This is a genomic window from Vibrio sp. YT-19(2023), from assembly GCF_033337395.1.
The window spans coordinates 1-57671 of sequence record NZ_JAWOQN010000018.1 but is presented as its reverse complement, the minus strand read 5'-3'; the positions used below and the strand labels follow the sequence as shown (position 1 = coordinate 57671).

Sequence of the window (57671 nt, the reverse complement as noted above, 5' to 3'; positions counted from 1 at the left end):
AGCTGCAAAGGTTTCGATAGCGACAGGATCGATGTCATCAAACGCGCCCACCGTTAGGGCATCCATCGTTAGTGCGCCAACAAGTTGGCCTTCGACATACAAGCTAAAGCCCATGCAATCATGAACATCAATGCACTGGTCTTCGGTTAATAGTGTGCCGTCAAAAGGATCCGGCAGTGAACAATCGGCATCGAAACGCACCGGTTCACGGCTATGAATAATGGCATCTAAGCGAGGGTGCGCCTTGGGGAAATAGCGACGACCTAAGACCGAGCTGGATAAGCCTTTTACCGCGACAGGAGTTAGAAAACCATCCTCATCGAAGATAAACAGGCAGCTCGCATCACATGGGAATACTTGCGCGACCCCATCAATGAGATTTTGATATTGCTGCTCGTGAGAGCGATTTGAGCTGAGGTTTAGCGCGATATTAAGGAGTACGTGGTCAACAGTCGGAGTCATAACAAGCCCAAAGTTATCTGGAATGGGCTCATGCTAGCAACTTGATGTCATTTGAACATCGAAAGGTGTGGGAGATTGATGTTCCATTGACGACGATCAAGTTTGATACGAAAAGAAACGCGCAAGTTAACAAGCCAGTGATGTAAGCTTGCGCGGGTTAGGTGTTTGAATTAAAGCAGGCCAAAGGTTTGGTTCGTCCGAATTAACGAGGAACGACTCTGGCGTCATTACCAGAAACATTGATTTGGACCGCTTGGCCTGGTTGGAAAATCATGTTTGGATTTGCTTCTTGAACAATAGAGATAATCTTTCCGTCCTCTAAACGAATGGTCAGATTCACGCCATTTCTTTTCGCGGTTGCTTCAGCCGCTTTGCTGCCTGCATAGCCACCCAATAGACCACCACCAATGGCAGCGATATCCGAGCCAGAACCGCCCCCAACTTTTGAGCCTAAGATCCCGCCCACGGCAGCACCAGCGATGGTGCCAATGGCATTGGATTGGGTAGAGGCATCAATGGTTACGGGTTCTACTTTTTCTACTGTGCCGTAGTAAACCTGCTGAACTTTGCGAGTGTCGGATGAGCCGTATGCATCTCCGTACGGGTTAGGTGAGCTACAGCCGCCAAGCACGAGCGCACAAGTAATGGTGAGCAACATGCCTAAATTGATCTGTTTTTTCATATAGCCTCCGAATGGTTTCTTCATTCAAAGAGTATATACCCCAATTTAACCTGCGTTTTGGTGCTTTATAAAACAGTGGCTTAGCGGCCTGTCCCTTAAGGAAACGCGATTGTCTAAGCAGTATTAATGATCGTTAAGCGTATGAAACCCTGAATAAATACGTGTAAAAGTAGTAAACCAGCATGCCGCGCCAAAGATATACGCGATGACGGCAAAGTGTTGCGGTAGCAAACAAAATAAAACCAAGCAGCCAATGGTTTCTGTACCTTCGGTTAAGCCGCTCATGTAGTAAAGCGACTTGTTTTTATATACCGGATTATCGATGCCTTGTTTTCCTGCCATGATGGCAAAAGCCAAAAAGCTGCTACCAGTGCCGATGAAGGAAAAAATCAAAAATGCGCCTGCAACGGCATTGTGCTCTGGGTTGGCAAGCACAAAGCCAAAAGGAATCAACGAATAGAACAAAAAATCTAAGCTGATATCAAGAAAGCCACCCGCATCGGTAATGCCTTGAATCCTTGCCAGTGCACCGTCTAACCCATCACAGATTCTGTTCAGCAAAATAAACAGCAACGCCAACAAGTACTGTTCGGTGATCAAAGCCGGCAGGGCAAAACAGCCAAGCACAAAACCAAATACTGTCGTCTGATTTGCGGTGATGCCACATTTATCGATATATGTCGCACTGAGTGCCAGCGGTTTGCGGATGAGCTTTATACTCAGGCTATCAAGCATGATTTGTCTCCCACGGCCAGTTTAGGCAGCGGCTGCCATCAGGAATATCATCTTCATCGTGCGTTACCATCAAAGTAGGGATGTTCGCTTGCTGCAATTGTTCGACCACCCAATTGCGAAATTGTACACGCAGGTCTTTATCCAACTTGCTATAGGGCTCATCAAGTAGCGCAACTTTCGGCTTTGCTAGCAGCATACGAGTCAATGAGATACGGGCGCGTTGCCCTCCCGAAATTTGGTCAGGAAAGGACTCTGCTAGTTTGGTCAATGAAATGTTCTTCAGTGCTTGCATGGCGTGAGCTTTACGCTCTTCACCTTTGATTGAGTTTGGTAGCGCGAAGGCAAGGTTCTCCCACACCGTTAAATGAGGGAAGAGCAAATCTTCTTGGAACAGAATACCGACCTGACGCTTATGGGCAGGGAGGGCATCCAACTTTTCGTTATCAAGCGTAATGGATCCAGAGTAGTTGAACTCGGCGGATAGGTGCCCGGCAATGGCATCCAACAAAGTGGATTTACCACAACCGCTAGGCCCCATCAGGGTAACGATTTCACCTTTTTCAACGGTCATATTGAACGCCGAGAAAAGCGCGTCGCCATTGGTTTTACGGATGGCGAGGTTTTCGAGACAAAGACTCATTCAGTAGTAAACCTTTTATAGACAAGCGGCGATACTTCCTGTGCAAGTGGCTAAGCAGTATCGCAAAAGAGAAGAACAAGAATGGCAGCAGAGCTTGCCAAATAGCGTAAATAGCGGTGACACGTCGGTCAAAACCACTGGATAGTGCAACGGCTTCGGTTGTGATGGTGCTAATGCGCCCAGCCCCTAGCACCAATGTCGGTAGGTATTGCGCCAGACTTACGCTAATACCGATAGCCCATGCGAATGCAATCGCAGGCAGGAGGATTGGTAGTTTCACTTTTAACCAAGCTTGCATCGGTGATTTACCCAAGCTGAGAGCGACACGAGTTAACCCATTGTCGAAGCTGCTCCACGGACCGTCTAGCGAGAGGTAAATAAATGGGAACGCAAAGAATACATGCGCCCAGCATACCCAAAAGAAATACGCGTTACTGTTTAAGTACAGTGTTACCACTTGCATACCGAATAGCACGGATAGCTGAGGAATCAGCATCGGGATGGCGATGATGTAACCGGGCACCTGCCAGCGATAACGGAGACGATACTCATGTGCTATTAAAGCAAGAACTAGCGCGACAGTCGCGCTGATCAGGGCGATTGACATACTTTGTTCTAGAGTCCCTAGAATACTGTGCCATTCGTATTCCCAAAAACGCAGGCTGTAACGGCTTGGGAGCAAATCTGGAAAGCGCCAACGTTGGGCAAAGCTCCACAGCACCATGAGTGGAATCATTAGAAGTGCAAGTAGAGCAATCAGTGAAAATAGGGTTTTACCGGGTAAACGAAACCCGTTTCGACCAGAGTACTGCCAGCGTTTGAAGCCTTTGGTAATACACCATTCCATTAAGCGTGCAAATCCAATCAAAACGCTAGCGATCGCAAACAGTATTACTGCGCCAGCGGCAGCTCTTGGTAGGAGCGATAAATCTGGATCGTTAAACCATTGCCATACCAAAACCGCGAACGTCGGTGGGTTGGTAGGGCCAATAATCAGGGCGACATCGACAACGGACAAACTGTAAGCCAATACCGCCAGCATTGGGAAACGAAGTTTTGCTAACCATTGCGGAAATACGCATTTCCACCACGTTTGCGCGGAACTGTAGCCCATCGAGTGACTGACTTTTTCAACCTTATCGACTTTCAATTGCTGAAGGATCGGAATACTCATCAACAATAAAAACGGCACTTCTTTAATCGCAAGCATGATGACCAAACCGAGTGCATGTGGGTCTTTAATCAGCAATGCTAAGTCATTCACCGTTTGTGCATTCGGGTCGTAACCAAACAGTTGGTTGAGAACACGAACGCCCATACCAGTTGGGGCAAACAAGAACGCAAAGCCAATTGCAAACGCGACGTGCGGCATAGCGAGAAGTGGGGAAAGGCTAACTTCAATTTTTCGCCAAAACTTGCTGCCCCAAGACGCCTGTAGAATGGCAAACGTGATGAAGCAAGCCAAGTAGCTACTGAAAATGGCGGAGTAGAAAGTAAGCCCGATGGATGTCCAAACACCTTCCCAATCAAAGACGGCATTGAAGCCATCAAAAGAAAAGTGGTGTAGACCGATAGGAGGTACATAACCGAGCGCAGAGACCACCACTCCAAGTAGTCCCGGAATGGTAGGCAAAATACAAACTGCGATAATGACTAAATACAGCGCTCTTAACATGGATTCTTACTAATTCCCGTAGCGTTTCAACCATTCTTTTTCCAACGCCGCTTGCCAACTTGGATGTGGCTCAGCGATAGATTTGAATTGTTGAGTGTTTTTGGCCGAACCAGTTAGGTATTGGTTGCTTAGTACCGAAGGGTCGCCCCAGATGTTTAGGTTACCTTTGCGAGACTGTGCTTCAGGGCTCAATAAAAAGTTTATCGCAACTTGTGCACCAGCACTGGCATTTGCGTTCCAAGGAATCGCTAAAAAGTGGATATTTGAGAGTGCTCCTGCGTCCATTGCGTACGCTTTGGTGCTCTCTGCAAGATTACCGCTCGACTGCGCAGAGAAAACCGCGTTCGGGTTAAAGGTAATCGCCAGGTCAGTCTGACCATCATCTAGTAGCTGAAGGGTTTCTGCTGTACCGCCTGGAAACTGCTTACCACCGCGCCAAGCGACTTTATGGAACTCATCTAGATAAGACCACAGCGGTTGAGTGACTTGTTCAAACGTGTCATCGGTAACTGGTTGTTGCAGCTCAGGGGCGTTGTTAGACAGTTCAATGAGTAATGCTTTGATAAAGCTTGTGCCATGAAACTCTGGTGGTCGAGGGTAAGTCAGGCGATTCGGGAACGCTTTTGCATAGCTCAGCATTTCTGAGAATGATTTTGGAGGGTTATGGAGGGTTTGCTCGTCATGGATAAACACTAATTGTCCTACTCCCCAAGGTGCTTCTAGACCTTCTGTTGGCTCGGAGAAGTCCACATCAATTGGTAGAGATTTATCCACATATTGCCAGCTTGGCAAACCTTCGACAAAAGGACCAAATAGCAATTGGTTATCCTTCATTGATTTGAAGTTTTCGCCATTGATCCAAACCATATCAACACTACCACCGCTGTTTTTGCCTGCCGCTTTTTCTGCGATAAGTCGAGTAGTGGTCTCAGAAATATCAGTTACTTTAACGTGGTTTAGCGTCACGTTATAACGTGATTTTAGCTCTCTACTCGCCCACTGTATGTAGCGATTAATTTCTTGGCTCCCGCCCCAAGCATGAAAGTAGACGGATTGCCCGTCGGCTTGCTGTTCGATTTTTTGCCATTCGCTATTCACTGATGAATCGGCAAAAGAAGGTGTCGCAAAAGTCGTGGCTAAAATGCCAATGCTGCTGAGTAGCTTTTTCATATCTATTCCGTGTTATGTCTTTTGGTGCTTGCTTTCGTTTCTATTGATGTTTTCGCAAGTCGTTCCGCTCTGTTACAAGGATAGTAATTCATCTCTCTCTATTATCAATGCCAATCCCAAACGGAATCACTCATTGATTCAAAGAATTACTCTCAATGTGAAGCAAAACGAAGAAAGGACAAATTTGGTGTCATTTAGGAGCGGACCGTTTGTTTGAGGATATTCTTTCAAGTAATTGAAAATTATTGTCCCCAGAGATATGAATAGGTTGTTTTACAGAGCAAAATTGATGTCTAAAGCATGGAATTGAGGGCGAAAAGAGAAAGAAAGTTGGCCATTTAAATGACTTTAGCATGCATGACTAACGATTCATCGATATAAAAAAGCAGCCGTCTGGCTGCTTTCAAAATACTATTTGGTTTACTTAGTTGGGATTAGTTTACCCAGTCACGTAGTGTAAACGTCAATTCGTGATCGGCACTTTTCAGAACAAGACCATCTTTAGTTAGCGTGATATCGCTCCAGTTAGATAGTGTTTGTGTCATTGCGTTTTCGATCTTCATTTGATCTTCCATACACATCTTCATGGTCATGCCCATTTTTTCGATGCGTAGTTGGTTGTTTTTCAGCTCGGCTTGACCGAAGAAGTTGTTACAACCTGCGTTGCCGTTTGCGGTTAGATTTTCACCGATTTCTAGGCGAGCAGCTTTTTGGTGTTCGTCTAGAACGATATTTTTGCCATCAACTTGAACAAGTTCCCAGTTGTGGTGCTGCAAATCTTGAGCCGTTATTTCTTTCACATCATCACCGTTGCTAGCACAAGCAGTCATAAGAACAGGGAGAGAGATTGCTGTAACTAACGTTTTTAGGCTAAGCTTCATTTTATAGACTCCGTTTTTATAAACGCGGTAAGTATAAGTAATAAAACACTGTTTTTGTCAGCATAAGGTTATGGTTTCGTATGTTTTTGACATAACGAAGTATATAGCAGATTTTGTTGCTGACTAATCTTCTCATTATTTAAACTAGGCCAATACGCCCTAATATGGAAAGAGCGGTTTTAGTATGGAGCAACTGGAGTTTTTTACTGTCCCAAGCCCTTGTGTTGGAGTATGTACCTCCGATGAAAAAGGGTATTGCAAGGGGTGTATGAGAAAGAGAGAGGAAAGGTTTAATTGGCTTAACTTAACCCCCGCTCAGCAGTTGCACGTTATTAAGTTGTGTCGTCAAAGGTACAGAAGAAAGATGTTGGCGGGGAAGACGAAGCCAGAACAGCTTCAAGATGAGTCATCGCCTCAACAAGACTTATTCTAGAACTCTTGTTCAGTCTGTGGTGTTACGCCTTCGCTTTCGGTTCTGCTTAGGCTTTGACATATTCCCGGTCCTGCAAGGTGTCCTTTAAGAACCGGGAATCTCTTATCCATTTTCCCTATAAAGCGGTAATTGGCGTTATTTCATCGACCAACGGTCGCTAACCCAGCCTCCCGCTTGTTCGTCGAAGTGATTTCCTGAAAATCGATGATTGAATTCAACATCTAATTTACTTGTTGGGCGTTCATCCATGAGTTGATGAATGTATCTCGCCATAGGATCCGTACAAGCTTCACGCTCTCTACGGGTAACTACTTCTTTGATCATTTGGAGTCTGTAGCTATTGCTGGCTCGTTTCATTTTTGACCTCCAGAACTCGATGGCAGCAGTTTGAACACATTGACGTCCAGATCGCTGCTCATTAGTGTGCGCGTGGAGGCACATCACCATCGTTTGAAGTCCAAAGACAAATTGTTTGAGAGCAGTGTTTGTAACGCCATTCACATCTTTCTCAGAATCATTGACTGTGCGATTAAAAATGTTTCGCGAAATTTAGCCGATGAACCTGCATATTTAAAAGACCTTATCAAACATAGAAGCCCAACACAGGGGCGTCAATAACACAAATGAACAATTTTTGAACATATTGTGAAGGTGGCGAGTTTTCAGTAATTTATCGAAAATAAAAAACCGAAGCACAAAGCTTCGGTTTTGAGGAAAGCCCTGACGAAATTGCTTGTAAAAGCTCTTAGTGCCAGGGGTAAGGTGTTGAGTATTAGCTACCAGATGCAGGACAGCCTTTTACTGGTTGGCCATTACTGAAGTACTTGATGTTCTCTAAGTTCTTGTTGTAGTTATCCGCAGAGATTTGTTGGTTGTTTACGAAGAACTCGCGCAAAACATATGCATCGGTTAGCTGTGTAGATTGAACATCGATGATTGGATAGTTATCGCCACCAGCAGCACTGAAGCTGATTACAGAGAATGTGTACGTTGCGTCTAGATCGAAGCCTTTATTGTTAATATCGGTAATGGTTACTGAGCCAGCATCACAATTTACATCTAAAGTGATGTTATCTAGTTGAGCGTAAGCACCAGAGCCTGCAGATTTCGTCGCAACCACATCTAAGTATTCTTTAACTTCTTTACCTGTCATAGTTGCTTTAGTCACGAAGTTACCAAATGGCTGAACCGTTAGTACGTCACGGTAAGTGATATCACCATCTTGGATTGAATCACGCACGCCGCCAGAGTTCATCACACCAAAGTCAGCATTTACCGTTTTGTAAGTACGGTATGCCTCGCCGAGTAGGTGACCTAGGTTAGTTTGTTGAGAGCGAACTACGTTACGATCACCTTCTAACTTACCCGTCGTATTAGAAATCTTCTCATCTAATAACTCTTGACCTTGTTGTTGGTATGGCAGTAGTAACGCTTTTACCGTTGCATCTTGTTGAATTCGTTCACCGATAACTTCATCGTTTTCGTCTAGAAGGTTTACAGGAATCAGTGCGTAATTCGCTAAGTGAAGCTTGCCGTCGTAGTATTCGAAGTCTGCACGACCCACATATTTACCCCACTCATGCGCTTGCATAATCCAAGTGCCTTTTTGTTGGTCTGGGGCACAATCATCCCCAGGTTTGAAATCAGCATACTCATTGGTACCTGGTTCCATACATACAGGGTTTTGTGAGTGACCACCGATGATAGCGTTTAGCTGTCCTTCTTCAAGAGAGCGAGCGAGTTTCACGTCACCTGGTGCTTCACTACCGTTTTTACCATCTTCGTAGTGACCCATGTGCGTCGTTGCAAATACTAGGTCTACCTTTTCGTTCTCTTCGATTTCCTTCAGTACCTTTTTGATTTCTACTTGAGGGTCTTCGAAGTGGATGTTTGATACGTTGTCTGGATTGACTAGCTTCGCAGTGTCTTGCGTTGTTAGACCAATAACAGCGATCTTAAGGCCGTTGATAGTAAATACTTTGTAAGGGTCGAAGTAACGCTCGTTTGTATCTTTTTTATAGATATTCGCAGCCAGCATAGGGAAGTCAGCTAGCTCGGCTTGCATATCGAGAATATCTAGTGAGTTATCAAATTCGTGGTTACCGACAGCCATTGCATCGTAACCAAGTAGGTTCATCCCTACGAAGTCTGGAACCGCATCTTGCATGTCTGATTCTGGTACACCGGTATTAATATCACCGCCAGATAGCAGAATGGTTTCACCGCCTTTTGCTTCGACTTCTGCGCGGATAGATTCGATTAAAGTGTGACGCGCAGCCATGCCGTATTCGCCGTCGCTGTTATGCCAAAAGCGACCATGGTTATCGTTAGTGTGGAGAACGGTGAACTTAGTACAAGAATCTGCAGTCTCGCAGGTTACTGGAGAATTGTCGCTGTCTGAGCCGCATCCTGCTAGCGCAGCGCCCACTGCCACTACCAAAAGAGATTTGGAAAACTTCATAAGGGATCCTTTCTTTGTGATTTTGTTATTGTTACGGCGTGAAATATACGGAATTAATGTGAAACTTTAGTGATCTATCTCTTATTTATACTTCTATCGGAGAAATGAATTAATAAGCCTGCAAACTACGTCTATAAATAAACAGAATTGGTATTTAGTATTTATTTTATATCGCTAGCTCTATTTTTTGTGAGGTAGTTAATTGAATGTGTGTTGTTTGTGTGAATCAATGCGCATTTTTACGAAGTATTACGCTGATTTTGGTGATTATTTTGCCAAGTTTATGTTTTTCCTAATAGGTATGACACAAATCGTTATAAATTTTCGCTCTGATGATGAGGGGTGGCGGTTTGTATGCATAATGAACAGCACAGAGCTTAAACTCATTTGATCATGGCTTTATTCTGCCAAACTCTATCAAAAATTGTATTTATCTCTTTACTATAATTGCGATCGTTTAGAAACGTTATGCTTTAAGCATCGTTTATTTATCCTCATCCGATACCTTATCGTGCTTATTCCGCATTTGACACTCGAGTGTTTAAACAAATAGATTCAACCTAATGAGTCAAAATGAAAAGTAAATAATGGATCGTTCTTCTTCGAATATTATGATGTGAACTATCATTTAATTAATGAAAATGAAATGGATTAATGTAAAGCGTTGCGACTGTAGCCGTTATCTTTGAGCTTTGGTTTAAAGGGTAGGGTTAAAAGAATTTGTAAGTGGTGAACGCTAATAAAGGATGCTTATGAGATACACAGTAAGGGACGCACTCAAAAAGGAAGCAGCCCAAATCGCCAAGATACACGTTGATTCTTGGCAGGTGGCGTATAAAGGATTAATGCCAAAGAGCTACATAGAGCAGTTTACGATTGAGCGTCGAGAAAGGATGTGGGCACGAGTGATGACGGAGCAACTGGCCCAATTGATCGTAGTTGAGAGGCAAGGAGAAATTGTTGGCTTTTTAAGTTACGAGTTACCTAACCACACCAGCGAAGATAAAACGGCATTAGTGACATGTTGCTACGTTACGCCGCTACATTATGGGCAAGGAGCAGGAAGTGCACTGTTAGATGAGTTAGAGACACGTTTGCTCTCTACGTCAGTTATGCAGATCAGTTTGAAAGCACTGGATACTAATCAACAGGGGCTTAACTTTTACAAGAAGTGTGGTTTTGTGCGTACTGGAGAGGAAGAGTCGGAAGTGATTGAGAGTATGACGCTGACCGATCTCACTTTAGTGAAGTATATTGCCCGCTCATAAATCAAATGCTATATGCCAAATATAGTAAAACCCCGGAGGTGGTAAGACTCCGGGGTTTTGAAATTTTTTAGATGTCTCGGTTGGTAAGTCCGATTATCTTTTATGCAAAAGGTTTGGATTTAATCCGATTAATTCCTTGGTAGGGAATTAGATACGGATGAAGTCCATGTGTTCAACTTTTGGCTTGAACGCGTGACGTTGAACGTCTTGTGGCTTAACTTTAACTTCTTTGCCATCGATAACTAGAACGATGCCTTCGTAGAATTCAGGCTTGTCCATTTGGTTTACGATGTCGTCGTGGTTAAGAACGATAGCTACTGCTGCTTCTTCACCGCCGTATACAACTGCAGGGAATTTGCCAGCGTGACGTAGGCGGCGGCTCGCACCTTTACCTAGTTCAGTACGTACTACTGCTTCGAATTTCATAGTATTTACTCTCAAATTAGTAAAAATCAAATGTTCACAATCAACAATGCGACCTTGTTGTTCGTGGTAAAGCTTGAAACAGGAACTGTTCAAGCGAGCGCGGATACTATCATTCCACTTATAAATGGGCAACCCAAATCGTATCCAAATCAACAAAAAGGTATGATTTAGCGGGGTGGAAGGCTATCCCTTTTAACGCTTTGCTTGGATTTTGTTCACATCGACTTCATTTTCATCGGTTTACTGATCATGGTCCGAAAAACAAAGTTTATGTGTTATATGCTTTATGTTCGGCTGAGATGTAAGACTAAAGATGCTTTTAATCCACCTAAAGCGCTTGTATCCAATGTTAATTGACCTCGGTAACTGTGTGCCATTTCACTGACTATGTTTAGACCAAGACCTGAGCCAGGGGTTGTTTCATCCAATCTAACTCCTCTCTTGATTACTTGACTCAGTTTCTCTTTAGGGATGCCTGGCCCATCATCTTCAATAATGATGTGTATATTTTCCTTATCCTGAGAGGAGTGCACACGAATCATGCTGTTGGCCCACTTATAGCCATTTTCTAGCAAGTTACCTAGCATTTCATCGAGATCGGTCTGCTCTACTGCTACATTCAGCTCTGAATCAAGTTCATTAATTAAGGTAATGCTTCGGCTCGCATACACTTTATCAAACGCCATTGAGATAGCATCCACACGATCTGCTGGGTTCGACTTCACTGATAATATGTTCATCGATCCGGCCATACGGGCACGACCCAAATGGTAATCGATATGGTCTTGTATTTGATTGATTGGAGCTCGGAGACGGGATTGTGCCTCAGGTTCTAACGTCTGAACTTCATTTTTTAGAACAGAAAGTGGCGTTTTAAGTGCATGAGATAGGTTACCTGCATGATTGCGAGCTCTCTCTAGTAATTCTTGGTAATGGAACAGCAGAGCGTTGAGGTCGAAGATTAGAGGAGAAATCTCTTTTGGGTAGGTTTCTTCTAGACTCTTTTTATTACCAGACTTCAGCTCGGCTAATTCTTTTTGTAGCTTTGTAAGCGGACTCAATGACCAAGCAATTTGCAGTAAAATGACGGTAAGTACGCCCGCGAATAATAAACCCAAAATAAGCCAAAGTTGGCCGATTAACGTTTGAAGGGTATTTTTAATGGGCTCTTCGTCAATACCAATAATAATGTGAATAGGACCATCGTAATCAGGAAGATACAGTGCTTTTTCTAGCGTAATTAGTTTTTCGCCTCTTGCTCCATACGCATCTTTATCCAAACCTTTGTATTCGATTTTTTTGTCCCACAACGAACGAGAACGTTCGAGGCTTGCCTCTGTAGAGGCACTCCAATACAAACCACTGTAAGGTCGGTTAAATCGAGGGTCTGATAGCTGAGCTGCGAGTGAAAGATGCCCGGTGTTATCGACTTCTAACTGTGCTGCGACTTCATCCATAAAAATGCTGAGCTGTGAGCGAGTGTCATCAACCATATAGTTGTAGACCTGCGTCGGTATCGTCACACCAGCGGCGAGGATCATTGCCGTTAACCAAACGATCGCCGCTAAAACGAGGCGACTTTTGATACTCAGTCGTTTTATTGCGTTCAACGGTAGCCTGTTTCTATTCGGCATTTAATTGGTATCCCAACCCTCGGACAGTTTTGATGATCTTTGGTGCGATTTTTTTGCGAATTCGGCCGATAAAAACTTCGATTGTGTTGGAGTCACGATCAAAGTCTTGTTTGTAAATGTGCTCGACGAGTTCGGTTCGAGAAATCACTTTTTCCGGGTTATGCATAAAGTAAGCGACCACTTTATACTCTAGCGCCGTCAAGCTTATCGCTTGACCTTGCCACATGACTTTAGAAGTGCGTGTATCCAAGCTCAAGTCGCCAATTTGCATCACAGGAGAGGCATTACCAGAGGCTCTTCGAAGCTGTGCACGAATACGAGCGATAAGCTCAACCATTTCAAATGGTTTAGTTAGGTAATCGTCTGCACCTGCGTTTAAGCCTTCAACTCGCTGCGTTAGGGTGTCGCGAGCGCTTAGAATCACGACAGGAGTATTAATGTTTTCATCTCTGATGCCTTTTAGGACGGTAAGACCATCCAGTTTTGGCAAGCCGAGGTCAAGAACAATGGCGTCCCATTCTTCCGAAGTCGCGCGATACAGAGCGTCTATGCCATCTTGGGACAATTCTGGTACCCAGCCGGTACTTTCTAATGTTTCGATGATTTGCTCGCCTAAACGAGGATCATCTTCAACAACAAGTATTTTCATATTGATGATTCTTATTATGTTTGGATTTTTATCGAAGTAAGCTACGCATCGTGTCTGGATGACGCATTAGACAAGTTTAGTTGTTTTGCGGCTTTAACGCTTTGTTAAAGCTGCGACCTTTGATCTCAAGCATTTCTAGCGTGGCGGCGTCGTACTCAACTTTCAGGACGCTGTTGTTGTACAGAATTTTCAATTCATACACCCAAGCATCATCATCTTCTTCAAGCTCGACCTTGATGATTCGGCCGTATAGGTCGTTTTCTACTGCGGCGTAAAGTTCCGAAAATGGTCGTATATATCCTTGTTGAACCGCGCGGTAGACCTCATCTTGATCTTCATCGAATTCGATGCGTGTTCCTGGCTTTTCGACATCTTGCACGATGGCGTGGCCATTTTGTGATGTGTACTCGTTGTCATGCTTGGCAAAACTTGGTGCACACATGAATGTCGCAATAAGGCCGAAAAGTAACGCAGAATGTAGAGAAGTCGTTGCTTTATACATAGTCAAACCTTTTCTGGAGCGTTAGCCGCAGTATATCGGATATAGATGAACAGAGAGTGAATCAGCTAATTAAGTTTTGCCATGTGTTGTGGATGTTATTTCAACTCATCTTCAAAAATTTTATCTCGCAGCTTCCAAAAGCGACCAGATTTTCTAGCAATAACAAACTGAGGTAAACGGAAACGATGTTGATTGGCAACAACACGTGTCGGTGAAGCCTCTTCAAAAGGGCGATGCTTGTCTGCTAAGTGGGGGCGTACGAACTGATCTTTAAACGTTTGTTTTTGTTTTTTGGTACTCAATGACCAAAACTCATGAACTAACGCATTGCCTTCGCCTTGGTATGGTTCACCAGAATACGTCACTTTTAGCTGAGATTTACCATCACTGGACTTAAATACAGATAGGTCCATTTCTGTGCATTCAAAGATTAATGCATCTTTGAGATTAAGGGCTTCTTTTAGCTTTTTATCTGGGTCTACGAGCGTCGCATCACACTCATGACAAATTCGTGCAGCGATATCGTTGTCCGCACCACATTCACCGCAGTATTTGGCACGAAAACGGTAGCCACAGTGTTCACGTTCGCCTGTGTCTTCATCTTCAAAGTAACCTTGGCAACGTCTGCCAAAATGTTCAACCAAGAAACCGTTACTATCCAACTTACCCCAGAAGTTGTTATTGAATCCGCAAGCCGGGCAAGGAATCGTGATAATTTCACTGTCAGAGTCTGGTTTGGGATCACCGACTTCAGGTTGGTATAAATCGTAGCTGTTGCCTGCGTAATCAAGCACTAAACATTCTGATTTTCCGTCTGATAAGCGTAATCCTCGTCCTACTATCTGTTGGTACAGACTGACTGACTCTGTTGGTCGCAAAATCGCGATTAAATCGACATGCGGCGCATCAAACCCGGTTGTCAGTACCGAAACATTGACCAAGCATTTTATTTGACGATTCTTGAACGCTTGGATGATCGCATCGCGCTCCGGCGTAGGTGTATCACCAATGACGATTTCAGTTTCGCCTTCTGGCAATAAACCGTGTATCTCCTGTGCGTGTCGAACAGTTGCAGCGAAGATCATGACACCTTGACGTTCTTTCGCATATTGCATGATTTGCTCAACAATTTGTGGAGTCGCACGTTTGGCTTTATCGATCACCATGTCCATTTCTGCTTCTTTGTAGCGTCCGGTGTTAGCGGGCTTCAGCTGAGAGAAGTCGTAAGACAAAACGGGCGCATCCATCATGCGGGCTGGAGTGAGGAAGTTTTCGTCGAGCAAGTAACGGATCGGCAGTTCGAAAATACAATCGCGGAAGAATCGAGGCTCTTCGGTTCGCACTTGACCTCGGGTGTGATACTGATAAATCCAGCCCATTCCTAAACGATAGGGCGTTGCAGTTAGTCCTAGCACCTTAATGCCAGGGTTCAGTTCTCGTAAGTGAGTAATAACTTTTTGGTAGCTGCTGTTTTTGTCATCTGGCACACGATGGCACTCATCAATAACGAGCAGAGAAAACTGGTTTTTGAACGAATCTAAGTTACGTACGACCGATTGAACCGAAGCAAACACGACTTGCTGGTCAGTTTCTTTTCGTCCCAATCCTGCTGAGAAGATGGAACCTTTTAAACCATAACCTTCATACTTTGCGTGGTTTTGCTCGACCAGTTCTTTTACGTGGGCGAGGACTAACACTCGTCCTTTCGCAAGGCGAGCAAGTTCTGCGATCACCAAGCTTTTTCCTGCACCGGTTGGCAGCACGATCACTGCTGGTGTCGAGTGTTTACGAAAGTAATGAATAACGGCTTTAACCGAGTCGGCTTGATAAGGACGAAGTGTGTACATGAAAATATGTGAAATTGCTCAACTATTCGAACGAGGAACGCTATAATACCTGACTTTTATACCCAAGTGACCTTTAAACCAAGATTTAGAGATCACTTGGGTATAATTCAATGAGGTATTCATGCGTTTAGATAAATATTTGTGTGACGCTCTGGGTGCAACACGCAAACAGGCAACAAAGATCATCAAAAGTGGAGACATCACCGTAGACAGTGAGGTTCAAAAAAGTGGTGCATTTAAAGTACCTGAAGGTGCGGAAGTGATGTGGGAAGACCGTGTTATTGGTGCTCCTGGTCCTCGTTACATTATGTTGTATAAGCCTGCTGACTTTGTTTGTTCACATGAAGATGGCTACAACCAAACTGCATTCGCATTGCTTGATGAGCCTAAAATTGAAAACCTTCACTTTGCGGGCCGATTAGATGTCGACACAACTGGTTTAGTGTTGATTACGGATGATGGTAAGTGGTCTCACCGTATTACCTCACCTAAGCATAAGTGTGAGAAAACGTACCGTGTTTGGCTCGTCGATGCTATTCAGCCAGATTACGCGGAAAAGCTCGAACAAGGCATCATTTTGCGCAATGAATCAGAAGCAACATTGCCCGCTCGTTTGGAAATCGTGAACGAGGCCGAGAATGAAGTATTGTTAACTATCGTGGAAGGTAAGTATCACCAAGTGAAACGTATGTTCGCGGCGTTAGGAAATAAAGTTGAGTACTTACATCGTGAGCGTATTGGTTCTATCGAACTTGATGAGGCACTAGAACCAGGTGATTATCGCTACCTCACGCAAGAAGAAATTGATTCTATTTGGAATTAATTGTCGGCATGGGAAATTCTTTAGTTCCTAATAGGAACTAGTCTTTTGGTAGGAATTGGCTCAAAATAAATTTTCCTACCAAAATTAGTGCCTAGACAATTCCGGTGTGCTTACTCATCTCAGTGATATGCCTTTGCATTTAGCTGATGCATGCATACTCTTATTGCAAAGCCTTCGGCTACGGTGAATGGAATGATGGTGTCAACGCCATCATTTTTACTGCATTGTGTTTGTTTCCCATAAACACATTTCGCTTTCACATGCTTTTCTATGTCGAGTTCGTCAAGGTCACACCTTGGTACATATTTGCCCTTATGATTCTCGAACGTTGGATAGAACAGGTTTTTGGCTTCTACATTCAGCGATATGAGAACTTCCGTTATTTTCACTTTGTTCTGCAAGTATTGACGGTAGGGCTCCAACAAGAGGTAAAAGAATGACAGAAAAAGCTCAAAGTGCTCCGCAATCCCAAATCAGTTTTCTATTGTTTCTGGTACTAGGAGCGATTGGTGCTTTGACGCCTTTGGCGATCGATATGTATTTGCCTGCGATGCCAACAATTGCGAAAGGTTTGGGGGTCGCGCCTGGCGCGGTTCAGATTACGTTGACGGCTTATACCGCGGGTTTTGCGATCGGCCAGTTAATTCACGGGCCGCTTGCCGATAGCTTTGGTCGCAGACCTGTGTTGATTTTAGGCGTACTTTTCTTCGGCTTGGCTGCTGTTGTGAGTGCGACAACAAATGGCATTGATGCGCTGACCTATGTACGTACGGCACAAGGTTTTGCTGGCGCGGCAGCGGCGGTCATTATCCAAGCTGTCGTGCGTGACATGTTTGACCGTGAAGACTTTGCACGCGCAATGTCCTTCGTTACTCTGGTCATTACTATTGCGCCGTTGGTGGCACCGATGATCGGTGGCCATCTCGCGATTTGGTTTGGTTGGCGTTCCATTTTTTGGGTACTAGCTATTTTCGCTGTAGTTGTGATTTTTCTCGTACTTTGGAAAATCCCTGAAACGTTACAGCCTGAAAATCGTCAGCCTCTTCGTTTCCGCACGACGCTGAGAAACTACGCCAGATTATGCTCCAATCCTGAAGCGATCGGTTTGATGCTCTCAGGTGCGTTTTCATTTTCCGGAATGTTTGCATTTTTGACGGCGGGTTCTTTTGTTTATATTGATTTATATGGTGTTCGACCAGACCACTTTGGTTACCTATTTGGTTTGAACATTGTGGCGATGATCATCATGACCAGTATTAATGGTCGCTTGGTGAAGAAAGTTGGTTCCCATGCCATGCTTCGTTTTGGGTTGTTCGTGCAACTTTTGGCGGGGATTGGTTTATTCGTAAGTTGGTTAATGGACTTCGGATTATGGGGCATTGTACCTTTTGTTGTGCTGTTTATCGGTACATTGTCGACGATAGGTAGTAACGCGATGGCGCTGCTTTTAAGTGGTTACCCATCAATGGCGGGTACGGCGTCGTCTCTAGCGGGGACATTAAGATTCGGTATCGGTTCATTGGTTGGTGCGCTGGTGGCATCACTGCCCGGGAATGTTGCTTGGCCGATGATCATCGTAATGTTTGCTTGTTCTGTGCTTTCAGCACTGTTTTATTGGACTTTAGGAAGAAAGGCGTAATGTCGAATTACACCAAAGAAATTCAAAACTTGGTTAACTCAGCACTTGAAGAGTTAGATCAAGAGCATCGCTCAGGTAAGTTAGCCAATGCCCCTGTTGCGAATAACCATTATTTAGTGCGTTGGGTAACAAAGGCGCTAAAATCACAACGTTTCGGACGTACGGTAGGCGATGACTTAACGCGTTGGCAAAAAGCAGGTCGCTCAAAGGGGAACGATGCTGGTTTGTTGTTTATCTTTAAACGTATTTCTTCTTTTTATGCGCAATTCTTCCCTGAAGGTGAAGACTCCAAAGTGTTCAAAGATTCAGATATTGAGTCTTTTCTTGATTTGATGGAGCAAGCAGGCTGGGAAGTCTCAACATCTGAGCAACTGATTGGGTGCGGCAAAGTACAAATCTTCACTGAAGGTCAAAACTCTTTAGCGTTATGTGCAGACCAATGCGAAAGCTGTTTTGATGGCGAGTTGCTCGTAAAGCCAATGAGTTGGTTTGTGCGTGGCAATCATGCTGAGTTTGTTGAGAAAGCAGCGCAAGCGGGCTTTATGGTTCATAAGGTAACAGACTACAAATCGATGGTGAAATACCATGGCGAGTACCTTATTTTTCCAGCAAACGAAGGCAACCAGTTAGCCGAAATTCCACTCTCGTTCAAAGCTGACTAAAGTGACATTTTGAGTGTTTAGAAGCCCCTGTTATTGGGGCTTTTTGTTTTCTAAACGGTTTGCTTCTTTCGCGATGGCTTTGACCATGCCTTTAAATATGAAAAGATGGGCTGGCATCATTGCAAACCAATAAAGCAGCCCAAGAAACCCTTGCGGGTGCCACCAGGCGGTAATATCCAGCTCTCGTTCGTCACCGAGATCTTTGATGGTAATTTCTAAACGCCCAAGGCCTGGGCCTTTCATACCAAAAAACAGTGAAAGAAACTGATTATTATCGCAGCGAATCACTTTCCAAGAGTCAATAAAATCACCGACTTTAAGCTCTGGTCCAGGAGGAGAAACGCGAATCGGTTTTCCGCCACCAAAAAAGATATCGAGCCATTCACGTGTACGCCACAAGATGTTGGCAAAGTAATAGCCTTTTTCGCGACTCCCGATCTTTTGCGCCACTTTCCATAATGCCGCAGCGGAGGCATGAGTTTTAATGCTCGCTCCAGCTTGTTTTGGGTAATAACCATATCCTGGTTGCCATCGACGAAGCGCTGCGGGTTCAAACCCCCAGACATTACTGCGTACAAATGTGCCTTCATCTTGAATGGTATCAGTTACCGCTTGCTCGTAGCTGATCAGCGTTTGAGGAAATCGTTCTTCAATCGCTTTGGAGTTTGCAATGTAGTCGTGCTCTAAGCCAGCAAGTAATGCTTTACCGATACTAGTTGGCACTGAGGTAACTAAACCTAGCCAGTACGATGCCATTTTCGGAGTAAGTAGCGGGGTCGACCACAGTCGATACGGCTTGTTCGTGATTCGGCAAATGACTTTGAACTGTTCGCGGTAGCTAAGTGTATCTGGCCCACCAACTTCATAAATTTGACTTTCTTCTGGAGAGGGAGCTTCTGCTAACTTCAACAAATAGTGGTTGAGATTGGGCAAGGCAATAGGGTTCGCTTTTGAGTCGACCCATTTAGGCGCGATCAAAATAGGTAAGTTGTAGACAAAGTCACGCATGATTTCGAAAGCGGCAGAGCCGGGGCCGATGATAACGCCAGCACGCAATTCAGTTACTGGAACACCAGACTGTCGAATTATTTTTCCCGTGGCTTTACGAGCGGCTAAATGGCGAGAGTTTCCGGTTTGAGGTTGAATGGCACTCAAATAGATAACATGCTCGACGGAGCTTTGTTCCAACGCAAATTTGAAGTTCAAAGCAAGGTTTAGTTCGTACTCAACAAAGTCATCACCTTGAGCCATCCCGTGCACGAGAAAAAATACTAAATCAAAATCGTTCACTACAGCCTTCGTGGTCTCTGCGTCAGCCAAGTCGAGATACCTTAACGTTAAATTAGGGTGAGGCTGAGTTCTTGACTCTAAATAATCAATATGTCGCGCCGCTGCTGTGACGGCGTAACCTTTATCTAAAAGTAACGGAAGAAGTTGAGAGCCAATGTAACCCGAGGCGCCTAGTACCAACACCTTTTTCATTATCTGTCCTTTTATCGTTGGTGGAATAAACACCACAGAGTATAATCATGAGACACTTTCCCCATTCTATCAATAAGTTGTCGTTGGAGCGCTTGTGACTTTTCTTTCTCAACTCTCAATACACGCAGATAAAGCATTCTTACGTCGTTTATTTGCAATCGCGTTACCAATTACACTGCAAAGCATGATGTTTTCTAGCCGAAGCCTCGTCGATGTTCTTATGCTTGGTCAACTTGGTGAAGCAGAAATTGCCGCTGTTGGAGTTGCTGCGCGCGCGACTTTCGTCACCACCATCATGTTAGTTGGGGTGACAACGGGCGGTGCGTTGTTAACCGCTCAATATTGGGGGGCTGGCGATAAAGTTGGGGTGCGTCGCAGTACCGCTTTAACATGGATGATCGCAATGATGTTTGCTGCGATTGCTGTTGCTTTGTTTGTTGTTTTTCCACAACTCATCATGAGCTTGACTACCGATTCACAAGAAGTGATTGAATTAGGGGCCAGCTATCTCATTATTTCGTCGGTTAGCATGTTTGCTGTTGCATGTGTGGCCAGTATGTCGGTGGGCCTAAGGGCGATGCACCAACCAGGCCTAAGCACTTTTTTTAGTGGTATAGGCATTTTATCTAATGTGTTTCTTAACTGGGTTTTAATTTTTGGTCAATTAGGCTTTCCTGCTCTGGGTATTACGGGAGCAGCGATCGCAACGGTAATCAGTGGCGCGATCGAAGTAGGTTGCTTGTTTGGTTATCTATGGTTGAAAAAACACATAATCGCATTTGGTTGGGATGATATACGCGCAGGATTGGTCTTAGATAAAATTACGCGTTTCTTGAGCCTCTCTTTGCCAACCACATTTAACTTCTTGGCGTGGGCTGGTGGGCTGTTTGCTTATCACGCCATCATGGGGCAAGCAGGTGTACAAGGTTTGGCGGCACTTTCCGTAATGACACCTGTTGAGTCGATCGCATTGGCGATGATGATTGGTTTATCGAATGCGGCTGCAGTTCTAGTCGGGAACCAGCTCGGCGCTCGTAATTTTGAACCCGTTTATTATCAAGCATGGGCTACGGTCATTTTGAATGTGCTTATCGCATTTGTGGTCGCCGTCTTGTTGATAGTGTCAAATCAATGGATCCTTAATGCGTTTAGTGCACTGACAACAGACACTCGCGAGCTAGCTGAACAGTTTATGGTGATTCTTGCGTTGGGTGTCGTGCTACGCTCGGTGCCGATGATGGCGATTGTTGGTGTATTACGTGCGGGCGGTGATGTTAAGTTTTGTTTGTATCAAGACATCTTGGCGCAGTGGGTGATCGGGATTCCACTCGCAGCATTTGCAGCGATTTATCTCAATTGGGACCCACAATGGGTTTACTTACTCTTTTTGACGGAAGAAGTTGTGAAGTGGGCGATTTGCTTGCCAAGAATGGTTAGCCGAAAATGGATGAAAAACCTGATTGGCCAGTAAGGAGGAACAGAGTTTATTTTGGCTGCAAAAATCTGCTCAAAACGTCAACAAAATTAGCAACAGAAAGTGAATCGAGTTGCATTTGTACTTCCATAGTGTGATCAAGCATTCAAAATACTTTCTACTAACAGGATTTTAGTGTAGATTCTGATCCCAATTTTTAAACACCATCCGAGCGGCATAATCAATGTTAAAACTGTCAGACCTATGTAAAGGCTATGTAGACGGGGGAGAGTTTCACCCTGTATTACAAGGGGCAGAATTAACATTGCAGCAAGGCGACCAAGTTGCTCTGATGGGAGAAAGTGGTTCGGGTAAAAGTACTCTACTGAATTTAATCGCCGGATTGGATACTGCTGACTCTGGTGAAGTGCAGTTTCCAAATTTTGCTATGCATGAAGCACCGGAGCATTTAAGAACCCTTTATCGCCGCAACAATATTGGGAATATCTTCCAACAATTCAACCTGCTTCCTACACTTAATATTGCCGACAATATTCGTTTTTGTCGTCAGTTAAAAGGTCTGCCGGAAGATAAAGAGTTGTGGCGTCAAATTCTTTCTGCTTTGGACTTAATGCCATTGCTAGGACGTTATCCGGAAGAGGCGTCTGGTGGTCAGCAACAACGTGCGGCGATTGCTCGTGCACTCTATATGGAACCCAAAATCCTGCTTGCTGATGAGCCAACTGGTAGTCTAGATGAGCGAAACGCAGAAGCAGTAATGCGCTTATTAACGAGTCTCGCTCGCCAACTGGAGTGTACTTTGCTGTTAGTGACGCACAGTGAAAAAGTGGCCGCCCATATGGAAGGAAAGATTCGACTTCAAGGAGGGCAGCTACATGTTATGGCCCGTAGTTAAGGCACTACTCGGTCATTACCGTCGTTACCCTCTACAAATTATTCTTGTCTGGCTGGGATTAACTTTAGGCGTGTCCCTCCTTGTTGGTGTTACTTCTATCAACCAGCATGCAAAACAAAGTTATGCTACTGGGGAAAAGCTTTTCTCCAATCCTTTGCCATACCGAATCCGAACGAAGCACTCTGCCAATAAAATTCCTCAAGGTTTCTATATTCAGTTACGTCGAGCTGGGTTCAACCAATGTGCACCGTTTGACGTGCTGCATCTAGATGCCAAGACCGATATGAGCCTGATGTTGGTGGGGATAGATCCTGTCGCGATGATCCCACTACAACAAGGAAAATCGCTAGGTGAGATGCCTGTTTTATCACTAATGAAGCCTCCTTATCCTATTCTCGTTAGTCAAGATTTGGCCGCTTACATGAGTTGGCAGGATGGGGACTTCATTGAGATGAATGACGGAAGCCGTCTTGGGCCTATTCAAGTAGATAAGGACAAGATGCTTTCGGGTACTCGGCTGGTTACTGATATATCGTTGTTGCGTATGCTCAAGCGGAGCTCAGGTTTGTCTGCGATTTCTTGTGGCGAAATGCCAGAGGAAAAGCTGATAGCACTGAAAAACATGTTGCCAAACGGAATGACGCTCGTTAGGAATACGCGTACTGAGCTTGAGTCGCTAACTAACGCATTCCATATGAATCTCACCGCGATGGGAATGCTGTCGTTTTTGGTCGGGTTGTTTATTTTTTATCAAGCGATGTCTCTGTCTTTCATCCAGCGACAACGTTTGGTAGGTATTTTGAGACAGACTGGTGTTAACGGAACACAGTTAGCGCAAGCCTTATTGCTAGAGTTGTCTTTGCTCGTCTTTATTGCGTGGGCGTGTGGTAACTTTTTTGGCTTGATCTTAGCGAATGAACTTATCCCAGCAGTGTCTTCGAGCCTGAGTGATTTGTATGATGCCAACGTAGGTTTAACCATAGGATGGTCATGGCAATCTAGCTTATATAGCCTAATCATGGCAGCGATGGGTGCGTTGATATCGTGTCTGTGGCCATTAATCCGTTTGCTGAAGTCACAACCAATCCGCCTTTCTTCTCGACTGTCGCTAATGCGATTTGCTGGAAGAGAGTTCTCTTGGCAGGCGCTTGCGGCATGTGCGTTTTGTGTCGCTGCAATAGCGGTATATCAGGCGCCGAAAACACAAGAAACCGGCTTTGCAATTATTGCGCTGATGTTGGTTAGTGTGGCGTTGTTTATGCCATTTATTATGTGGCATATGTTCCAAAGTTTTTCTTATACCATGCGATGGGTTCGTGTCCGTTGGTTTTTTGCTGATGCAGCAGCCAGCATGAGCTATCGCGGTGTGGCTACGATGGCGTTTATGTTAGCGCTGGCGGCAAACATTGGTGTAGAAACAATGGTCGGAAGCTTTCGAGATACAACCGATAAGTGGCTAAATCAGCGATTAGCGGCTGATGTGTACATCTATCCGACCAACAATTCAGCCGCTAGGATGAGCGCATGGCTCCAGAATCAGCCAGAGGTGAACTCGGTTTGGTGGCGCTGGGAAAAAGATATGCCGACCGAGCACGGTGCTCTACAAGTTGTAAGTACGGGCTCTTCTGAAGGTGAGTTAGACTCACTTACCGTCAAGTTAGGTGTCCCAAATTACTGGTATCAACTGCACGCTACCAAGAGCTTAATGGTCAGTGAGTCGATGGCCTTGAAGCTGGATATCCGCCCTGGCGATTTCATTAACTTGCAAGAACCGCTTGGTGGTGATTGGCAAGTCGTAGGCGTTTACTACGATTATGGAAACCCATATAACCAGGTGATGATGTCGCACCGGAATTGGCTGTATGCATTTGCAGGTACGGGTAATGTTGGTCTTGGCGTAGTATTAAAAGATAACGTCAATGGAGAAGGGCTGAAAAATCGCTTAGAGAATGTATTCCGTCTCCCGCAAGATCGTGTGTTTGATAACGGTAATATTTATAGCCAAGCAATGAGAGTGTTTGATCATACCTTTGCGATAGCAGGAACCTTGGGCAATATCACGCTGATTATTGCCGTGTTTGGTTTATTCTTTGCGACGTTGGCAGGAGAACTTTCACGGCAGCGGCATTTTTCCTTATTAAGGTGCATGGGTGTGTCCGGAAAAGAACTTGTCGTATTAGGTGGTTTGCAGCTATTCGTCTTCGGAGCCATTTCTGCGATTATTGCAGTGCCGCTCGGCTTGGCGCTCGCACATTTGATCGTTGATATTATCATTAAGCAATCATTTGGCTGGTCTCTAGAGCTTCAAACGATTCCATGGGAGTATGTTCAAACCATTGCTTGGGCGATGCTTGCCATCATGGTTGCTGGCGCATTGCCAGTTATTAGAATGATCAAAAGTACACCGATGAAGTCATTAAGGGACGCGTTGTAATGAAAAAAATGGGCTCTAAAAAACGCTTGTTGGTTTCAACGCTCATTGTTGTTACGTTCGCTTTTCTGACTGGGGCTGCTTTTTACTCAACTTTTTGGTTAGAGGCGACAACAACACGAGAAAGCGAACTTGATTCTATCTTAACGCGTGAAAATCAAACGATTTTCGAGCCTGTACTACCTAATGAGCATGTCTCTTTACCCTCAGACTTTCGCTTTCATCCCGAGTATCAGCATGAATGGTGGCACTACTTTGCGAAACTAAAAGATGAGCAAGGCAAGATCTACAATGTTCAATGGAGCTATTTCAGGGTTGCGACGGACGAGCGAGAAACCAGCGGTTGGCAGAACCCTCAATTGTACATTTCACATGTTGTCGTCAGTCATGGCTCGCATGTATGGAAAGAGCAACGGGTAGCTAGAGGTGGGATAGGCCAAGCTGGTATGATCAATCGTCCTTTCAGGTTATGGATTGATAATTGGACTTGGCGATCACTCGGTGCGACGCCTTTCCCGGGCAACTTGAATGTGAATACTGATACGTTTGGACTTGAGCTCAATACCATGACAAACGGCCCCTTTGTGGTGAATGGAGACAAAGGCTTCCAAGTTAAACATGCGTTGCAATCTGTTGCTTCTTTCAGCTTCAGTGCTCCATTTTTAAAAGTAAAAGGCAGCTTAAGCTTAAATGGTAAGCGATTCTCAGTGACGGGTTCTGCTTGGGCGCAAAAAGAGTGGGGCAGCGGCTTAATTGGTGAGGGGCAACAAGGCTGGGATTGGTTTGTTTTCAATTTAGATGATGGTCGAGCATTAACTGTTAGCCGTTATCGTCACCATGGGCAAACACCGCACGTATTTGGCACGTTGTCGACACGCTCAGGTAAAGTCATCAACCTCTCAGACGATGATATCAGTATTAAACCAATGCAAGTGACCAGTTTATCCAATGGAAGAAGGTTACCTTTGCAGTGGATTATCAATATTCCGAAGCATCAAATTAACTTGACTACCCGCATTATCAAGTCAGATATGTGGCTACCCTTTGTAATACCTTACTGGGAAGGGCCTACTTTAGCTTCCGGCTCCAATGAAGCTTGGGGCTTTATGCAGCTGACAGGCTATTGAGTTGTGAAGAAAACCACCCCCTACGGGTGGTTTTTTAGTGCGCGAAGCTTCCTGGCTTTTTCTCAAAAGTACGGGGTTATCATGATGGTACAAGCCGTGTTATGCTGATTTTCTCATCATCTTGATAAATATTTGGTGCGACAAAAACAAATACGATCTCCGATCAAAATTGAGTGTCATGTTGGAAAATACGATGTATAGTAAACTTAACATCGAAAAAACCGAAGTTTATACTCTGAAGAAGCGATTATTCTAAAGTTTTCGACAGCTATACACTCTTATCACTCTTTGTTAATCGTTTATTAAGATAATAAATATAAGGACGAAACCATGAACGATGTCATTCGTGACTTTTTCAAAATGGAATCAGCAGGTGGTATTCTTCTCGTAATTGCAGCGGCAATTGCGATGACCATTGCTAACTCACCGCTGGGCGAAACTTATCAATCTGTACTGCATACTTATGTATTCGGTATGTCAGTTTCTCACTGGATTAATGACGGCCTAATGGCTGTTTTCTTCTTACTTATTGGCCTTGAAGTGAAGCGAGAGCTACTTGAAGGAGCGCTAAAATCAAAAGAAACCGCAATTTTCCCTGCGATTGCAGCGGTTGGTGGTATGTTAGCCCCTGCTCTTATTTACGTTGCGTTTAATGCTAACGACCCAGAGGCGGTTTCTGGCTGGGCCATTCCAGCTGCGACGGATATTGCATTTGCTCTAGGTATCATGGCGCTACTAGGTAAGCGCGTACCAGTAAGCCTTAAAGTGTTTTTGTTAGCTCTCGCTATCATCGACGATTTAGGCGTGGTTGTTATTATTGCACTGTTTTACACAGGTGATCTTTCTAGCATGGCGCTGCTTGTTGGCTTCATCATGACTGGTGTCCTGTTCATGTTGAATGCGAAGGAAGTAACGAAACTGACGCCATACATGATAGTCGGCGCGATCTTATGGTTTGCGGTACTTAAATCTGGTGTTCACGCAACACTTGCAGGCGTAGTGATCGGCTTTGCTATTCCTCTTAAGGGTAAACAGGGCGAACATTCCCCACTTAAGCACATGGAGCATGCACTTCATCCATACGTGGCATTTGGTATCTTACCTCTATTCGCATTTGCAAATGCGGGGATTTCGCTAGAAGGCGTATCGATGTCAGGCCTAACTTCAATGCTGCCATTAGGTATTGCTTTGGGGCTACTGGTTGGTAAGCCTCTAGGTATCTTCACCTTTAGTTGGGCTGCTGTGAAAATGGGTGTAGCTAAGCTACCGGAAGGCATTAACTTCAAGCATATCTTTGCGGTATCTGTGTTGTGTGGTATCGGTTTTACAATGTCTATATTCATTTCCTCTTTAGCGTTTGGAAATGTAAGCCCTGAGTTTGATACCTATGCTCGACTAGGTATCTTAATGGGCTCGACGACAGCCGCGTTACTTGGCTACGCGTTACTGCACTTTTCTTTGCCTAAGAAAGCGCAAGCGTAAGATACACACTGTTTAGTAAAGCCTCCCATTCGGGAGGCTTTTTTATGTCTGCAGATTGGCACATCAACCACTTCAGGGTGGTTACTTTTGTGACCAACTAAGGTCTAGCTTATGGAGTCGGGGCAAATCACCGAAAGGGGCGTTTGGTAAATCTATAGGCGAAAAAAAGCCCAGCCGAAAATTTGACTGGGCGGATACAAACATAGGAGTTAATAAGAAAAAAGCAGCAACGTAACAATTAGATGGAAACAAGTTTGACGGCCAGTGAAACTTCAAATGCCCTAACTGTTACGTATATTCAGACCGAGCCTTTTCCAAACAGTTCCATTTTTTTTCAAAAAATTTCTACTTAATGCTTTCTAGCTTCTTACACATCCGAAAGTAATAGAAAAATCGAGATGGATTACCAACTTGGCGAAGTTACTAACTTCTGTGTTTCTAATTTTATCTTCCCTAGAACCGAAGATGTATTTCATACTCTCGTCGCTCACTCCGAGCCGCCATGGCTATTGTTAGCGTTTCAATTGCGCTGGACTGAGAAATTTGATCGTTTCCTTCTGACAAGCTTCACTGGAGTATTCGATTGAATTTCAAAAGATTAGATCACACCTTTTACTGCCTGGTCAGACCAATTGGTTAAAGTGTGATGTTAATCATTTGTTAATCTTAAGTTTCGGGAGTATATTTTCAAACAGTTGTTTAATACGAGTGATTAAAATGGCCCCGAGAACATCAACAAAAGAAAAAATACTCGATGTCGCAGAAGGACTCTTTGCTGAACATGGCTTTAATGATACTTCGCTAAGAACGATAACAGGTAAAGCTAACGTTAACTTAGCATCGGTAAACTATCACTTTGGCGATAAAAAAACGCTGGTTAGAGCGGTTTTAGATAGGTATTTAGAAGCACTAATGCCGAGCATTAAGACTTCATTAATTGAGCTAAACACGCGCGATAGCTACAACATGGACGATGTCTTTGAGTCATTGCGATTACCTTTACGTACATTAAATGATGTACGCCCAAATGGTACTGCGCTATTTATGTTGTTAATTGGCCGCGGTTATACAGACGTTCAAGGTCATCTACGCTGGTTCATTACCACCAGATACGAAGAGGTACTGAACCTTTTCACTTTCTCGATAATGAAGGCGAACCCGGAACTATGTGAAGAACAGTTGTTTTGGCGACTGCACTTCACGTTAGGAACCTGTGTATTTACGATGGCTTCAAGCCAAGCTCTTTCGGAGCTGGCAGAAAGTAAGTTTGAAAAGGAAGTCGATGTGAAATCTGTCGTCGATTTACTGATTCCATATTTGTCAGCAGGAATGTCAGCAAAGCAGTTGGCATAAGACAAATAAGAAAGTTAAACCAATAATAAGATTATACCCCGAGCGGTTACGTGAACAAAAGGATCTGAACTATGAGCTCTCTACGAAGAAAATGGATTAGTGACCCGGCTTTTAAAGTGTTCAAAAAAGTATTGCCACCTCTGTCTAGCACCGAGAAAGAGGCGATGGAAGCGGGTAGTGTATGGTGGGATGCCGAACTATTCTCAGGCAAGCCAAACTTTACAACATTGCATCATTATCCAACGCCTACACTGACGGCAGAAGAGCAGTCATTTATGGATAATGAGCTTGAGACCCTGCTAGAAATGCTTGATGACCAGAAGATTGTCAAAGAAGACAGGGATTTACCGCCTGAAGTATGGGAGTACCTACGTAAAGAGCGATTTTTCTCTTTGATCATCTCGAAAGCATATGGTGGTCGTGAATTTTCCGCTTTGGCGAACTCAACCATTGTTTCTCGTATTGCGACTCGAAGTATCAGTACCGCGGTATCGGTAATGGTACCGAACTCTCTTGGTCCTGGTGAGCTGCTATCGCACTATGGTACGCAAGAGCAAAAAGATTACTGGTTGCCTCGTTTAGCTGATGGTACAGACATCCCTTGTTTCGCCCTAACTGGCCCTGAAGCGGGTTCTGATGCGGGTGGCATACCTGATCAAGGCGTGGTTTGTTACGGCACCCATGAAGGCAAAGAAGTGCTTGGCGTGCGAGTTAGTTGGAATAAACGCTACATCACGCTTGCGCCAGTTGCGACAGTGCTCGGGTTAGCATTTAAACTGCAGGATCCTGAAGGGCTACTTGGTGACAAGAAAGAGGTTGGCATTACATGTGCGTTGATTCCCGCTGACCATGAAGGTGTCGAGATAGGCGAACGCCATGATCCTCTGGGGTCTGCGTTTATGAATGGTCCTACTCGTGGTGAAGATGTCTTCATCCCTATGGACTGGTTGATCGGTGGCGCTGATTATGCAGGTAAAGGTTGGCGTATGCTGGTTGAGTGTCTTTCTGCTGGTCGCGGTATCTCTCTCCCAGCGCTTGGCACAGCGATTGGTCACCTTACTACACGTACAACAGGTGCTTATGCTTACGTGCGTAAACAGTTTGGAATGTCGATCGGTAAGTTTGAAGGTGTTGCAGAAGCAATGGGGCGCATTGGTGGTCTTACTTACCTACTAGAAGCGACGCGTACGCTAACGACGACTTCTCTCGATATGAAAGAAAAACCTGGGATTGTAACCGCGATTGCCAAGTACCACATGACGGAAATCGCGCGTACCATTCTAAATGATTCGTTTGATATCCATGCGGGTCGTGCGATTCAAGATGGTCCAATGAACTATCTTGCTAAACATTACCTTGGTATCCCGGTTGCTATCACTGTTGAAGGCGCGAATATTCTGACTCGTAACCTGATGATTTTTGGTCAAGGTGCGACTCGATGTCACCCATATGTTCTAAAAGAAATGGAAGCTGCGGCGAATCCAGATTCTGAACAAGGTGCGAAAGAATTTGACAACTTACTCTTTAAACACATCAAGCACGCTCTCGGTAATACATTCGGTGCATTTGGTGCAGCACTAACTGGTTCTCGATTTGTTAACGCGCACATGAGTGGTCCAACGCAGCAATACTACAAAGACATTACTCGTCTCAGTCGTGCACTTGCAGTAAGTGCAGACTTTGCGATGTTAACCTTAGGTGGAGACTTGAAGCGTAAAGAAATGATCTCCGCACGTTTGGGTGATGGATTAAGCTATCTATATATGGCATCTGCTGCCTTGAAAAAGTATGAAGATGAAGGCCGTCAACAAGGCGATCTAGACTTCGTTCATTACGCTGTTCAACACTGTTTGTATAACGCTTCTAAGTCATTAAATGAGGCTTACACCAACTTCCCTGTGAAATACGTTGGCGGTGTGCTTAAGGGGCTATTGTTCCCGCTTGGTAATCATTTCAATAAGCCAAGTGATGAGCTGTGTGTGAATTTGGCTGAAGCGATGATGACACCAGGCGCGCAACGTGATCGCCTCACGCATCTGTGCTACATCGGAAAATCAGAGGATGACAGCGTAGGCTTAATGGAGAATGCATTCCTTGCAATGTACGACATTAAACCTTTGGAGCGTAAACTTATGAAGGCTGCGAAGGATGGTAAAGTGGCTCGTAAAGGTTTGCTGCATGACCGTTTGCAGCAAGCATTTGAAGCAGGCGTGTTAACTGAGCAAGAAATTGATCAAATCATGGCTGCAGATAAATTGCGCTACAAGGCGATTCAAGTTGACCACTTTAGTCATGACTTTTCTGAAGTGCGAACTCATAGCCCAAAAAAGTCGCAGTTGAATCCGGCGGCATAATAGACAACTAATGTTAAGAAAAGCACCTCAATGAGGTGCTTTTTTGTATTCTTGGGGAGTGGATGGTGGGATAGTGCTCCAACCACTTGCCTTTTAAGAGCATTTTTACAGAAATTAGATGCGAAATCCCAACGAAACTTTTATCCTAACAAGGTTTTTTAAAGGAAGTTGAATATGATCATCAAACCTAGAATTCGTGGATTTATCTGTACTACAACGCACCCTGTTGGTTGTGAAGCTAACGTAAAAGAACAAATTGCGTACACCAAAGCGCAAGGTCCAATCAAAAACGCACCTAAGCGTGTTCTTGTTGTTGGTGCATCAAGTGGCTACGGTTTATCTTCTCGTATCGCTGCGGCATTTGGTGGCGGTGCATCAACTATCGGTGTTTTCTTCGAAAAAGAAGGTACTGAGAAGAAGCCAGGTACAGCAGGTTTTTACAATGCCGCTGCTTTTGAAAAGCTAGCGCGTGAAGAAGGTCTGTACGCAAAAAGCTTAAACGGCGACGCTTTCTCAAATGAAGCGAAACAGAAAACTATCGAGCTGATCAAAGAAGACTTAGGTCAAATCGATATGGTGGTTTACTCACTGGCATCTCCAGTACGTAAAATGCCAGAAACTGGTGAATTAGTTCGTTCATCTCTTAAACCTATCGGTGAAACTTACACATCAACGGCTGTTGATACCAACAAAGATGTGATCATCGAAGCTAGCGTTGAGCCTGCAACAGAAGAAGAAATCAAAGACACTGTCACTGTAATGGGCGGTGAAGATTGGGAACTTTGGATCAATGCGTTGTCTGATGCTGGTGTTCTTGCTGAAGGTTGTAAGACCGTCGCGTACAGCTACATTGGTACTGAGCTAACTTGGCCAATTTATTGGGATGGTGCACTAGGTAAAGCAAAAATGGACCTAGACCGTGCAGCGAAAGCGCTAAACGACAAGTTAGCAGCAACAGGTGGTAGTGCCAATGTTGCGGTACTTAAATCTGTTGTAACTCAGGCGAGTTCTGCAATTCCTGTTATGCCACTGTACATCGCAATGGTATTCAAGAAAATGCGCGAAGAAGGTGTACACGAAGGCTGTATGGAACAAATCTACCGTATGTTCAGCCAACGTCTATACAAAGAAGACGGTAGCGCGGCAGAAGTTGATGAGATGAACCGTCTACGTCTGGATGACTGGGAACTTCGTGACGACATTCAGCAGCACTGTCGTGAGCTATGGCCTCAAATTACGACTGAGAATCTAAAAGAGCTGACTGACTACGTTGAGTACAAAGAAGAGTTCTTGAAACTATTTGGTTTCGGCGTTGAAGGCGTAGATTACGAAGCGGATGTGAATCCAGCAGTTGAAGCAGACTTCATTCAAATCTAATCGAATCACAGACTAGATAACCAATAAACAAAAGGCGCTCATTGAGCGCCTTTTTGTATTTCACAGTCAAAGTGAGTATTAACTTAGTATTATCAGAATCGTACCAGCTAGCGTCATTAAAATATTTGCAATCGCATAGGTACCCGCATAACCAAGGGCTGGGATGGTGGACTTAGCGTAGTCGTTAACGACATCCATAGCCGGAGCGCAAGTACGGGCGCCAATAATGGCACCGAAGAGCAGGGCACGGTTCATCTTGAGTACGTGTGCGCCAACTAAGTAAGCCAGAACTACAGGCACAACACTGACAATAAATGCCAAACCAATGACTTTTGGTCCTACTTGCGTTAGGTGCTCGAACATCTTTCCACCTGCACTTAGACCAATTCCCACCATAAAGAACATTAACCCTAGATCTTTGACCATATTCAGCGCCCCTTGTGGGACATAACCGAAAGTAGGGTGATTTGCTCGTAAGAAACCAAGCGTAATACCGGACAACAGAAGACCCACCGCATTACCCAAACTGAAAGACACCTGACCGAACGTCATTGTGATGAGGCCAAACAGAATACCCAAAATAAAGAAGCTACAAAAAGCGAGCAAATCGGCCATTTGACTGTGGATCGAGATGAAACCGATTTTTTCCGCCAGTCCATGTACTCGGCTTTTCTCGCCGCTCACTTGAAGGACGTCCCCTTTAGCGAGCACAATGTCTAAGTCCATAGGCATTTCAATCTGAGCGCGAACTACGCGGTTTAAGAAACAGCCAAACTCAGACAAATTCAAATCCGATAAACGCTTACCAGCGATAGCGTCACTTTTTACGACGATTTCTTCTTCAACGATGCGCAAATCAAGCAAGTTACGGTCGAATACTTCTTTACCATTACGGAAGCTAGGGTCTAAGCGAGCATGGCTGTCAGGGAAGCCAACCAGTGCAATTTCATCTCCCTCTTGCAAGATAGCATCACCATCTGGGTGGGCGAGAATACCATTGCGGCGGATTCGTTCAATGTAACAGCCAGTTTGACGATAAATACCCAGTTCTCGTAAGTTTTTACCATCAGTCCAGTCAATTAGCTCTGGGCCCACTCGGTAAGCTCGAATAATGGGTAAATACACTTTTCTCTGGCTTGAATTTCCAAGGCCACGCTCTTGTGCGATTTGCTGCGCGGAATCAGAAAGGTTTTGTTTTTGCAGTTTTGGCAACAATTTAGCAAACATGATCATGCTAATTAAGCCGACCAGATAAGCCATCGCGTAGCCTACGGATAGATTTTCTAATACCAGAGAAAATTCCATATTCCGCGGTATAGTCGCAAGGCCAGAGTTAAGAGCATCTTGTGCACCAACCAGTACTGGCGTTGCGGTCAATGCGCCTGCCATCATACCGGCGGATAAGCCAAAATCGAGGCCGAAATAGTGACTCAAGCCATACGTTAAGCTGACCGCAGACACGAGAACAGTCATGCTTAAAATAAAATAATGCTTACCATCTCTGAAGAATATACCAAAAAAGTTTGGTCCAGCTTCAATGCCAACGCAGTAGATAAACAGCATAAAGCCAATGGTTAAAGCTTCTGCATTAAATGAGAAACCAAGGTGGCCCATTACCAAAGAGGTAATAAGAACGCCAATAGAGTTGCCTAATTGTAATTTGCCAAATCGAATTTTTCCGATGGCAAGGCCAATGGCTAATACGACGAAGATTAGAAGGATAGGGTTTTGCTCGAGAAGGTATACGACGTCTATGTTCACTGTGTGGCTCGGTAGAGTGTGTGCCAAAAAAGATTAAGAACTGTGAATTGTAACTAAATATAGCAAAAAGATAAGTGAATTTTTTTAGGTTTTACCATTAGTTGACTTAACGTAATAACCAGCTGAAAAATAATAAAAAAGCCGCATGAAGCGGCTTTTTTGAAAACAGTCTTTATTACTCGTCAAATAGACCTAGGTGCTCTTTCGCGTATGCTTCGAACTCGTCGCAGCCACCGATGTGCTCTTGGTCGATAAAGATCTGAGGAACGGTTTCAACTGGTTTACCAACTGTTTTCTCAAGATCTGCTTTAGAAATACCTTCAGCGTGAATATCAACGTAACGGTAGTTGAAGTCATCACGTTTTGCTTTTAGCGTTTCTGCGTGCTCTTTTGCACGAACACAGAAAGGACATGCAGGGCGACCAAAGATAACAACGAACATAATCTTATTTCTCCTAAATCTATTCTTTTTTGAAAGCGTACAAAACATAGCGGCTGAGTGCGCTTTCTTTTGTTGGAGTAACTATGCCCGATCCAGATACGGAAATAAAGCGGCAATTACCTCTTGGTTCTATAGGTGAAATCTATCGAATAAAAACTAAACGCACGTGCTTATTTTACGACTCTGAAGTATGTGAAGTGACGCATAAAAAACATACATTCTAAAGGGTTAATGATGGCAAGGTGGAATTGGTCAATTTTTTTTGTTTAAAAAAATAGCAATCTATTTTGGCTATACGCAAATAACTTCAACTCTTACATAAGTGTTAAATCAGAGGGCGAGAGGTTATTTGGGTATATTCTTTTGGGAGGGTGTGTATGTTTCAGTTTATGACTGCAACAAGGATTATATTTGGTGAAGGTGCACTTCAATCTTCATTATCCGTTATTAACCAATTTGGCTACAGTGTTTTGCTGGTTACTGGGCAGGATACCCAACGAGCCACCCCCATTATCCAATATCTTAAAGCTCAAAATATGCGTTACCAGCACGTAGCTATCGTTGGTGAACCATACATCACGATGGTAGAAGAGACCGCAGTGCTCGGTAGAAAATTCCAACCTGATATGGTAGTTGCGATAGGTGGTGGCAGCGTCATCGATATGGGCAAAGCCTTAGCTGCCATTATTCCCAATCAAGGCAATGTTTACGATTACGTAGAAGTGGTAGGAAGAAGCGTCCCTTTAAAAGCAAAGCCTCTTCATTTTATTGCAATTCCTACGACAGCAAGCACCGGTTCAGAAGTGACCAGAAATGCTGTGCTGAAATCTGGACAAGATAAAGTGAAAGTGAGTCTTCGAAGCCCTGATATGCTCGCAGACGTTGCCATTGTAGACCCGACACTTACTTACGGGACCGACCAATACACATCTGGACGTGGCGCAATGGATGCGTTCACTCATTTAATGGAAGCGTATGTGTGTGGTGAGCCAAACCCTCTTACTGATATGGTCTGCGAAGAGGGGCTACGCCGTTTAAGCCGTTCAGTGATTGCCGCTTGTAAGCAAGATAATCATAAGGCGCGCTCTGATTTATCGTTTGCTGCATTGCTTGGTGGTATGGCGATTACTAATGCCAAATTAGGTGCCGCTCATGGGTTAGCATCGGCGTTAGGAGGCAAGTTAGACGCCCCCCATAGCGTTATTACGGCTCGCCTAGCTCCGCACGTGATGCAGGAGAACATTAACGCCGCTAAACTCGCGGGTAGGAATGATGTGATAAGTCGTTATCGCAAGCTGGCCCAATTAGTCACTGAGCGAGTAAATGCTAACGAACACGATGGAATTCTTTGGGTAAATATGGTGCTAGATAAGTTAGCGTTACCGCTACTGGCTCAATTTGGAGTATGCCAAACCTCTTTTGAGCAAGTGGCGAATGATGCGCTTAAATCAATGGCAATCAAAGGGAATCCTTTACCTCTTAATCAGGAACGTTTGATACACATATTGCAGCAAGTCTGTGATTGTAGCGGAGAGTGCGCAGCTCAGAGTGCACAACATGTCAGTTCTGTTGAAGTACTGGAATCAAGAACGGACTTATCGAGTGTCAACGACTTAGGGTGATTGCTCCCTTAGCAGCATTAAAACAAAAGGGGAGCCTTGAGCTCCCCTAGATAAAGTATTGACTAAGCTTTAGTGCTTAGTACTGGCTTAATTTGTCATAGCGACTGTCTTTCAACGCATCTTTTACGCGTTTTAGGTTCTCACGGAAACCTGTACCACGGCGAAGAGTGAAGCCAGTTGCTAGCACATCAATCACTGTCATTTGTACAACTCGGCTTGCCATTGGCATGTAAACATCGGTATCTTCTGGAATATCGAGCGTAATGGCCAGCGAGCTTGCCTTTTCTAGAGGAGAATCCTTCGCTGTAATCGCAATAACCGTTGCGCCATTTTCACGAGCAAGGTTCGCTATTTCTACCTGACTCTTTGTTCGACCGGTATGAGAAATAAGAACCACAACATCATTATCACTGCAGTTGATACAACTCATGCGCTGCATAACAATATCTTCAAAACAAGTAATTGGAATATTAAAGCGAATAAACTTGTTTTGTGCGTCTCGGGCAACAGAAGATGATGCACCAAGGCCAAAGAATGAAATGCGCTTCGCTTGCGTTAGCAAATCGACCGCACGGTTCACTTGCATTGGATCTAGGCTATTTTTCGCGACATCTAAACACGCCATCGTCGATTCGAAAATCTTATGGGTGTACGCGTCTGGGCCATCGTCTTCTTCCACATTACGGTTAACGTAAGGGGTGCCGTTGGCTAGGCTCTGTGCCAAGTGAAGCTTAAAATCTGGAAAGCCCTTGGTGTCCAGACGACGACAGAAGCGGTTTACAGTGGGCTCACTAACGTCGGCCATTTTAGCCAGCGTTGCAATGCTTGAATGAATTGCAGTTTGTGGAGACGCCATAATTACTTCCGCAACTTTGCGCTCTGACTTACTGAAATTCTCCAGGTTTTTTTGAATTTTTTCTAATGTATTCATAGTGTTCACGAGGGTATAGAGAACAACTCGCTGGCTCTGCTAACGAAAGGAAACACGAAGATTCCGGAGTAGAGTGGGGCGTTAACGAAAACAACCAGCGCCATAGAATCAGTATAAACCTGATCTTCAATCAGTCTAAACCAATAACGGGTACTATTTAGTGAGAATTTGACAGGCCTCAAACAAAATGTTGTAAAAACTACAGAATTGGATGTGTAAACGAAGTTTTGTTGCGCTAGTCGCACGATAATGATGTTTGAGTTACATCAAAACGAAAAAAAATTTCAAATTGATGTAACTTGATCTGGCCGTTAAGACGATTGAATATCAACAACCAGCTGCTGAATTCTTTTCATCAAATTTGGTGCTTGCTTGGCGATTTCGCGTTGTTCATCAAGCACTGAGCTCAAAATTTCTTTTGTGGTCAGTGGATTTGCCAAAACCACTCTAAACACTATCGTATTCATGCGTTGCCATTGGTCTGGGTTCAGTCTTGTACGTGAAACGAACGATTTGCCCGTTTCGCGCTGACGCTTTTGAATAAACTGTGTTAACTCATTGATCAGCTCATTCAGTTGTTCTTTGTGTGAGCCTTCTGCTTGTGCTAATGCTTCACGGATGAATGGCGGCAAATAACGGTATGTGAGCAGACAAAGCTCTGGTTCAGAAACTAATTCGAAATCATCTTGCTGTTTGATTAAATCCGCAAAGTAGCGAGCTTTTTCAATGCTTTGGTCAATAAGAAGCTCATAACCCGGGCGACTTATGATGTGCATTGCGGCGTAGACCAACATCGCCATACCCGAACGTGAACCTTCTAATGTATGGCTGCCTAGGTCTTTTGAACCTTTGCGCAATATATATTGAGCGTGATGTTCTATGGATTTCATTGCGTCAGGGTCTTTGAACAGAACCATACCAGCGCCCATCGGGATGTAGAGCTGCTTGTGCGCATCAATAGTTACTGAGTCTGCCATTTCCACACCTTTAAGAAGGTGACGGTGATGGTTAGACATAAGTGTTGCGCCACCCCATGCGGCATCTACATGGAAGTGACAGCCGTGAGCTTGGCAGACTTCAGCGATTTCAGGCAATGGATCAACATTACCTGTCTCTGTTGTGCCTGCCACACCAATAACAGCAATAGGCTTGATATTTTGTTTTTCGAGCTCAACAATTTTCGCTTTCAGGTCGTTGACAATAATACGGTTGTTGGCATCGGTTTTAACCGCAACCAAGCCCTCTTGGCCTAGCCCTAATACATCGGCTGCTTTCTTAAGGGAGTAGTGACCACGCTCAGACACTAGCACCGCTAAGCCATCATAGCCATAGTGCTTCATGGCTTTAAAAAGGCCTTCCTTCTCAACGCCTTTAAATGAGCCATTGGCTCTTAACGCTTTGTTACGTGCTACCCAAAGCGCAGTGATATTGGCAATGGTGCCGCCGGAACAAAATGCGCCTAATGAGTGGTTTGCACTGTGCATCCACTGATTGTAAAAAGTATCATTCTGACCATATATCAAGCGATGCAGCATACCCAAAACTTGACGCTCAAGTGGCGTAAAGGCTTTGGAAGTCTCTATTTTTACCAGGTTTTGGTTTAAGGCGATCATGATCTTTGACAGTGGCATCAAGAAATAAGGCAGTGCCGATGTCATATGACCAATGAAGCTTGGTGAAGATGTGTGAACTGAGTGCGACACCAAAGTGTCGAGTAAGTGCTCTGTATGATCTGACACGAACTCTGGCTGCTCAGGAATCTGAGCAGAAGAAAAGTCTTTTTCGATTTCGCGTAAAGGCTTTTCTTCTGCCACGATGTGTTCACGAAGAAATTGATTTAGATTTCGCGAGAGGCTCTCGTCAATTTTAGTTAACGTTGAGTCCGGACCTTCTGGGACAGTGAAGATCTTTAGCAAGCTCTCAAAGCTAACATCAGCGGTTTTTTGTTCCTTAACCATAGCAAAGAATCTTTGTAGTTATTTTGGTAATGCGAGCGGCACAATCTAAACTAAAACGGGCGCAAAGTCCCGTTTTAATTGTTGAAACCCAAGTTGTAGAAATGAAAATTTTAGGTGAAGGTTACGATATTCACATTAAAAAATTCTAGATTGAGTACGTTAAAACATTCTAGTGTTTTCGAATGCTAATCAACGACTAATGCGAGCAATCTTAGTCACATTTCTGCTTTTCAATCTTTTCTATTGACTGATTGTACTTATTAAGTGCGGTATCAATTTGTTGGGGATGACTAAGCAGATCAGCGAATGCTGAACGAAGCTCGTAGTTTTTTGGGTGGTTAGTTGATTGACGGTCGCTAAATGTCTGTTTTGCAACTTCACCTAACTTATCGCTTCGGGTCGCTAACTGCTTAACGTCATGTTGCTCTAGTTTTAACCATGCTTCGATTGGCTGTTCCGTCGCAACGCGGCTAGGGTCGTTCTCTAGAAAGTAGTGAACCGCTTCGCGGTTTAATTCAAAGTGATGTTTACGTCCATCCAAGAACCATTGACTAACTTCTTTCAGATCTGGATATTGGGTAACCGTCAAATCAACAAGATCTTGATACCACTGTAGTGAGGCATCGACGTAGCCATCGTATTTGCTAGCAAGACATTGTTGATCTGCGGCAAGCGTAAAAGTTGAGCTTGTAGCGAGGAGCGCTGCAACGACAAAGCGTTTCATTCTTCTTCCTTCTGGTTGTTATCCCTTTATTAACGCAATGCACATCAGTTGATGTTTCTCCCTTCTTTCTATTTGGTCGTGACAAATCGTTGGGCTGAATGACGAAAAGAAAGAGGGGTCTTGCCAAAAAATATTGACCACTTTGACGTTAACTGGGTATTTAAATTTTTGCCGTATTGTAATGGATGTTAAAGCGAAAACCTGAGATCTAGCTAGCAAGTGATACAAAGAAAAGCATCATAACTGGTACCAATAAACTCAAAATAAAGCCGCTAACGATAGCAACAGGAACACAACGCACACCACCGGTAGTTTGAATAACGGGTAGGGTGAAGTCCATTGCTGTTGCACCGGCATAACCAATTGCGGTGCACGGATAGCTACGAATAAAGAGAGGAATGGCAACCAGTGCGACTAACTCTCTCATCAATTCAATCAAGAACGACGCGCCACCAAATACCGGACCAAAAGCGTCACCCATTAAAATACCTGCGAGTGAATACCAGCCAAAACCTGAAGCCATTGCGAGTGCTTGATAAAGAGGAAGATCCAAAAGCACCGCTGCAAGAACGCCACCAAGCATACATGTTGCGATGACAACAGCCGCAATGGCCATTCCTTGTTTATTTAATAGGATTTGACGCAGAGTAAGTCCACTATTGCGCAGCTGAATACCAATAAAAAATAGAAGTAGAAAGAGTATCCATTCGCTTGCTGTATCTACCCAACTCAAATCAATGGGTAACAGCAGGCCAACCACTAACCCTCCGCCAACGACCACGATAAGCTTAACAGACTCTAAAGCCATCGAAGATAACGGTAGTTTCTTTTGATTCTGATTGGTCTGGAGTGGAATAATTTTATCAATAATAGGCAGAGCCAACAGGTTGCAGGCACTTAGACACAAAAAAAACGTACTCGCATAGAGGAGAATACTTTGTAAGTTGCTGCTTAAATTATCGAGCGCCGCCAAACTAAGACCCATCAACGACAAAATGACGTAAATAAGGTAGGACGTTGACTGATTGATCTTCTCCAATAACGAAGATCGAGATATAGGAATTAGATACCCCACCACAAGCGGAGCGAAAATAAATAGCATCCCTGAAAACATAAAGCTCAATGATTCCTTTTTGAGATAACATCAACACGCATAAATCAAATTATCTATCGGTTGAAATTAGAGACATTTCACCACATACAGCTCAGCCTTGAGCGAATCGTTTTATCACGGATAAGGTATTATCAGAAAACGATAAATTACAAACCGCTAGCATTGAGTACAGCACGGATTTGATCATTGAAGTCAGTATCACTCATGTTACTAAGTTCATACAAGACTTCTGCACCAGTTAAGTTGAATTCAACTTCATGTTCGTCAATGCGTTCATCGTGATTGCGGAACATCAATAAATGATGCGCAATTCTAGCGATGTCGAGATAACTCACTTCTGGTCGCGTTAATTCGTATTTTTCGTTTGAGGATACTTCTCTGAAGTCGTTGTCAAACCCCCAACGCTCAAGCACCAGTTTACTTGTGGCAGAACAACGTGTTTGGAAGATCTGCAATGCAATATCTGGGTCTAAGTAATTGCCCCTATCTAAGTACAAGTGGTACTCATTAATTAGACAAAATAATCCTATATCGGCTAATAGACCGACCAATAACGCCTTTTCTTGCTCTAGATGACCATAAGTGCCTGGCTCGTGGCTACGAAACGATTGAACCAACATCACCATGACGGCACCGAGCTCACGAGATATCGCCGCACTCTTCACCAAGATGGCATTGCATTCTTTAGTGAGATTAACTGAGTGTTTAAGTTGCTCGATCGCTTGTGCGGTAACAATATCACGTACACGAAGTATTCCGAGACGAGATACCGCTGTAGTTAAGTCGTTGCAGGTGATATTTCTGCGATTGAAAATCACAGAGTTAGCGACTCGTAAAACGACCGCTGCTAATCCGGGATCTTCCAATAAACAGTTAGCAACATCGGCAATCGTGGTGTGTTCTTCGACACATAACTGCTGAATTTTAAGCACGACATCAGGAATAGGAGGTAACGAAATCTTACCCGTGGAGATGGACTGTTCTACCAGCTGAGCAAACTCGGATTCCAGTGCGTTTATAAGCTTATCTTTATTATTTGGCAGCCAAAAAAATGATAAATGTTCCATTGTGACGCTGTACTTGAGATCTTTCGTACAGTGTACCCTTACAGCGTATTCTTTATCAATTAAATGCGTATTATGTGCCCGTAATTGCCAGCGAGATCATAATGATGGCGCGTTTTAGGCATGCTATGCGTCAAAAAAATATCACCACACGAACAATAAGTGTGAAACTAATCACGTATGCAGAATTTATACTTTTTTATATGTGACCTATGTCCTAACTTATTTTTCAACGTTAAGTATGATTAAGCAAGTTGGTGAGCACAACTCACAAAAATATCGCCAACAAATCGACATTTATAATTCGCTATAAGCTGCTGTTTATCTGGTGACATCGCTAATCGGGGTAATTTATTCAGATTAAAGAGGTCAATGGACATGACAGACCAAGCTTTTTTTAAATATGTACGCACCTTCAGTGAGTATCAAAAACGTTCTATGTTCGGTGGTATTGGTTTATTCACCGATGATGCTATGTTTGCGCTTGTCAGCAATGATTGCTGCTACTTACGTGGTGGTAATGGGCTAGATGAAGTGTTTACTCAACTGAGCTGTGAGAAGTATAAGCACGTCAAAAAACAGACGACGGCAACCGTAAATTATTATGATGTAACCGATTTATTCGAATCCGGATATGTAGGGCTTGATGAACTGGTACAGAAATCAATTGAATACTCAATTAAGGAACGGAAATATCAAAAGTCCTCTGCCAGTAGACGCTTAAGAGACTTACCCAACATGCAACTAACCCTTGAACGTATGGTCAAGAAAGCCGGTGTTGATGACGTAGAAACCTTTTTAGAACTTGGACCTGTAAAAGTCTTCAACAAAGTTAAAACGGCTTACGGTAATGATGTTGATGTAAAGCTACTGTGGAAATTTGCTGGTGCAACTGATGGCGTACATTGGAAACTGATCCAAGAGCCGCGTAAAAAACAGTTATTGGCACTGTGTGACTAAGCGAAGCTGATCGCACAATGATTGACTCGTTTCGATGGAGTTAGCGGGTCGTAAAGGCAAGTGTGAAAAGCGGAAAAAGGACGTTGAAGTTTTTTACCACTTCATTGAGTTAGTCATTAAATTAGACAAAAAAACCGAGGCAGAGACCTCGGTTTTTGTTTTTTTAATTTGCTCTTTTCTTACAGCACAAATCTTAAAACTTAAAACGCGTAGTGAACATTACCTGATCACCGTAAAAATCGTTGATACGTGCTTCAGCACCCAAAGAGAAAAGCTCTGTTGAGTGGAATCGAGCGTAGGCAGAGCCAGTCCAATCGTCATCGTTATCGATAGAAACGTAGCCGACTTTGCCGCCTACTTCTAATTGAGGGCCCAACCATTGACGAACACCTAAGTTAAGCTCCATACCAACATCTGTGCTGCTCTCATTCGAAGGTTGCACAACGCGCATTAGCATTTCACCAGTAAGATCTGCCCAGTTGTTTAGCGGAGAATGGAAGCCAAAGCCTGCAGCTGAGTCAAAATCACTTTCAAACTCAGAGTCAATACGAGCAATCACATGCGCGTTCGGGTGAATTGATTTGCTGAATCCAGCACCAAATGTCACAGGACTTGCGCCAATACGTGCTTCGAAATAGTCGTAGCTAAAGTTGCTCATAGTTGCTGGCGCATTGCGATCGTTTGCAGCTAGGGCATGGCTTGATGCCACTAGTAAGGCAGCGGCTAATAGTGTTTTACGCATAACTAACGATAAACCTTGTTCATTATTTCCATGGATTCAAGCAACCACTTGAACCGTAATCTGATTTGTCCGACATCATAATAAAAAGGAAGGTCGACGACCAACAAAAATGTGTCGATGTTTTGTCAATTAACTTAATAGTTCCTTGGTTTAAGCAAAAACTACGCCATATACGTAGTGTCCGAGAATTTCACTCGGACAAGTAACGATGTTTTTCTAACCTCGTTCGACTATGCGAGGTTAGGTGGTGCAATGAGCATCGTTGAGTTCAAGTTAGAACCAAACACTTTATTACTCGCCAAAGCTTGCTCTTCTTTCTGCCATGGCGTTGAGGATTGCCTCAGAATCAAGGGTTTGAGTCCAGGATAGCAGGTTATCATCATTCTCAATCACAAACGCGGTAAGCTGAGACACGATTGCCTTTCTCAATGCTTCGCCTTTCCAAGGTTTGGCAATGTAATAATCGAGACTCGCGTTATTTACGGCTTCTACGGTGTCTTCCAAACCGGCTTGTCCTGTGAGTAAAACTTTGCGCGCTGCTTTTGTGTCACCATTTTGACTGAGTTCGATTAAGAAGCTGATCCCAGTTTGTTCCGGCATAATGTGGTCACATAAAATGAGCGCAAGCTGAACTTCTTCTTCCGCCATTTCCTCGATCACTTGCCTTGCTTCAGTGACTGATTCCGCTCCCTCGACAATAAAATGTTCCTCAAAGGGAGCGAGATCCTGGAGCACGCTATCCAAGACTTCTCGTTCGTCATCGACACATAAAATTAAATACTTGGTCATATTTCATCTCCTTTTTCGATGACTGGTAACCAGACTGTCATTCGTGTGAACTTGTCGAGCTCTGATTCGACGTCAATCCATCCCTTATGTGCTGTCACGATTTGCTGGCAGATGGACAGCCCAATGCCTAAGCCAAAATTACCTTCTTTTTTTGTGGTGAAGTTCAGCTCGAAAATGGCGTCTCTTTGCGACTCAGGAATACCATATCCATTGTCTTCAAATGAGATAACGGCATAATGTGTATGCTCTTTTTCTACAAGGCGTGTTTGTATGTTTAACACACCTTTCTCAGGAAATGCGTCAATGGCGTTAGAGACCAAGTTCGTCCACACCTGTTGGAGTGCGATCGGTTGACAAAGGATGGAAGGCAAGTTTGCATAGTCGGTTGAAACTTGGTGCATTTTTAATTTGTTCTCGAAAATCACCAAGGTGTCTTCAATACCCTCATGAATATCGGCATAGTGCAGGGTTTCATCATTTGACCGAGCATATCCTTTCAGGCTTTTTACCATATCAGCAATTCGTGCTGCACAGACATTAATTGAGCGAAGTGTGGAACCTGCTTTGTGGTATTGCTCAAGTGTATTGAGGGCATGATAAGACGCTTGCTGCTTTCTCGTTAGTTGGGTAAGTAGCTCGTGATCGGATTCTAAACCAAGGCTCACCACTTTCTTTGCTAATGCTCTGTCTGGAAGTGTATGGCTAAGCGCTTTTACGCGTGATCTGAGCTCGGCGGTTGAAGCGGGTTTTGAGGTTTGCGCTTTGCTCAGTAATTCAATGCCTTTGCTTTGTATATCGGAACTGGGCGCATCGTTAAGTAATCGTTCTAGCGTATGCGTTAAATTCTCTACGCCCCTTAATATCGCGGCTACTGGATTGTTTAGTTCGTGTGCCACTCCCGCAACCAATTGACCAAGCATCGCCATTTTTTCTCTTTCAATGAGCTGCTGGTGGACTGATTCTAAAGATTCGAGCGTTTTTTGAAGTTGCAGTTTGGTGTTGATGCTTCTTTGCAATCGGCGGTTGAAGTGGCGTAAGAGCAAGTTTGTAAAAAGAGGCAGTAAGTTTGAGTCGCTTTGCATCACTTTATTGAATACGTTGCGATCGAGTTTGATAACTTCTGTTTTGGTTAGTGTCAGAGCTGTCGAGAAAGAACATTCCCCAGTAACAAACGACATGCCTCCGACAATATTCCCTTTGTTATGGCGTACAACCTCTCGCTGCATGCCTTGCTCATCGCGCTTGTACAGAGCCACTTCACCTTCGGTGATAAACCACAAAAAGCAATTTGGCTCGCCTTCCACGGTTAATAAGTGTTCAGGTGAGTATGTACGGCACGCTCTTGTTTCGTCATTATCTTTAAAAAATTGCTGGAGAGCGGAGATCACTTGCTCGGCTAACTCGGCATCAGACATCGAGTGGTAGTCGTGTAAGAATCCGGCTTGATAATGGCTCATCTGGTTATTGATGTGCGCTCGCAACAAGCTGTGATGATCCAATATCTGACTGTAACTTAGCAGGTCTTCTTTGCCATTTCGCAAGATAAATTGGGTCAGCTCTTTTTGCACTGTGTTAAATAAGACGTGATCTGGCAAAGGTTTAGTGAGGCAGTGGTCGAGCCTGCCCTCATTAACGGCAGTGAGAATTGCCTCTATATCAGACGAGCAGCTAATAAGAATTTTTCTTGCTTGCTCGGTATGTGGCATCCGGTCTAAACCAATAAGAAAATCCACGCCGTTAAAATGAGCGTGATGGCTCGCTATAACTAAAGCAACAGTCTGTTCTCTTTCTTCTAGATACTCTAAAGCGCTTTGAGCCTCTTCTATCGATTCGACAGAAAAAATATCAAACTTACTTGAGAAGGCAGACAGCTCCAATCGAAACTGTTCAGCACTGATTGGGTTGTTGTCGAGACACAACACAGCATAACGATTCACAGATGTTTTAGCTCCGGTTAAAACTTCGCCACGCAAACTTTAACAATAAAAGGACATGATGAGTGGGAGCCAAGTATGATTCCTGATTAATGGACTAGAATAAGCATCAATAGTCTGATTTGTCTCAATGTTTTCTCCGCAGGTGGTTTGGGGTAGACTGACCGAAAATATCTAATAAGTGACGTTATGCAAAATCTTAAAAAAATCGGCGCCATTGGTGGTGCTATCTCATTAGCACTGTGTTGGCCATTGGCTGTCGGACAAATTGGTCAGTCCATCATTGAAGATGGTATTACCAATATGAATGATGAAATGATTAAAGGCGAAGTGGTCGAGTATCAGCGTGGCTATTTGTCTTCAGTCGTGCTGACTCGTTATTCAGTTGTTGATCCTGAGCTTAAAACGCAGTTAGAGCGTGATGGTATGCCAACGACGTTTGACGTAACCAGTGATGTTAGCCACGGTCTAACAAGCCTAACAGCAGATTCAAAATTGGTGGACAATGACTTTTTGCCTCTCACGATGCATAGCCAGACTCAACTAAATGGCAATACAGCATTTATCCTCGACCTAGACAGTTGGCATTATCGTAACGAAGCGCAAGGTGTTTCTGTTTCTACAAGCCCTGCAAAAGTAACAGGTGATGTGACGGTATTGGGTGATCTCAATTACCAAGTTTCCGTTCCTTCTGTTCAAGTGGATTTTGAAAACGGTGAAGAGCTTCATCTGAATGCATTGACAGGGCAAGGTAAAGGAAAGCAAGCAAAAGGCTATTGGCTGGGTGAGCAATCTTTTTCTCTAGAGAAGCTGGATGTGGTTGATGCGAACTTGACGCCTGTCTTTTTGATTGAAAATGCGAGCTACCGTGGTAACACTACGATGAGTGAGTCTGGTGATAAGCTGAACAGTCAATTAAACCTAGATGCTAAGAAACTACGTTTAACTGATGGGACGGATGTCGATAACTTTAAGTTGGATTTCTCAATTGCAGATGTGGATAGCCAGTCTTTTGATCAAATTATGTCTATCTATCAAAGCTCTCCTATGCTAGATGAACAGGAAATTGCGAATTTATTGCCGCATGTCGATACGCTGTTTAGCAAAGGTTTTGATTTATCCGTGAACGAGCTTTCACTCGCGTTCGGTGACGGCAAGTTCCACAATGAGTGGCAACTATCCATCCCTGAAGGTACTGAGCATATTTCTCAAGATCCAATGAAGTTGGTGACGGCCACTACTGGTGAACTTAGCACTTACTTCTCTGATGAATTAGTAACGCATTACCCATTTATTCAAGAAGGGATTGATGAGCTCCTTATTATGGAGTTGATCGAAAAAGTAGAGGGCGGTTATCAATTAAAAGCAGAAATTGGTGAAGGCAAATTGAAGTTCGAAAATGGGCATGAGTTCCCATTGGTGGCTCTACTTATGCCTGCTTTGATGCAACAACAGTAATTCGTGTTGTTGCGAATTTGTTCCAATTCAACGCTTAGTCTTTAAAAAGAGGTCGTAAGACCTCTTTTCTTGTTTTTATCACTGCGAAAACGTGATATTAATTTCGTAATATTTACATAGCAGGAGCAATGAGCATCATGGAACAAAATACGGACAACGTATTTAACTTCAGTGCAGGGCCAGCAGGTCTGCCTAAAGCAGTTATGCAGCAAGCACAACAGGAACTAATCGATTGGCAAGGCCTTGGTACTTCGGTCATGGAAATCAGCCACCGAAGCAAAGAGTTCATCAAAGTTGCAGAAGAAGCCGAGCAGGATTTACGTGATCTTCTGAATATTCCGGACAACTATAAAGTACTGTTCTGCCAAGGTGGTGCTCGTGCTCAGTTTGCTGCTGTTCCTCTAAACTTACTTGGTGATGCCGATACGGCAACTTACATCGATGGTGGTTATTGGGCTGAAAGCGCGGTAGCTGAAGCGAAAAAATACTGCGAACCAGACGTGTTTGATGCAAAAACAGAAATCAACGGGAAAGTCGCGGTTCTACCTGCAAGTGAATGGAAAATTGCTCCAGAAGCGGCTTACGTTCACTTCTGTCCAAATGAGACCATTGATGGTATTGAGATTAACGATCTTCCTATCACCGACAAACCGATTGTTGCTGACATGTCTTCGACAATTCTTTCTCGTGAAATTGATGTGTCGAAATACGGTGTGATTTACGCGGGCGCTCAGAAAAATATTGGTCCTTCCGGCATTGCTATTGCTATCGTGCGCGATGATTTATTAGGTATGGCGAAGCAGGTACTACCAAGTATTTTGGATTACACTGTTTTGGCAGAAAAAGAATCAATGTTCAACACGCCACCAACCTTTGCATGGTACCTGTCTGGTCTTGTTTTCAAATGGCTGAAGGCACAGGGCGGAGTAAAAGCGATTGAGCAAGTGAACCGCGCTAAAGCCGCGCTACTGTATGATTACATCGATCAGTCTGATTTCTACCGTAATGGCGTGCACTCAGCAAACCGTTCTTTGATGAACGTGCCATTTCAACTTGCTAAGCCTGAACTGGATGCAACCTTCCTTGAGCTAGCAGACTCTAAAGGGCTGAAAGCGCTAAAAGGTCACCGAGCAGTTGGTGGTATGCGAGCATCCATTTATAACGCAATGCCGCTTGAAGGCGTTCAAGCGTTAGTAGACTTCATGCAAGAGTTTGAGAAAAACTACGCGTAAGCTCAAACTGATAACTGATATTTGTTCTCCAAAGCGTCGCTATTGCGGCGCTTTTGTTTATCTCAACTCACATCATTCCAGGAAGGTAAAATGACCAAGGCAAATATTGAAGCGCTGACTAAGCAGTTCCCACTCTTGGCAGCACTTATTGATCTTGAAGAGGTTTGTTGGTTTAACCCCCATATCACTTCCTTGGAGGAAGGCTTACCTCATGTCGGGTTAGATGAAAAAGATATTCAAGCGGCGAGTGAACGGCTAGCACGATTTGCGCCTTATTTGATGAAAGCGTTTCCCGAAACGGAAACGTCGCGTGGCGTTATTGAGTCCGCAGTGGTGGATATTCCCAATATGAAAGTGCGTTTGGAGCAGCAATACGACACGCCAATATTGGGCCGTTTAATGCTCAAAAAAGACAGTCATTTGCCAATTTCTGGTTCGATCAAAGCGAGAGGTGGTATTTATGAAGTGCTCACTCATGCAGAAAAGTTGGCGTTTGAAGCCGGCTTGCTCTGTGAAAGCGATGATTACAGCAAATTGTTCAGCAATGAGTTTCGGCAGTTTTTTAAGCCGTACAGTATTGCGGTTGGCTCAACCGGCAATCTTGGTATGTCCATCGGCATCATGAGTGCGAAGTTGGGTTTTTCAGTTTCAGTCCACATGTCTGCGGATGCGCGGGAATGGAAGAAAAATAAGCTCCGGTCACATGGTGTTAATGTCGTAGAGCACCAGGAAGATTATGGTATTGCTGTCGCGCAAGGTCGTAAAGAGGCAGAAAAAGATCCCAACTGTTTCTTTATCGATGATGAAAACTCACGGACGCTGTTTCTAGGTTACTCTGTTGCGGGTGAGCGTCTTAAGCAGCAATTTGATGACTTGGGAATCGTGGTTGATGAGCATCATCCATTGTTTGTTTATCTTCCTTGTGGTGTTGGCGGTGGGCCTGGTGGGGTGGCATTTGGCTTGAAGGTAGCATTTGGCGAGCATGTCCACTGTATTTTCGCAGAGCCAACGCACTCACCGTGCATGCTGTTGGGCGTACATACAGGCTTGCATGACGATATTTCGGTACAAGATTTGGGTATCGATAACATCACCGCCGCTGATGGTTTGGCAGTCGGGCGTGCCTCGGGATTTGTCGGAAGAGCGATGGAAAGGCTACTTGATGGTTTTTACACCATTGATGACGCTCGTATGTATCACCACTTGGGTGAGTTAAGTGAACTGGAAGGTATTAATCTAGAGCCTTCTGCATTAGCCGGTATGATTGGGGCAGTGCACGTCTCGAATAACCATGCTTATCAGTCTCGAATGAAATTTGACGAAGAAAAACTCAAAAACGCAACACATCTTGTTTGGGCAACAGGTGGGGGCATGGTTCCGGAAGATGAAATGGCGGCTTATCTCAAAAAATCTGGTCGGTAAATCAGCACTGTATACGTGCTTAATTAGGTAACTAATAATACAGGAATAACAAAAGGGCTCATCGTTTGATGAGCCCTTCTCGTCACTGAAAATCGAATTATAGAGATTGTAATAGCTGGTAGTAACGACCTTTTTGAGCGAGTAGCGTTGGATGGTCGCCTTGTTCGATGATCTCACCTTGTTCCATCAAACAGATGCTATCCATACTTTCTAGCTCTATCAGTCGGTGTGTAATGAATACTACTGTCTTATTAGCAAAGTGTTCATTGAAAAGCGCCATCACTTTTTGTTCCGTACGCTTATCGAGGCCTTCAGTCGGTTCATCTAAGAGTAGGATTGGGGCATCACGTAGCAATGCTCGAGCAATACCGATTCGACGTTTCTCACCACCAGATAACTGACGACCGCCGTCGCCTAACCAAGCGTCTAACCCCGGCTCTTCAAGAAGTCCGCCAAGTTCGACTTTTTGTAAAATAGTAGACAGTTGCTCATCACTTGCATCCGGAGCGGCCATGAGTAAGTTGTCACGTAGTGTCCCGTTTAGTACATCTACGCGTTGACTGACCACAGTCATTGCTGCTCGCAGGTCCGACTCGCTCCAATCTTGCAGTTTTGTACCACCGATTCGAACTTCACCTTGGTTAACATCCCAGTAGCGGCAAAGAAGCTGAATCAGTGTTGATTTACCTGAACCTGTTTGACCTACAATTGCAGTTTTAGTGCCCAACGGTAGTGAGAGTGACAAGTCTTTCAGCACCTTTTGCTGACCGTCAGGGTAAGTAAAATCTATGTTGTCGAATTCAATGTCTAACGTTGTGTCTTTATGTTTCGACTGCTCAGGGAAGACGACGTCAGGTTCAGCCAAAATTACTTCATTTAAACGACGAGCAGAAGTCAACGTTTGACCGAGATACTGGAATGCGCCCGCGATAGGCATCAGAATCTCAAAGCTAGCCATGGTTGCAAACGCGAACAGCGCAATCCAAGGATCAGGAGCACGACCACCTACGCCGTCTGCAGCAAACCAAAGCATCACAACCAGTGTAATGCCGTTCACCAGCATAAGCAGGCCTGAAGCCATGCCCGTTAAATTCGCGTTCACAAATTGGTTAGACAGCAACTGCTTCTGCTTCTCTAGAATGAGATTACGATAACGTTCTTCTGCTCCAAAGATACTCAGTTCACTGTAGCCTTGAAGCCAGTCCAGTGTCGCCACTCGCAATTGCGCTTTATGATGAGTGAGATTCTCGCCATTGTTTTTACCCAGTTTATAGAACAGTACTGGCCATACAAACAACATGACGGTAAGAATCGAGCCAAGCAGTAGGGCGAGATGCCAATCAAAGAACGCCAGGACAGCCGTTAAACTCAATATGCCAAAAACACCAATCACGACAGGGCTGATAAGTCGAAGGTAAACGTGATCCATCGCATCTACGTCCGCTACTAAGCGGTTGAGCAGATCGGCATCACGCATCGTAGAAACACGACCCGGAATCAGTGGTGCAAGTTTCTTAAAGAAGAAGATGCGTAGATCGGTAAGCAGCTTGAACGTTGCATTGTGGCTAACGACACGTTCTCCCCATCGACCTGCGGTTCGAGCCATTGCAGCGCCGCGTACCCCGGCACCTGGTAACATGTAGTTGAAGGTCTCACGAGCAACCGTCAAGCCTGCCACCGCTGCGGCTGAAATAAACCAACCTGATAGCGTTAATAAGCCAATAGACGCCGCTAAGGTCAGAAATGCCAGTAGCATACCTAGCGAAAGACCAAACCAGTGTTTTTTATAGAGTTTTAGATAAGGGAGTAAATCACGCATCTAAGTTCCCCTTGTCTGTTTCACGTTGTGCGAGGTTCGCTTCCAACATGTCTTTAAATAAGCCATCTTCTGTCGACAGTGTGGCGTAATCACCACGTTGAACAATCTGGCCGTCCTGCATAACAAGAATTTGCGATACGTTTTGTAAAGGCGCAAGTTGGTGAGTAATCATCAAATTCGTTGTGGCATGCGCATACTTGTTAATGCCTTCCATCACGAGTTTTTCACTGCGAGCATCTAAGCTTGCGGTTGGTTCATCTAATAACCAAAAACGACCATTTTGTAGCATGGCGCGAGCCAGTGCTAAACGCTGCGCTTGGCCGACAGATAAACCACCAGAACGATCAGATATCGGATAATCCAACCCATGCATTTCAACAAATTCAGCAGCGTGAGAGTCATTCAACACAGAATGTACGTCTGCATCCTGAATATTTTGCTTACCTAGTGTGATGTTATCTCGAATGCTACCGTGTAATAGCATCGGGTTTTGACCAATCCAGCTTACTGCCTCTCGCCATGTGGCTAGATCCAGTTGCGACAATTCGCAGCCATTAATTTTTAAGCTACCTTGATAAGGCATGAAACCGAGGATTGTGTTTACCAAACTTGTTTTACCTGCGCCACTTGGTCCAACCAACGCTGTACTTTTGTTGGCTTCAAGAGAGAAGGATAGGGGACCTGCGAGCTGCTTACCTTCCGGACTAAAAATGGTTAACTGGTCCGCTTCAATATGGATAGGGCTGTTTTTATCTAACGCTTGGGTACCATCTTTGATTTGATCGACTTCCAAATCCAGAAACTCGACAATGCTTTCTGCTGCGCCAACCGCTTGCTGTTTCGCATGATAGAACGTGCCCAAATCACGTAATGGCTGATAAAACTCTGGAGCAAGAATCAGAATGAACAAACCAGCAAAGAGCGTAACACCTGCGCCGTAGTAGCCGAAATCGAGCTCCCCGATATAACTAAAGCCAAAGTAGACAGCGGTAATTGCGATAGAAATAGAAGTGAAAAACTCTAACACCGCAGAAGACAGAAACGCGATTTTCAGAACGTCCATGGTACGAGTACGAAAGACTTCCGAAGCACCCTTAAGAGTTTCAGTTTCAGATTTTGTTCTATCGAATAAGCGAATGGTCGTCATTGCTTGCAAGCGGTCATAAAAGTGACCCGACAAACGCTGCATTGCTTTAAAGTTTTTACGGTTTGCTTCTGCGGCTTTCATCCCAACCAGTGCCATGAAAATAGGCACTAGTGGTGCAGTGACCAGGAAGATCAAGCCTGCTGCCCAGTTTACTGGGAATACGACAACCAAAATGATGAAAGGCACTAGTACCGATAATGACATTTGAGGCAAGTAGCGTGAGAAGAAATCTTGCATATCTTCTACCTGCTCTAAGATGAGCGTTGCCCAACTGCCAGCAGGTTTGCCTTTGATGTAAGCTGGCCCAAGTTTATGAACTTTATCTAAAATGAGTTGGCGAATATAAACTCGAATTTGCTCCCCGCAACGGTAACCGGCAAGCTCTCGACCCCAGGTACAAGCAGCTCGACCGATAACCGTGCCACCGAGCCCAACAAAATGCCAAATGAGGTCGGCTTTGTCGACTTGGTCAATGATTAACTGGTGCAGAATGGAGGCGAGCAGGGCTGCTTGAGCCAATAAAAACACGCTTGAAAGTACGCCTAGGCCTATCGCAATCATAAGCCAGCGCTTGGCTAACTTACTTTGTTGCTTCAGCCACTTATTCAAGCTGCTTTGCTTTTTCTTATCCATCGTGAAGGCTTAATGATAATTGTTTTAATGAGGCGGTAGTATACAAAAGAAAACCCAGCGGGAATACCGCTGGGCTTTAAGGATATGACACAAATGTGAAAAGTTATTTGTCACCAAGTGAGTCTAAGAAACGTTCAGCATCTAATGCAGCCATACAACCTGTACCTGCAGAGGTGATCGCTTGACGGTAGTTGTGGTCCATTACGTCGCCAGCTGCAAATACACCTTCGATACTAGTTTGTGTTGCGTTGCCTTCAAGACCTGATTGAACGATGATGTAGCCATCTTTCATGTCTACTTGGCCTTCAAAGATTTGTGTGTTTGGCTGGTGGCCAATTGCGATGAATGCACCCATTACATCGATATCTTCTGTCGCACCGCTGTTCACGTCTTTAATGCGGACGCCCGTTACGCCCATATCGTCTCCCAGTACTTCATCGAGAGTGCGATCGGTATGAAGAACGATATTACCGCTTTCAACTTTATCCATCAGACGTTTCACAAGGATCTTCTCTGCGCGGAATGAATCGCGGCGGTGGATCAGGTGAACTTCTGACGCAATGTTAGAAAGGTATAGCGCTTCTTCAACAGCCGTGTTACCACCGCCCACAACTGCAACTTTCTGATTACGGTAGAAGAAACCGTCACAGGTTGCACAAGCAGAAACGCCGCGACCTTTAAATGCTTCTTCAGACTCAAGGCCAAGGTATTTTGCTGATGCGCCGGTAGATATGATTAAGGCATCACAAGTGTACTCACCTGAGTCGCCTTTTAAACGAAATGGGCGTTGTGATAGCTCTACTTCATTGATGTGATCAAATACGATTTCAGTTTCGAAACGCTCGGCGTGTTCTTTCATGCGATCCATCAATGCTGGACCTGTCAGTCCCTCAGCATCGCCTGGCCAGTTTTCAACTTCAGTTGTGGTGGTTAGCTGACCACCTTGTTGCATTCCCGTCACAAGCACAGGGTTTAAGTTTGCACGCGCTGCGTAGACGGCAGCTGTGTATCCTGCAGGACCAGAACCAAGAATTAATAATTTACAGTGTTTTACGTCGCTCATTATGGCTCCAAAAAGGGCGTAACATTTCCCTCGATTGTATGGAAATTCTTAGTGCTTTAAAAGCATAAACAACGATTGTGATCGAATAATTGGTTATAGATTAGAACCCACTAAATATTGATAGAGAACGTTGACTTCTAGCATAAAATTCTATTCGTAGTAGAGAAGTCTAGTTTCAAATATTGTCAAAGCGTAAAACTGAAACATGACTCTGTTTTTGTGGTTTAATTTGGTTTGTTATGTTGTTTTTGTCGTTTTGTTGAAGCTATCAACGTTAAAAGCTGGTAATTGCAGAATATTTGCGTAACCTAGTGTGTAAATTAAATGTTAATTAATGTGCCTCATTAAAGGAGCAAATGATGTTACATTCACGTGAGAATACTCTACATTTAACACAGCTCAGCATGGCAGCAATTGAGCAGCTTTCCCCATCGTTTGAAGAACTGCCTCGTACCGAACATGCAGATGGTCAGTATCGACTACGACGTTATTCTGTGGTTGGTTTTGATAACGGCAAAGTCATCGACTTAAATAAAAATAGCTTTGTTCAATCCTCTGATATCAACCGATTTCAAGGTGATGTTGTAAGACAATTCGAGCCAATTGAGAAGGATATTCTTACCAGCGATGGCTTTCGAGAAATGTGTGAATTGTTTGTCAATGCGAATCATCTGCCAAACGGTCAAGAAATAGAAATTCACCAAATCCGTATCAGGGCACTGGAAGAAGAAACCCAAGTAGCACCTGAAGGTGTGCACCAAGACGGTTTTGATCACATTGCAATGGTTGGTGTGGGACGCCATAACATCATCGGTGGCGACATCATGCTGTACAGCAGCCATAACCAAGCCCCATTTTTCCGTAAAGTGCTAGAAACCGGAGAGGTCGCAATCTTGGCTGATAGCAAGCTGTGGCATAACGCGTGCCCAATCCGCTCTGTTATTGATGACGAAGCGGGCCATATGGATGTATTTGTACTCACTGCTACGGATAAGCGTAATGAACTTCAATCTTAATCAGATCAGAGAGCAATTTCCGGCGTTGGCTCAATACCACAACGACAAGCCCGTGACGTTTTTTGATGGTCCAGGTGGCTCACAAGTGCCTCAATCAGTACTAGACAGCATGGTAGGGTATTTAGGTCGTTTCAACGCTAACTTAGGCGGGCATTATTTTTCTAGCCAAGTGACCGTTGACGTAATGCAAAATGCGCGTGAGTCGGCTCAGGTTCTACTTAATGCCCCTTCATCTGGCAATATTGTCTTCGGTGCCAATATGACCTCACTAACCTTTCAGCTTAGTCGCGCGATTAGTCGAGATTGGCAAGCAGGAGATGAGATCATTGTTTCCGCTTTGGATCACTATTCAAATGTATCCAGCTGGCAGCAAGCGGCAGAAGATAAAGGCGTTACGGTTCATCAAGTTCGTATCAACGAAGAAGATTGTACGCTGGATATGGAGCATTTAAGCCGCCTTCTTTCTGATAAAACGCGCCTTGTCGCTGTGACTTATGCATCGAACACGACGGGCTCTATTGTGGATGTACAGCAAGTAGTCAGCATGGCGCACAATGTTGGGGCACAAGTTTATGTGGATGCCGTCCATTATGCGCCTCATCATTTGGTTGATGTTCAAGCGTTAGGTTGTGACTTTTTAGCTTGCTCAGCTTACAAGTTTTTCGGACCACACGTTGGTATTGCTTACATAGCCGATCAGTGGCTCCACAGTATTCGCCCTTACAAAGTCGAGCCTGCCACTAATATAGGCCCTGGTCGATTTGAAATAGGAACGCAAAGTTTTGAAGGTCTTGCTGGTGTCGTTTCTGCGGTTGAGTATCTGGCTCAATTTGGTGAAGTCGGTTTACCTCTTCGCCAACGATTGGAGCAAAGCTACCAACTGTATGAACAACATGAGCAGCGCTTGAGTGAGCGTTTCTTGCAGCGTTTGAATGCATTAGATGGTGTCAATCTATTCGGTATCGCAAAGGAAGATAGCCAACTCCGCACGCCAACTTTTGCGCTAACGTTTGACCGATATTCTCCAGAGTTCATCGCGAAAACACTGGGTGAACATAACATTTGTGTATGGAATGGTCACTTTTATGCGTTGGGCTTAGTTCGTCAACTTGGTTTAGAAGAATCGGGTGGTGTAGTGCGAATTGGTTGTATGCATTACAACACAATAGAAGAAGTCGATATGTTATTCGATGTGCTAGAAAGCATCCTTGACGCATAACTAACGATTTCTTCCTAATTGACCCGTCCTGATATGGGTTGACACTTTTTAACTAAAACGCTCGATGTACTTCATCGGGCGTTTTGTATTTTAAAG

Annotated in this window: 48 protein-coding genes (1 of these 48 running past the window's edge); 20 read left to right on the top strand and 28 right to left on the bottom strand. The window is 44.2% G+C overall.

The genetic code is table 11. The features are described 5' to 3' along the window. The 7 genes from norR to R7E78_RS14685 form a co-directional block, all read right to left on the bottom strand. Nucleotides 1-462, bottom strand: partial view of a nitric oxide reductase transcriptional regulator NorR gene (gene norR / locus R7E78_RS14715; protein ID WP_318057995.1) — the start only. 1068 nt of this gene lie to the left of the window's left edge; 462 of the gene's 1530 nt are visible here — the first part of the coding sequence; its start codon is at nucleotides 460-462; its stop codon lies beyond the left edge, outside the window. A gap of 202 nt (nucleotides 463-664) precedes the next feature. Next, nucleotides 665-1144, bottom strand: coding sequence for a glycine zipper 2TM domain-containing protein (locus tag R7E78_RS14710; RefSeq protein WP_005386695.1), 480 nt, complete (start codon nucleotides 1142-1144; stop codon nucleotides 665-667). A 123-nt stretch (nucleotides 1145-1267) separates the two neighbouring features. Continuing rightward, a complete protein-coding gene (locus R7E78_RS14705) occupies nucleotides 1268-1879 on the bottom strand; it encodes a CDP-alcohol phosphatidyltransferase family protein (protein ID WP_047100743.1) in 612 nt (203 codons plus the stop codon). Then, on the bottom strand, nucleotides 1872-2519 hold the full coding sequence (locus R7E78_RS14700; RefSeq protein WP_042522013.1) for an ATP-binding cassette domain-containing protein: 648 nt from the start codon (nucleotides 2517-2519) through the stop codon (nucleotides 1872-1874). The genes R7E78_RS14705 and R7E78_RS14700 overlap by 8 nt, the downstream gene beginning before the upstream one ends. After that, a complete protein-coding gene (locus R7E78_RS14695) occupies nucleotides 2485-4194 on the bottom strand; it encodes a thiamine ABC transporter permease (protein ID WP_318057994.1) in 1710 nt (569 codons plus the stop codon). The genes R7E78_RS14700 and R7E78_RS14695 overlap by 35 nt, the downstream gene beginning before the upstream one ends. Nucleotides 4195-4203: 9 nt before the next feature. Further along, nucleotides 4204-5364 carry an ABC transporter substrate-binding protein gene (locus R7E78_RS14690; protein ID WP_005378079.1) on the bottom strand — a complete coding sequence of 387 codons (1161 nt, stop codon included), beginning with the start codon at nucleotides 5362-5364 and terminating at the stop codon, nucleotides 4204-4206. A 434-nt stretch (nucleotides 5365-5798) separates the two neighbouring features. Next, on the bottom strand, nucleotides 5799-6245 hold the full coding sequence (locus R7E78_RS14685) for an META domain-containing protein (RefSeq protein WP_005378077.1): 447 nt from the start codon (nucleotides 6243-6245) through the stop codon (nucleotides 5799-5801). A 184-nt stretch (nucleotides 6246-6429) separates the two neighbouring features. On the opposite strand from R7E78_RS14685, the gene R7E78_RS14680 reads away from it, so the two are divergent. Next, nucleotides 6430-6678: a DUF1289 domain-containing protein gene (locus tag R7E78_RS14680; protein WP_005378062.1), complete on the top strand. Its 249-nt coding sequence runs from the start codon at nucleotides 6430-6432 to the stop codon at nucleotides 6676-6678. A 135-nt stretch (nucleotides 6679-6813) separates the two neighbouring features. On the opposite strand, the gene R7E78_RS14675 is transcribed toward R7E78_RS14680, so the two are convergent. Together R7E78_RS14675 and ushA are read right to left on the bottom strand one after the other, a co-directional pair. After that, a complete protein-coding gene (locus tag R7E78_RS14675) occupies nucleotides 6814-7035 on the bottom strand; it encodes a hypothetical protein (protein ID WP_005386686.1) in 222 nt (73 codons plus the stop codon). A 415-nt stretch (nucleotides 7036-7450) separates the two neighbouring features. Next, nucleotides 7451-9139, bottom strand: coding sequence for a bifunctional UDP-sugar hydrolase/5'-nucleotidase UshA (ushA, locus tag R7E78_RS14670; RefSeq protein WP_258489344.1), 1689 nt, complete (start codon nucleotides 9137-9139; stop codon nucleotides 7451-7453). Nucleotides 9140-9891: 752 nt separating this feature from the next. On the opposite strand from ushA, the gene R7E78_RS14665 reads away from it, so the two are divergent. Beyond that, nucleotides 9892-10407, top strand: a complete 516-nt coding sequence (locus R7E78_RS14665) for a GNAT family N-acetyltransferase (protein WP_017634886.1) — start codon at nucleotides 9892-9894, stop codon at nucleotides 10405-10407. Between the two features lie 147 nt (nucleotides 10408-10554). On the opposite strand, the gene rplY is transcribed toward R7E78_RS14665, so the two are convergent. From rplY to R7E78_RS14640, 5 genes are all read right to left on the bottom strand, one after another. Beyond that, on the bottom strand, nucleotides 10555-10833 hold the full coding sequence (gene rplY / locus R7E78_RS14660) for a 50S ribosomal protein L25 (RefSeq protein WP_005378066.1): 279 nt from the start codon (nucleotides 10831-10833) through the stop codon (nucleotides 10555-10557). A gap of 284 nt (nucleotides 10834-11117) precedes the next feature. Then, nucleotides 11118-12467 carry an ATP-binding protein gene (locus R7E78_RS14655; RefSeq protein WP_005378071.1) on the bottom strand — a complete coding sequence of 450 codons (1350 nt, stop codon included), beginning with the start codon at nucleotides 12465-12467 and terminating at the stop codon, nucleotides 11118-11120. Beyond that, entirely contained in the window at nucleotides 12457-13116 is a 660-nt protein-coding gene (locus tag R7E78_RS14650; RefSeq protein WP_238952273.1) for a response regulator transcription factor, read from the bottom strand. Before R7E78_RS14650 ends, R7E78_RS14655 begins: the two co-directional genes overlap by 11 nt. Before the next feature lie 76 nt (nucleotides 13117-13192). Further along, nucleotides 13193-13558, bottom strand: coding sequence for a PepSY domain-containing protein (locus R7E78_RS14645; RefSeq protein WP_372036143.1), 366 nt, complete (start codon nucleotides 13556-13558; stop codon nucleotides 13193-13195). 155 nt (nucleotides 13559-13713) lie between these two features. Further along, complete coding sequence (locus R7E78_RS14640) at nucleotides 13714-15465, bottom strand: DEAD/DEAH box helicase (protein WP_318057993.1); 1752 nt, start codon at nucleotides 15463-15465, stop codon at nucleotides 13714-13716. 121 nt (nucleotides 15466-15586) lie between these two features. Here R7E78_RS14640 and rsuA point away from each other — a divergent pair, with 121 nt between their 5' ends. The 3 genes from rsuA to R7E78_RS14625 all read left to right on the top strand — a co-directional run bounded on the left by rsuA (nucleotide 15587) and on the right by R7E78_RS14625 (nucleotide 18589). Next, nucleotides 15587-16288: a 16S rRNA pseudouridine(516) synthase RsuA gene (rsuA, locus tag R7E78_RS14635; RefSeq protein ID WP_318057992.1), complete on the top strand. Its 702-nt coding sequence runs from the start codon at nucleotides 15587-15589 to the stop codon at nucleotides 16286-16288. Between the two features lie 436 nt (nucleotides 16289-16724). Further along, nucleotides 16725-17927, top strand: coding sequence for a Bcr/CflA family multidrug efflux MFS transporter (locus R7E78_RS14630; RefSeq protein WP_318057991.1), 1203 nt, complete (start codon nucleotides 16725-16727; stop codon nucleotides 17925-17927). Next, a complete protein-coding gene (locus R7E78_RS14625) occupies nucleotides 17927-18589 on the top strand; it encodes a DUF2913 family protein (RefSeq protein ID WP_017820847.1) in 663 nt (220 codons plus the stop codon). The genes R7E78_RS14630 and R7E78_RS14625 overlap by 1 nt, the downstream gene beginning before the upstream one ends. A 30-nt stretch (nucleotides 18590-18619) precedes the next feature. On the opposite strand, the gene R7E78_RS14620 is transcribed toward R7E78_RS14625, so the two are convergent. Continuing rightward, the gene (locus R7E78_RS14620) at nucleotides 18620-20071 is read right to left on the bottom strand and encodes a DUF2867 domain-containing protein (protein ID WP_318057990.1); all 1452 of its coding nucleotides are present in this window, start codon (nucleotides 20069-20071) and stop codon (nucleotides 18620-18622) included. A gap of 94 nt (nucleotides 20072-20165) precedes the next feature. Between R7E78_RS14620 and R7E78_RS14615 the strand changes: the two genes are divergently transcribed. From R7E78_RS14615 to fabV, 8 genes are all read left to right on the top strand, one after another. Further along, a complete protein-coding gene (locus R7E78_RS14615; RefSeq protein ID WP_017820846.1) occupies nucleotides 20166-21542 on the top strand; it encodes an MATE family efflux transporter in 1377 nt (458 codons plus the stop codon). Nucleotides 21543-21729: 187 nt separating this feature from the next. Then, the gene (locus R7E78_RS14610; protein ID WP_005378040.1) at nucleotides 21730-22401 is read left to right on the top strand and encodes an ABC transporter ATP-binding protein; all 672 of its coding nucleotides are present in this window, start codon (nucleotides 21730-21732) and stop codon (nucleotides 22399-22401) included. Continuing rightward, nucleotides 22382-24835 carry an ABC transporter permease gene (locus tag R7E78_RS14605; protein ID WP_033905120.1) on the top strand — a complete coding sequence of 818 codons (2454 nt, stop codon included), beginning with the start codon at nucleotides 22382-22384 and terminating at the stop codon, nucleotides 24833-24835. Before R7E78_RS14610 ends, R7E78_RS14605 begins: the two co-directional genes overlap by 20 nt. Next, nucleotides 24835-25959, top strand: coding sequence for a lipocalin-like domain-containing protein (locus R7E78_RS14600; protein WP_005378036.1), 1125 nt, complete (start codon nucleotides 24835-24837; stop codon nucleotides 25957-25959). The genes R7E78_RS14605 and R7E78_RS14600 overlap by 1 nt, the downstream gene beginning before the upstream one ends. Before the next feature lie 330 nt (nucleotides 25960-26289). Further along, complete coding sequence (gene nhaA, locus R7E78_RS14595; RefSeq protein ID WP_005378034.1) at nucleotides 26290-27441, top strand: Na+/H+ antiporter NhaA; 1152 nt, start codon at nucleotides 26290-26292, stop codon at nucleotides 27439-27441. Nucleotides 27442-28158: 717 nt separating this feature from the next. Beyond that, the gene (locus R7E78_RS14590) at nucleotides 28159-28794 is read left to right on the top strand and encodes a TetR/AcrR family transcriptional regulator (RefSeq protein WP_005378033.1); all 636 of its coding nucleotides are present in this window, start codon (nucleotides 28159-28161) and stop codon (nucleotides 28792-28794) included. Between the two features lie 71 nt (nucleotides 28795-28865). Beyond that, nucleotides 28866-31148 carry an acyl-CoA dehydrogenase gene (locus R7E78_RS14585; protein ID WP_017634878.1) on the top strand — a complete coding sequence of 761 codons (2283 nt, stop codon included), beginning with the start codon at nucleotides 28866-28868 and terminating at the stop codon, nucleotides 31146-31148. Between the two features lie 174 nt (nucleotides 31149-31322). Next, nucleotides 31323-32525 carry an enoyl-ACP reductase FabV gene (fabV, locus tag R7E78_RS14580; RefSeq protein ID WP_005388648.1) on the top strand — a complete coding sequence of 401 codons (1203 nt, stop codon included), beginning with the start codon at nucleotides 31323-31325 and terminating at the stop codon, nucleotides 32523-32525. Between the two features lie 78 nt (nucleotides 32526-32603). Here the strand turns inward: fabV and R7E78_RS14575 are convergent, their stop codons facing one another. Both R7E78_RS14575 and R7E78_RS14570 read right to left on the bottom strand, forming a co-directional pair. After that, nucleotides 32604-34286 (bottom strand): aspartate:alanine antiporter, encoded by a 1683-nt coding sequence (locus R7E78_RS14575; RefSeq protein ID WP_005378028.1) that lies wholly within the window; start codon nucleotides 34284-34286, stop codon nucleotides 32604-32606. 175 nt (nucleotides 34287-34461) lie between these two features. Next, the gene (locus tag R7E78_RS14570) at nucleotides 34462-34728 is read right to left on the bottom strand and encodes a GrxA family glutaredoxin (protein WP_005378026.1); all 267 of its coding nucleotides are present in this window, start codon (nucleotides 34726-34728) and stop codon (nucleotides 34462-34464) included. Between the two features lie 377 nt (nucleotides 34729-35105). Between R7E78_RS14570 and R7E78_RS14565 the strand changes: the two genes are divergently transcribed. Further along, nucleotides 35106-36350, top strand: a complete 1245-nt coding sequence (locus R7E78_RS14565) for an iron-containing alcohol dehydrogenase (protein ID WP_318057989.1) — start codon at nucleotides 35106-35108, stop codon at nucleotides 36348-36350. A gap of 76 nt (nucleotides 36351-36426) precedes the next feature. Here R7E78_RS14565 and R7E78_RS14560 read toward each other — a convergent pair whose 3' ends face one another. The 5 genes from R7E78_RS14560 to R7E78_RS14540 all read right to left on the bottom strand — a co-directional run bounded on the left by R7E78_RS14560 (nucleotide 36427) and on the right by R7E78_RS14540 (nucleotide 42144). Then, nucleotides 36427-37281, bottom strand: coding sequence for a MurR/RpiR family transcriptional regulator (locus tag R7E78_RS14560; RefSeq protein WP_005378021.1), 855 nt, complete (start codon nucleotides 37279-37281; stop codon nucleotides 36427-36429). A 311-nt stretch (nucleotides 37282-37592) separates the two neighbouring features. After that, nucleotides 37593-39239, bottom strand: a complete 1647-nt coding sequence (panP, locus tag R7E78_RS14555; RefSeq protein WP_258661585.1) for a pyridoxal-dependent aspartate 1-decarboxylase PanP — start codon at nucleotides 39237-39239, stop codon at nucleotides 37593-37595. 211 nt (nucleotides 39240-39450) lie between these two features. Further along, complete coding sequence (locus R7E78_RS14550) at nucleotides 39451-39963, bottom strand: hypothetical protein (RefSeq protein WP_017634875.1); 513 nt, start codon at nucleotides 39961-39963, stop codon at nucleotides 39451-39453. A 208-nt stretch (nucleotides 39964-40171) separates the two neighbouring features. Then, nucleotides 40172-41077 (bottom strand): lysine exporter LysO family protein, encoded by a 906-nt coding sequence (locus tag R7E78_RS14545; protein WP_005378011.1) that lies wholly within the window; start codon nucleotides 41075-41077, stop codon nucleotides 40172-40174. Between the two features lie 146 nt (nucleotides 41078-41223). Continuing rightward, entirely contained in the window at nucleotides 41224-42144 is a 921-nt protein-coding gene (locus R7E78_RS14540; RefSeq protein WP_025766846.1) for an HDOD domain-containing protein, read from the bottom strand. 369 nt (nucleotides 42145-42513) lie between these two features. On the opposite strand from R7E78_RS14540, the gene R7E78_RS14535 reads away from it, so the two are divergent. Further along, nucleotides 42514-43101, top strand: a complete 588-nt coding sequence (locus R7E78_RS14535) for a TfoX/Sxy family DNA transformation protein (RefSeq protein WP_005378007.1) — start codon at nucleotides 42514-42516, stop codon at nucleotides 43099-43101. A gap of 193 nt (nucleotides 43102-43294) precedes the next feature. On the opposite strand, the gene R7E78_RS14530 is transcribed toward R7E78_RS14535, so the two are convergent. The 3 genes from R7E78_RS14530 to R7E78_RS14520 form a co-directional block, all read right to left on the bottom strand. Further along, the gene (locus R7E78_RS14530) at nucleotides 43295-43843 is read right to left on the bottom strand and encodes a hypothetical protein (protein ID WP_005378006.1); all 549 of its coding nucleotides are present in this window, start codon (nucleotides 43841-43843) and stop codon (nucleotides 43295-43297) included. A 291-nt stretch (nucleotides 43844-44134) separates the two neighbouring features. Beyond that, on the bottom strand, nucleotides 44135-44632 hold the full coding sequence (locus tag R7E78_RS14525; protein WP_047100727.1) for a response regulator: 498 nt from the start codon (nucleotides 44630-44632) through the stop codon (nucleotides 44135-44137). After that, nucleotides 44629-46569, bottom strand: coding sequence for an ATP-binding protein (locus tag R7E78_RS14520; RefSeq protein ID WP_318057988.1), 1941 nt, complete (start codon nucleotides 46567-46569; stop codon nucleotides 44629-44631). The genes R7E78_RS14525 and R7E78_RS14520 overlap by 4 nt, the downstream gene beginning before the upstream one ends. Nucleotides 46570-46755: 186 nt before the next feature. On the opposite strand from R7E78_RS14520, the gene R7E78_RS14515 reads away from it, so the two are divergent. The 3 genes from R7E78_RS14515 (at nucleotide 46756) to R7E78_RS14505 (ending at nucleotide 50678) form a co-directional block, all read left to right on the top strand. Continuing rightward, on the top strand, nucleotides 46756-48024 hold the full coding sequence (locus R7E78_RS14515; RefSeq protein ID WP_005378002.1) for a DUF945 family protein: 1269 nt from the start codon (nucleotides 46756-46758) through the stop codon (nucleotides 48022-48024). 137 nt (nucleotides 48025-48161) lie between these two features. Next, the gene (gene serC, locus R7E78_RS14510) at nucleotides 48162-49256 is read left to right on the top strand and encodes a 3-phosphoserine/phosphohydroxythreonine transaminase (RefSeq protein ID WP_005378000.1); all 1095 of its coding nucleotides are present in this window, start codon (nucleotides 48162-48164) and stop codon (nucleotides 49254-49256) included. 90 nt (nucleotides 49257-49346) lie between these two features. Continuing rightward, on the top strand, nucleotides 49347-50678 hold the full coding sequence (locus tag R7E78_RS14505) for a D-serine ammonia-lyase (RefSeq protein ID WP_258483638.1): 1332 nt from the start codon (nucleotides 49347-49349) through the stop codon (nucleotides 50676-50678). 97 nt (nucleotides 50679-50775) lie between these two features. On the opposite strand, the gene cydC is transcribed toward R7E78_RS14505, so the two are convergent. From cydC to trxB, 3 genes are all read right to left on the bottom strand, one after another. Next, on the bottom strand, nucleotides 50776-52497 hold the full coding sequence (gene cydC, locus R7E78_RS14500; protein ID WP_047100726.1) for a heme ABC transporter ATP-binding protein/permease CydC: 1722 nt from the start codon (nucleotides 52495-52497) through the stop codon (nucleotides 50776-50778). Further along, nucleotides 52490-54277, bottom strand: coding sequence for a heme ABC transporter permease/ATP-binding protein CydD (gene cydD / locus R7E78_RS14495; protein ID WP_047100725.1), 1788 nt, complete (start codon nucleotides 54275-54277; stop codon nucleotides 52490-52492). The genes cydC and cydD overlap by 8 nt, the downstream gene beginning before the upstream one ends. Before the next feature lie 103 nt (nucleotides 54278-54380). Next, nucleotides 54381-55340: a thioredoxin-disulfide reductase gene (trxB, locus tag R7E78_RS14490; protein WP_005377991.1), complete on the bottom strand. Its 960-nt coding sequence runs from the start codon at nucleotides 55338-55340 to the stop codon at nucleotides 54381-54383. A 359-nt stretch (nucleotides 55341-55699) separates the two neighbouring features. Between trxB and R7E78_RS14485 the strand changes: the two genes are divergently transcribed. Together R7E78_RS14485 and R7E78_RS14480 are read left to right on the top strand one after the other, a co-directional pair. Continuing rightward, nucleotides 55700-56356: a 2OG-Fe dioxygenase family protein gene (locus R7E78_RS14485; RefSeq protein WP_005377989.1), complete on the top strand. Its 657-nt coding sequence runs from the start codon at nucleotides 55700-55702 to the stop codon at nucleotides 56354-56356. Next, nucleotides 56340-57575: a cysteine desulfurase-like protein gene (locus R7E78_RS14480; RefSeq protein ID WP_047100724.1), complete on the top strand. Its 1236-nt coding sequence runs from the start codon at nucleotides 56340-56342 to the stop codon at nucleotides 57573-57575. Before R7E78_RS14485 ends, R7E78_RS14480 begins: the two co-directional genes overlap by 17 nt. Nucleotides 57576-57671 lie beyond the last annotated feature (96 nt).

Bases quoted from the DNA above. Each gene is read 5' to 3' on its own strand.
- R7E78_RS14680 (WP_005378062.1), top strand. From the start codon at position 6,430: ATGGAGCAACTGGAGTTTTTTACTGTCCCAAGCCCTTGTGTTGGAGTA.
- R7E78_RS14665 (WP_017634886.1), top strand. From the start codon at position 9,892: ATGAGATACACAGTAAGGGACGCACTCAAAAAGGAAGCAGCCCAAATC.
- R7E78_RS14605 (WP_033905120.1), top strand. From the start codon at position 22,382: ATGTTATGGCCCGTAGTTAAGGCACTACTCGGTCATTACCGTCGTTAC.
- R7E78_RS14690 (WP_005378079.1), bottom strand. From the start codon at position 5,364: ATGAAAAAGCTACTCAGCAGCATTGGCATTTTAGCCACGACTTTTGCG.
- R7E78_RS14630 (WP_318057991.1), top strand. From the start codon at position 16,725: ATGACAGAAAAAGCTCAAAGTGCTCCGCAATCCCAAATCAGTTTTCTA.
- R7E78_RS14480 (WP_047100724.1), top strand. From the start codon at position 56,340: ATGAACTTCAATCTTAATCAGATCAGAGAGCAATTTCCGGCGTTGGCT.
- ushA (WP_258489344.1), bottom strand. From the start codon at position 9,139: ATGAAGTTTTCCAAATCTCTTTTGGTAGTGGCAGTGGGCGCTGCGCTA.
- R7E78_RS14610 (WP_005378040.1), top strand. From the start codon at position 21,730: ATGTTAAAACTGTCAGACCTATGTAAAGGCTATGTAGACGGGGGAGAG.
- R7E78_RS14620 (WP_318057990.1), bottom strand. From the start codon at position 20,071: ATGAAAAAGGTGTTGGTACTAGGCGCCTCGGGTTACATTGGCTCTCAA.
- R7E78_RS14695 (WP_318057994.1), bottom strand. From the start codon at position 4,194: ATGTTAAGAGCGCTGTATTTAGTCATTATCGCAGTTTGTATTTTGCCT.
- nhaA (WP_005378034.1), top strand. From the start codon at position 26,290: ATGAACGATGTCATTCGTGACTTTTTCAAAATGGAATCAGCAGGTGGT.
- R7E78_RS14645 (WP_372036143.1), bottom strand. From the start codon at position 13,558: ATGTGTGCACCAAGTTTTGCCAAGCATGACAACGAGTACACATCACAA.
- R7E78_RS14710 (WP_005386695.1), bottom strand. From the start codon at position 1,144: ATGAAAAAACAGATCAATTTAGGCATGTTGCTCACCATTACTTGTGCG.
- R7E78_RS14625 (WP_017820847.1), top strand. From the start codon at position 17,927: ATGTCGAATTACACCAAAGAAATTCAAAACTTGGTTAACTCAGCACTT.
- R7E78_RS14505 (WP_258483638.1), top strand. From the start codon at position 49,347: ATGACCAAGGCAAATATTGAAGCGCTGACTAAGCAGTTCCCACTCTTG.
- R7E78_RS14675 (WP_005386686.1), bottom strand. From the start codon at position 7,035: ATGAAACGAGCCAGCAATAGCTACAGACTCCAAATGATCAAAGAAGTA.
- R7E78_RS14535 (WP_005378007.1), top strand. From the start codon at position 42,514: ATGGACATGACAGACCAAGCTTTTTTTAAATATGTACGCACCTTCAGT.
- serC (WP_005378000.1), top strand. From the start codon at position 48,162: ATGGAACAAAATACGGACAACGTATTTAACTTCAGTGCAGGGCCAGCA.
- R7E78_RS14600 (WP_005378036.1), top strand. From the start codon at position 24,835: ATGAAAAAAATGGGCTCTAAAAAACGCTTGTTGGTTTCAACGCTCATT.
- rsuA (WP_318057992.1), top strand. From the start codon at position 15,587: ATGCGTTTAGATAAATATTTGTGTGACGCTCTGGGTGCAACACGCAAA.
- R7E78_RS14685 (WP_005378077.1), bottom strand. From the start codon at position 6,245: ATGAAGCTTAGCCTAAAAACGTTAGTTACAGCAATCTCTCTCCCTGTT.
- R7E78_RS14515 (WP_005378002.1), top strand. From the start codon at position 46,756: ATGCAAAATCTTAAAAAAATCGGCGCCATTGGTGGTGCTATCTCATTA.
- R7E78_RS14640 (WP_318057993.1), bottom strand. From the start codon at position 15,465: ATGTACACACTTCGTCCTTATCAAGCCGACTCGGTTAAAGCCGTTATT.
- R7E78_RS14700 (WP_042522013.1), bottom strand. From the start codon at position 2,519: ATGAGTCTTTGTCTCGAAAACCTCGCCATCCGTAAAACCAATGGCGAC.
- R7E78_RS14570 (WP_005378026.1), bottom strand. From the start codon at position 34,728: ATGTTCGTTGTTATCTTTGGTCGCCCTGCATGTCCTTTCTGTGTTCGT.
- R7E78_RS14705 (WP_047100743.1), bottom strand. From the start codon at position 1,879: ATGCTTGATAGCCTGAGTATAAAGCTCATCCGCAAACCGCTGGCACTC.
- R7E78_RS14590 (WP_005378033.1), top strand. From the start codon at position 28,159: ATGGCCCCGAGAACATCAACAAAAGAAAAAATACTCGATGTCGCAGAA.
- cydD (WP_047100725.1), bottom strand. From the start codon at position 54,277: ATGGATAAGAAAAAGCAAAGCAGCTTGAATAAGTGGCTGAAGCAACAA.
- R7E78_RS14540 (WP_025766846.1), bottom strand. From the start codon at position 42,144: ATGGAACATTTATCATTTTTTTGGCTGCCAAATAATAAAGATAAGCTT.
- R7E78_RS14545 (WP_005378011.1), bottom strand. From the start codon at position 41,077: ATGTTTTCAGGGATGCTATTTATTTTCGCTCCGCTTGTGGTGGGGTAT.
- R7E78_RS14550 (WP_017634875.1), bottom strand. From the start codon at position 39,963: ATGAAACGCTTTGTCGTTGCAGCGCTCCTCGCTACAAGCTCAACTTTT.
- R7E78_RS14530 (WP_005378006.1), bottom strand. From the start codon at position 43,843: ATGCGTAAAACACTATTAGCCGCTGCCTTACTAGTGGCATCAAGCCAT.
- R7E78_RS14560 (WP_005378021.1), bottom strand. From the start codon at position 37,281: ATGAATACATTAGAAAAAATTCAAAAAAACCTGGAGAATTTCAGTAAG.
- R7E78_RS14655 (WP_005378071.1), bottom strand. From the start codon at position 12,467: ATGCCGAATAGAAACAGGCTACCGTTGAACGCAATAAAACGACTGAGT.
- fabV (WP_005388648.1), top strand. From the start codon at position 31,323: ATGATCATCAAACCTAGAATTCGTGGATTTATCTGTACTACAACGCAC.
- R7E78_RS14525 (WP_047100727.1), bottom strand. From the start codon at position 44,632: ATGACCAAGTATTTAATTTTATGTGTCGATGACGAACGAGAAGTCTTG.
- R7E78_RS14585 (WP_017634878.1), top strand. From the start codon at position 28,866: ATGAGCTCTCTACGAAGAAAATGGATTAGTGACCCGGCTTTTAAAGTG.
- R7E78_RS14650 (WP_238952273.1), bottom strand. From the start codon at position 13,116: ATGAAAATACTTGTTGTTGAAGATGATCCTCGTTTAGGCGAGCAAATC.
- trxB (WP_005377991.1), bottom strand. From the start codon at position 55,340: ATGAGCGACGTAAAACACTGTAAATTATTAATTCTTGGTTCTGGTCCT.
- R7E78_RS14485 (WP_005377989.1), top strand. From the start codon at position 55,700: ATGTTACATTCACGTGAGAATACTCTACATTTAACACAGCTCAGCATG.
- R7E78_RS14565 (WP_318057989.1), top strand. From the start codon at position 35,106: ATGTTTCAGTTTATGACTGCAACAAGGATTATATTTGGTGAAGGTGCA.
- cydC (WP_047100726.1), bottom strand. From the start codon at position 52,497: ATGCGTGATTTACTCCCTTATCTAAAACTCTATAAAAAACACTGGTTT.
- panP (WP_258661585.1), bottom strand. From the start codon at position 39,239: ATGGTTAAGGAACAAAAAACCGCTGATGTTAGCTTTGAGAGCTTGCTA.
- rplY (WP_005378066.1), bottom strand. From the start codon at position 10,833: ATGAAATTCGAAGCAGTAGTACGTACTGAACTAGGTAAAGGTGCGAGC.